Source organism: Aquimarina sp. BL5 (assembly GCF_003443675.1).
In the GTDB taxonomy this organism is placed as follows: Bacteria; Bacteroidota; Bacteroidia; order Flavobacteriales; family Flavobacteriaceae; genus Aquimarina.
In genome coordinates this window covers 4,134,086-4,191,756 of the sequence record NZ_CP031963.1, presented here as the reverse complement: position 1 = coordinate 4,191,756, position 57,671 = coordinate 4,134,086, and the positions used below count along the sequence as shown (strand labels likewise).

The following is a 57,671-nucleotide window of genomic DNA, read 5'->3' as shown; positions in this document are numbered from 1 at the left end:
TTGCGGAAATGAATCGCTTACATACACGCCAAGAATATATCGAACTAGTAGATAATATAAAGCAAATCATTCCTGATTGCTCTATAACTCAGGATATGATCGTTGGTTTTCCGACAGAAACAGAAGAAGATCACCAAGATACATTATCATTATTGGAACGCATAAAATATGAACACGGCTATATGTATGCCTATTCTGAAAGACCAGGAACATTGGCCGAAAGAAAACTAGAAGATGATGTTCCGGAAGAAGTTAAAAAAAGAAGACTTGCAGAAGTAATTGCGCTACAACGTGAACATTGTGCTTACAGACATGAATCTTATATTGGACAAACTTTTGAAGTCTTAATAGAAAAAGAATCTAAAAAATCAGACAAACACTGGAGTGGAAGAACAACAAAGAACATAGTTGCAATTTTCCCTAAAGACAATTATAAAATAGGCGATTTTGTAATGGTACGTATTGACCAGTGTACAAGCGCCACACTACTGGGAGAAGCAGTAGGGTATTCTGATAATAATTAATTTAATATAAAATAATATAGTTCTATTAAATGGAATCAGTTCAAGCCACAAAACAACGATTCGGGATCATAGGAAATGATCCTAAACTAAATCGTGCTATAGAAAAAACTATCCAGGTAGCTCCTACAGACATCTCGGTTCTGGTTACAGGTGAAAGTGGTGTTGGTAAAGAAAGTATTCCTAAAATTGTTCATTCCCTATCACATAGAAAACACGGTAAGTACATTGCAGTTAACTGCGGTGCTATACCTGAGGGAACTATTGACAGTGAATTATTTGGACACGAAAAAGGAGCTTTCACGGGTGCTACTTCTACAAGAAGTGGGTATTTTGAAGTAGCAGATGGAGGAACAATATTTCTTGACGAAGTGGGAGAACTACCTTTAACCACTCAGGTTAGACTCCTTAGAGTATTAGAAAATGGTGAGTTCATCAAAGTAGGATCTTCCAAAGTACAGAAAACAGATGTACGTATTGTCGCCGCTACAAATGTAAATATGTTTGAAGCTATCAAAAAGGAAAAATTCCGTGAAGACCTGTATTATCGTTTAAGCACATTAGAAATTCTATTACCTCCTTTACGAGATCGTAAAGAAGATATACACCTGTTATTTAGAAAATTTGCGTCTGACTTTGCTACAAAGTATAAGATGCCAACAATTAGATTAGAAGATGCTGCTGCTCTATTATTAGAAAAATATCATTGGAGTGGTAATATCAGGCAATTGCGCAACATTGCAGAGCAAATATCAGTCCTTGAACAAAATAGAACCATATCAGCTAATACTTTGCGAGGATATTTACCTAACATAGGAAGCAACCTACCTGCTGTAATTTCTTCGGACAAAAAAGATAGTGACTTTAGTAACGAAAGAGAGATTTTATATAAAGTGCTTTTTGATATGAAAAACGATCTTAACGATCTCAAAAAGTTAACTATGGAGTTGATGCAGAGCGGAAACTCACAACAAGTACAGGAAGAGCATGAAGGATTAATCAGGAAAATCTATCGCGATGATAAAGAAGAAGAAGAAGCAATCCCTTTTGAAGAACCCATAACACCAACAACAGAGGTTTTACAAATAACACCTACTGAAGCTATCAAAAAAGAGGATGACAAATATCATTTTGCAGAGGAGATTGAGGAAGAAGAAACACTCTCGTTACATGATAAAGAACTAGAGTTGATAAAAAAATCCTTAGAACGTCATCGCGGAAAACGTAAAGCTGCAGCAGAAGAACTAGGAATTAGTGAACGAACTTTATACAGAAAAATAAAGCAATATGATTTATAAATCCTTACTATATTACAGGACAGATAAATCTCAAAATTTATGCGAATTTTTATTTAAATGAAAAAAATAAAACACATTTTAATTGGACTTATAGCCATTACAGTACTTCAAGGTTGTGGTGCTTACTCTTTTAGTGGAATTAACACAGATGCTACTACATTTCAGGTAGCGTTTTTCCAAAATCAAGCGCCTATTATTAATCCAGGGACTGATCAAGAATTTACCAATCAGTTACAAGATTTAATTCTAAACCAAACTAATCTTGATCTCGTTACCTCTAATGGAGATATTGCTTATGAGGGAGAAATTGTTCAGGATATAGTTATACCAACAAATGCAACATCACAAAATACAGCAGCTCAAAACCGCCTTACAATTGCAGTAAATGTTCGTTTTTATGATACTAAGAACCCTAAAGAAGATCTTGAACAACGTTTTTCCTTCTTTTTTGACTTTCCTGCTACACAATCCGAAACCGCTGTAAGAGATCAAGCTCTTCAAATAATCTTTGAAAGGATTACTCAAGATATACTTAATGCTACCTTAGCCAAGTGGTAACAACTTAATTATTGTTTTTTTTGAATACTAAAGAACTTACATATTTATTTCAAAACCCTTCTTCAATTAATAAGGAGCAGACAGAAAACCTGGAAAAAATCATTCGAGAGTTTCCCTATTTTCAATCTGTAAGAGCTCTAATATTAAAGGGGTTAAAGGATGATGAGAGCTTTAGGTACAATCAAGAACTGAAAACCACAGCAGCTCACACTACAGACAGAGGTATTTTATTTGATTTTATTACATCTAAGCTCTTTGATAAAACTATTGAAGAACCTATAACATCAAAGAAAAACAAAGTAGACATTGATGTGATAGACGCACAAGAGGTAAAAGTGCTTTCAAGAATTTCGCTGGATGATGCGGTATCCATGAAAATAGAAGAGGCAGAAGAAGTACTTGATCCTGCTCTTTTTTCATCTAAAGAAGAAAACTCTTCCAAAAACATTACGATTGCAGAAACGATAATTGAACAATCCGAAAAGAGCAATACTACAGAAGAATCGAAGGCTGTAAAAAGTCTTGAAAAAGAGCTAGAAGTTGACAAACCTCTTGATTTTAATAAGAAAGAAGCACACTCTTTCGCAGAGTGGCTAAAACTTTCATCCATACAACCTATTGATCGAAATACTGAAGCAAAAGACAATATAAAGGATGAAAGCGAGGAAGTTATAAAAGAAAAACAAACCGGAAAACGGCCAGATCAAGAACATAAATTTAATTTAATTGATGAGTTTATAGCTAGTAATCCGAAGATTAAGCCTGCTGAAAAAAATGCACCTTCACGCAACCTTGCCAATAACCATATGGTAGCTCCAGACGAGTTAATGACGGAAACTTTAGCCAGAGTATACTTAGCTCAAAAAAAGTATAAAAAGGCAATTCAAGCATATAAAATATTAATTTTGAAAAATCCCGAAAAAAGTGGTTTCTTTGCAGACCAAATTCGAGCGATAAAAAAATTACAAGAAAATAAATAACAATATATAATGACAACGTTTTCAATCTTTTTAATACTAATCGTAATCGTATCATTTTTACTAGTTGTAGTAATTATGGTTCAGAATCCTAAAGGAGGAGGTTTATCATCTTCTTTTGGTGGCGGTGGAACACAGCAATTAGGCGGTGTAAAAAAAACAACAGATTTTTTAGATAAAAGTACTTGGGCATTAGCCACTTTGCTATTAGCATTAATTCTTCTATCTAATGTAGATCTTATGGATGCAACGACAAATCAAGATCCAACGGTAGATACTAACGATGTACAACAAATCGATACACCTGTAACACCGGATCCAACAACGGATGACACTCCACAGGATTAATTCTTGTAGAACAAACAAAAAATGCCGACTTGTCATACAGTCGGCATTTTTTGTTTCAATTTGTCAGTATCACATCACTGGCATAATTTCTGAAATACATAGCATCAAATAATTCATTTTAATTTTAAAATATAAAACTAATTATAATGGGAGTAAATATTAAACCTCTTTCAGATCGTGTGGTTGTTGAACCACTTCCAGCTGAAACGCAAACAGCTTCAGGATTATATATCCCTGATTCAGCACAAGAAAAGCAACAAAAAGGTAAGGTAGCTGCTGTAGGTAGCGGTAAAAAGGATCACGAAATGACTGTTAAAGTTGGTGATACTGTACTTTACGGGAAGTATTCCGGTACTGAATTAAAATTAGATGGAAAAGACTATTTAATTATGCGTGAGGATGATATCCTAGCGATTGTTTAAAAAACTGAATCAAAAAACACAAATTAAAAAATATTATGGCTAAAGACATAAAATTTGACATAGAAGCACGTGACGGAATCAAACGCGGTGTGGATGCATTAGCAAATGCGGTGAAAGTAACCCTTGGACCAAAAGGTCGTAATGTAATTATCAGTAAATCTTTTGGAGCACCTCAAGTAACTAAAGATGGTGTTTCTGTAGCTAAAGAAGTAGAATTAGAAGATGCTCTTGAAAATATGGGAGCGCAAATGGTAAAAGAAGTTGCTTCTAAAACTAATGATCTTGCTGGAGATGGTACAACTACAGCTACTGTATTAGCACAAGCTATCGTAAAAGAAGGTCTTAAAAATGTGGCAGCAGGTGCTAACCCAATGGATCTTAAACGTGGTATTGATAAAGCGGTTCTTGCTATTACTGAAGATTTAGAAAAGCAAACCAAAGAAGTTGGAAGCTCTTCTGACAAAATCAAACAAGTTGCAGCAATTTCTGCCAATAATGATGAAACCATTGGAGATCTTATTGCAAAGGCTTTTGGAAAAGTAGGAAAAGAAGGAGTTATTACTGTGGAAGAAGCAAAAGGAACAGATACTCACGTAGATGTTGTAGAAGGGATGCAGTTTGACAGAGGATATCTTTCTCCTTATTTTGTCACCAATAGCGAGAAAATGACTGCAGATCTAGAGAATCCATATATTCTATTATTTGATAAGAAGATCTCTGCAATGAAAGATTTATTACCTGTACTCGAGCCTGTTGCTCAAACAGGAAAACCTCTTTTAATTATTGCTGAAGATGTAGATGGAGAAGCATTAGCAACATTAGTTGTAAATAAACTTCGTGGTGCATTAAAAATCGCAGCTGTAAAAGCTCCAGGTTTTGGAGATAGACGTAAAGCAATGCTAGAAGATATCGCAATCTTAACTGGAGGTACTGTTATCTCTGAAGAGCGTGGATTTACTTTAGAAAATACAACTATTGAACATCTGGGTACTGCAGAAAAAGTTGCTATCGATAAAGACAACACTACTGTTGTTAATGGAGCTGGTGGAGAAGATTTAATCAAAAACAGAGTAAATCAGATCAAATCACAGATCGAAACTACTACTTCTGACTATGATAGAGAAAAATTACAAGAACGTTTAGCTAAACTAGCTGGTGGTGTTGCCGTATTATATGTTGGTGCTGCTTCTGAAGTAGAAATGAAAGAAAAGAAAGACCGTGTAGATGATGCACTTCACGCTACTCGTGCAGCAGTAGAAGAAGGTATTGTCGCTGGTGGTGGTGTTGCTTTAGTAAGAGCTAAATCTGTACTAGAAAAAGTAAAAACTGAGAATGCTGATGAGGCTACTGGTGTACAAATTGTAAACCGTGCTATAGAAGCTCCACTAAGAACTATTGTAGAAAACGCAGGTGGAGAAGGCTCTGTAGTAATCTCTAAAGTTCTAGAAGGTAAAGGTGATTTTGGATATGATGCTAAATCTGAAGATTATGTAGACATGCTAAAAGCAGGTATTATTGATCCTAAGAAAGTAACTCGTATTGCTTTAGAAAATGCAGCTTCTGTATCAGGAATGATCCTTACTACTGAGTGCGCATTAATAGACATCAAAGAAGATGCTCCTGCTGGAGGCGGAATGCCACCAATGGGCGGAGGTATGCCTGGAATGATGTAGCGGTGAGCCACCGCAGGCTATTTATTTAGCTTGTTTGTGGATTGCACGACGACAGCGAAGTTATTTAGCAAATTCATTAAGAATAAATTCATTGCTAAAAAAAATAAAACCCCGTTTCAAAAGTTTGAAACGGGGTTTGTAATTCATAACGGTGTCAATAACGTATGGTACAATCCTTTTCGAAAAACAGTATCTTTGAACTAATAAAAATAAACCAACTTTAACTTTCAATAGTAGCATGCCTAGTTTATATGATGACTTATTTGAAGACAGCGGAAAGAAAAACAAGCCTACTGATCACAAGCCTGAACCTATAGACTTAGATAATGATCGTTTTCAGGAAACGGGAAAAGAATCTTTGGATGAGATACTAATTTTAATTAAACAGTTTACTACAAAGGCGGAACCATTTTCTCAATTATTAACTCGTACCAGAGCTGTGGACTATGAAGTCGAAAAAGGAATACTTGATTTTTTTCTGATAGCAAAAGACAAACATGATCAAGGCTCATTAGCTAACGAACGATCATATTATGCAGTACTTCAAACTAAATTTACAGCTATTATCACACCCATGCTAGATTTAGGGCACATCCATTTACAAACAATCAAACAGTTTAATCGCGATATTGACAAGGATTATTATTCTATTGAAAAGACCGATAAACAGGTGCAATCTGATAAAGAAATAGCTATTGACCACATTAATATCCAACGAAAAATTCTCGCAGATGCAGCGACGAGCTTATCAATTTTAGAAGAAGCTTTAACCAATACTGAAGATCGACTGCGTACATATATTGATATTGGAGGAATCAATAATATATCACGTTCTGAATGTGAAATTTTGGCGCAAAAACGAATTTCCCTAACCAGTGGACAACTACATCAATTTGATTATTCATTTTTTAAAATAAATCTACTTGACAAAACAGCTATCGCGATGGGAATGTATCTAAAAGAAACTACATCGCAATACTTAGGTAAACTGAGTAAGGTATTTGGTTAATATTTTAAATTGTTTCTTATTAAGAATACTCCTTCACAATATCTGCCACTAACTTAGAAGTTCTTTTATATTTCTCTTTTGCTAGTAATCGTTTAGGTGGTGCTTTTCTAACTTCGCAATCCATAATAGAACAAGATTCGCAGGTGACACCAACTTTTATTTTTGGTATTTTAGAATCATTTACAAAATTAATCTTTTTTTCCAAAGCAGATGAAATCAAAAATCCAATTCCTATACTACGATAATAATCTTTTCTAAACGGATCCTTAGTAGCTGATGTAAACACTAGGTACTGTTGATCTGTATCTGCGTAATCAGAAATCTGAATATCAAAAGAATATGGTATCTCTTCATTTGCAGTTCGCTGCAATGTCTTAATAGCCATCCACCTTCTACAGTAATGCTCGTCTATTTCATTCGCATGTGGCTGCTGCTGATGCGTAATATGTAATTCCTTTACTAAATTAAAACGCTCCATTCCTTTTTTATGCGTAAATCTTAGAAAGAATACATTCTGCATTCCAAAATCCTTTGGTAAAATATTGGTAAGACGTTGATAAAAGGACTCGGGAGAAGCATTATACAACTTCATTATTTTATGAAAAGCTTTCTCAGAAAATCGTTTTGTACTAAAAAGATCCTTAAGATGTTCCTTTAAATGATTTCTTGGTATAATTAAAGCTCCAGCAAAATAAGAAGCATAAAAATTATGCAACACTTCTTCAAAATTATCATAGCGGATCCAAGTAAAAGTATAAGGTCTCTGTTTAGTTTCCATATACTGATATCCCAACTCCTTAGCATAAATAAAGGTTTTCTGAGGTTCGTCTACTCTATCCGACAACAACAGCGTTTTTGTTGTTGGAACAAATACAGATCTTAAATTATCAAGTTCTTCATGATGCGGTATTCCAGCTGTATTTATAGTATACCCATATTCCTCAATCAAAATCTCTTCTAATTCTGCAGCAGTTATATTGCCTGACAAATCTAGTTGATAGGAGTTTGCAAAACGTATGGCAGTATCTTCTAGATCCTTGAAAAAGTTGTTATGTGCTTCCTGATATGATCGTAACGAAGCCAGATAGAACCCTTCTCTACTCATATTGTAGTGCTGCGCAATCTCTATAATCGTACTGATAAATGCATTTACTTTTGAAGGTGCATTAGCAATTATATCGATAAGATCACTTTGCTGTATCCCAAAAAGTTCAAGTGGAATTTCATCAAGGATTCCCGATTGCAAAATCTCACCAATTGGAGCTAGGTTTTTGTCTAGTTTTAAAGAAACTAAACTATCATATGGAACCTCCAAGGTTTCTGCAAGCTTAATAATTTTATCCGTTTTAGGGTATTTTTTACCTTTTTCTATCTCATTTAAATAGGACTTAGACAACCCACTTAATTTAGATAAACCAAAAAGAGACAAGTCTTTATCCGTGCGTATCTGCTTGATTTTCAGACCAAAAATTAATCTAATATATTCTTCTGCTATTGCCATAAAGCCAAAAGTAACAATTTCTGCGAGCATTTTCAAAAACAAATATTTCATATTTAGCGAACGTTCGCTTGTTTTATAAAAAACTTTTTTTTAATATTGTTCACTCAAACGATATAGTTATGAAAGCCCATAACGGGCATTTAAGAAAAAATTACTATTAGCAGGCAATTCAAAAGGTCTTATTAACTAACAATTTTAAACTTTAAAACGATGGAGATTCAAACAAACCTAAATCAGAAAATTAGCTTTAGGAAAGAGGTGAAAAATTATCATCCAGAGATTCTTACGGATGGTGCTTTAGCTTTTCTAGAAGCATTGCATAATCGTTTTGATAAGAGACGATTGGCACTTTTAAGAAACAGAGAACAACAGCAACAGTTGTTTGATCTGGAAACCTATCCATCGTTTCCAGAAAACACCAAGGAGATTCGCAATAGTGAATGGTCAGCAGCTCCAATCCCTTCAGATCTTCAGGATCGTAGAGTGGAGATTACTGGTCCTGTAGACAGAAAAATGGTCATTAATGCATTGAATTCTGGTGCAAAAACATTCATGGCAGATTTTGAAGACAGTAACGCTCCTTTATGGGAGAACTGCCTACAAGGACAAAAAAATCTTACAGATGCTGTTAATAAAACTATTTCGTTCTACAATCCTAAAAAAGATAAAACGTACCAACTTAATGAAGAAGTAGCTACATTAATTGTACGTCCTAGAGGATTACACCTTAATGAAAAACACCTTTTAATTGAAGACGAAGAGATCAGTGCTTCCTTATTTGATTTTGCATTGTATGTATTCCATAACAATGAACAATTAAAAGAAAACGGCACTGCTCCTTACTACTACATACCAAAATTAGAGCATTTTACCGAAGCGATATGGTGGAATGATGTGATCGATTTCTCCGAAGAGTATTTAGGTATGGAACATGCTACCATTAAAGTAACCGTATTAGTAGAAACCATTACGGCAAGTTTTCAATTAGACGAAATCATCTATGCATTAAAAGAACATATTGTTGGTCTTAATTGCGGTAGATGGGATTATATATTCAGTTATATCAAAAAACTAAGAAACCATAAAGGATTTGTAGTTCCAGATCGTGATCAGGTAACAATGACCAGTCCTTTTATGGACGCGTATAGTAAACGTGTAATCCAAAGATGTCATAAGCGAAATATTTTAGCTATAGGTGGTATGGCAGCTCAGATTCCTATTAAAGGTGATGAAGAGCGCAATAAACTTGCTTTTGCGAAAGTAAAAGCAGACAAAGAACGTGAAGTAAAGAATGGTCATGATGGTACTTGGGTAGCTCATCCTGGATTAGTACCATTAGCGATGCATGTTTTTGATATGCACATGCAAGAGCCTAATCAATTAGATGTAAAAAGAAGTGATGTTGTAGTTACAGAAGAAAATCTTCTGGAAATCCCTCAGGGAACCATTACTGAAAATGGAATTAGAAAAAACATAAATGTAGGAATTCACTACATTGCCACTTGGTTAGGCGGAAATGGTGCGGTTGCCTTATATGATCTTATGGAAGATGCTGCAACTGCCGAAATTAGTAGAACTCAGATCTGGCAATGGCTTAAGAATGAAGTCAAAATGGATAATGGTTTAACACTTAATGAAAACATGTTTCATATGATTTTTGAAGATGAACTAAAAACTGTGGAAAAACAGGCAGGAAAGGCTCTTTTCGAAAGTAAAAATTATCAGAATGCTATTCAGATTTTCTATAATCTAGTCACTTCTGAAGAGTTCGATGAATTTTTAACAACACAAGCATATAAATACTTATAAGCAAACATAGAAACAATTCTAATTTTTTCCGATTTTACAATTGTGCTCTTACAGCATTCGCAGTTTGCGAATGCTGTTTTTTGATATGAAAAATATTTGTAACGTTTAATGGCACTTGTAGTCTTATAAAAGTAGCACAACTAAACCATCAATCAAATGTCAGTTACACAAGATATCAGTACTCAAACTAGTTGGAAACTAAGTACAAAAATTTTATTTAGATTCTTTTTTGTTTATCTCTTTTTAAACATTTTTCCTTTTCCTTTTTATTACATTGGTTTGATTCCCGGATTGGGAAATGTTTTTTCTTTCTATTATGACGGACTTGATCAATTATGTATTTGGGCGGGAAAACACATTCTAAACATTCCTTATGAGTTACCAATGGGCCCCACGGGTAGCGGAGACACTACTACTGATTATGTCTTTCAGTTTGTTACTCTATTACTTACAATTATTACAACTATTATTTGGAGCATTATCGATTTTAAAAGATCCAACTATAATAAATTATTACTTTATACAAGAACTCTGGTAAGATATTATCTAATCACAACTATGTTTTCTTATGGATTCTCCAAGGCGTTTACACTTCAATTTTCGGAATTAAAAAATATTGACCTCATCAAAACTTTTGGTAATCAATCTCCTATGGGCCTGATGTGGAATTTTATGGAGTATAGCGATACATACACTAGATTTTCTGGTTATGCGGAAATTATAGCCGGAATATTACTAATTTTTAGAAAAACCACTATTTTAGGAGCATTTATGGTTGTTGCGGTAATGTTCAACGTATTTATGATGAATATGAGTTATGATATTCCTGTAAAATTATATAGTGGGCTATTAACAATAATGGGAGTATTCCTATTAACACCTGATATTAAAAACATCTTAAATTTCTTTGTTTTAAACAAAGAAGTCAAACCTAAAGAGCTTCCTCAATACTTCACCAAAAAGAAACTAAAAATTGCTGCTATTTCAATCAAAATCATAGTTATAGGATATCTATTTTACACCAATATCGAAGGATCTATTGAAGGCGAAAAGCAATGGGGGAAAAAAGCACCAAAATCTGCTTTATTTGGCATATACGAAGTAACAGAATTTATTAAAAATAACGATACTATACCTCCATTAACTACAGATACTATCCGCTGGAAACGTCTAATTATAGATAAACGATATAGTAATATTCAAACTATGAATGAAACGTTCATCCGGCTTAAAGAAAAAACAGATTCAACGTCGCAAAAATTAAATTTAATTTCATATGGTGACAGTGCAGATATAAGAAGTTTTTCATATCGCATAAATGATAGTATCTATATTTTTGAAGGAACTTACAAATGTGACAATCTTAAAATAGTTACTAAAAAGAAGGAACGATCAGAATTTCCATTAATTAATAGAGGATTTCATTGGATCAATGAAAAGCCGTTTAATCGATAGACTGTACAAGACTTTATATTGTCTATTTTTAATCACATTTCCATCTAAAATCAGAAATCTTGAATTTCTTATTTTTAAAATTGTAATGCCACCACTCTGTTCTTATAATAGAGAAACCATGTTTTTCCATTATCTCTCTTAACAATTTACGGTTCGCTATAACTTCATCAGATAATTCTTTATAAGCATGATGCGCCTCTTTACCAAAATGATCAAAATCAGTACCCATATCCAATTGATTGCCTTGTAAATCTGTAAGTGTAATATCTACTGCAGCACCTTTGTTATGAATTGAACCTCCTTTTGGATCAGCCACATAACCAGGATTAGGAAAGATTTTCCACATTTTTTTCTGTACACTATAAGGACGATAACAATCAAATAGTTTAATTCTATAACCTTTCTTCATGAAATCCTTATTGGCACTAATCAAAGCCTTTGCCACCACACCTCTCACATAACATCGTTCACAAGAATACACTGCCTTTTTTAAAAAATTATCTTTTGTAGCATATTTCATATCTAAGACGAAATAGTTTGACAATTTTTCTATGTCTACAAATTCATCATCCTTTACCTGATTTTGAGTCCCTTTTTGATTATCATACCTATCCAAGGAGTCTTGCCATTGTTGCATATGCTTTTCCACCCTTGCCGCACGTAATTGAATAGATTTAGATTTCTCTAACAAAGCTAACGTACTTGCACTAGCCATCGTAGTTACTGAAGTTTCCTTACAAGAAAAAAGTAAGGCTAAAAATGTAATAAATAGTAGTTTTTTTACCATATCCCTTTCGTTTCTGATTACATTTATTAGAATAACTTAAGCAGAATGATAAGCATCCGTATCGTTTTTTCATTATAAAAAAACCATACAGCTCTAGCAATTGTAATCTATTAAAAAACGTAATCCAATATTTCCCTACATTAAAGATACGTTGTTTTGGCCTACAATTGAAACAATAAGTTAATATTTTAACATTCACAATGTTAAAATCGACTGTAGAATGTATATCAATTTTTACTTAAAGTCTCAATCACGCTGCCACAAGTAAGCATTTGGTCTCCAAAATAAGGGTTTCTGATTTCTTCTTCTTTACTCAACCAAATAGCTCCTTTATTACTATTTGCCATAGGACATTTTTGGATATAGATTGTATCTGAAAGAGTGCCCAAATTTTTAATTAATGCTTCTAAACTTTCATTAAGCATTACAAAATGCTCCCGTTGATCTTTTAAATCTTCTTTATCGACCATTCCTTCTAAATTTTGAATAATCATATTAACATTATGCAATTCTTTTTTTTGTAATTCAGAAGTATTTATGGTTTTTAACCCTCTTAGCATCCGTTCCGAAAACAGAGAAGCGTTATTAGGGTTACTTGCGACTAAAGCATTTTTTAAAAGAAAGTATGCCGATAAGTTTGCTGCAAATTCTTTTTGAAAACTATTAGGCAAATTCATCCCTCTAATTTTTTCTTCATCATTAACCTTATCTGTTATCTTATTGCGCTGCATCATGGATTTTTTTCCTTGTAATTGAGCGGCAGCATCTACCGTAAAAGTTCCATTGGTTACGATTTCTTCTCCTTTTTTAAGCCCTTCAAGAATCAAATAAGAATCGCCTTTAGAATCACCAAGGATTACTTCTCTGATCTCAAAAACCGCTTGGTCAGATTGTGTCTTAACATACACAACAGAGCGTTCTCCAGTCCATAATATACTACTTTTAGGGATTAGAATAGTAGTATTCGATTCTGCATTATTAACCGAAATAATTCCCTCAACAAACATTCCTGGTTTAAAAATTGAATTACTATTTTTTAATACTGCTCTTGCAGTAATTGTTCTTGTAGTCGCATTCAAAATTGGATCTATAAATGAAATTGTTGCATCAAAATTTTCGTTAGGGTATGCATTTGTTTTGACTTTGATACTTTGCCCTTTCTTTATCAATCCAATTTGATTTTCGTAAACGTCAAAAGAAGCCCAAACAGTACTTAAGTTTGTCATTCTATATAGTATCTGACCTCTATCAATGTGATTTCCTTCCTCTACCATTTTTTGAGAAACTACTCCTGAGACGTGAGAATATAGTGTAAAAGTTTCTTTAATTTCTCCAGAAGATTCTATCTGATTGATCTGCTTTTCGGAAAGTTTTCTGAGTTTTAATTTATTTCTAACTGCTTTGTACAATTCCGGTTGGTTTTTTTTAAGTTTTGAAGCGGTTAATAGTTCTTGTTGTGCGGCAACTAACTCAGGTGAATAAATGGTAGCAATAGCCTGTCCCTTATCTACCTGCTCTCCTACTGAGTTTACAAAAAGTTTTTCCATACGACCAGAAAAATGAGTCACTTGAGCCGTATTAGCTTCTTCATTTTCTTTGATTTTACCAGAAAGTTTTAACTCTTCAGAATTTACCATTATTCCTCCTACAATAGAAGTTTGAATATTAGCTAAAGCAATAGCGTTTTCGGTCATCTTAAACTGATCTGCACTTAGTCCATAATCATTAGTTTCAGTAGGTATTAAATCCATCCCACATATGGGACAATCTCCTGATTCTGATTGCATAATCTGTGGATGCATAGAACAGGTCCATGTTTGATCAGAAACCTCTTTATTGTGAGCGTGCGCTACTTCAGCTTCTTTGCTAGTATTTCTTCCAAAAATAAGATATCCCAAAAGCAATCCTGTCAATAATGCTATTCCTATATAAACAATGTTCTTCTTCATTTCACTTATCTTTTGAAAATTTTTCTGAGTGTTGGTGAGGAAATGTACCAAAGTGCAAAACCACTAAGCACCGTTATCAATCCTAACAAGGAGAAAGCTCTTAATACAATTGTATTAAAATCATCTCTTCCTTCGTAATCCATAGTATGTGTCATCCATAAAAAATCAAACCACCTCCACGATTTATGACGAACCTTCTGAAATGAACCATCTAACACAGATATATATGCCTTTACGTTTTCTGGATGATCATAACTAATTACATAAGCAGGTAATGCTCTTCCTCTATATTCATGATGCTTTCCTACTTCTGTTATTAATTCAATAGATGTAACCTCTAAATTTTCTATCATATGTGCTGAAGCAACCTCTAGTGCCTCTTCACCAGAAATTTTAGGTTTTATTTTCCCAGATTCAGCATCTATCAATACACTATCATTAATCCAATAATAAGGCTTGTCTGCAATAGTCCTTAATTCTAAAGAAAAAACACTTTGAGCATATGGAATAGCACCTAACCTTAACAAATTATCGTGGGCAATCGGAGTTACTTCTTTCTTAAACTGATCCCCATGTATTTCATCAATATCCGTCCAACTGAAATACAAACCACTAATAGTCCACATCAGAAATTGTATACCCAAAAATATACCTAAGTATCGATGGGTTTTTCTTATAACTACTGCCGTTTTTCTTTTAACCATTATTGTATCTTTTTCTTAAGAATATATCTTTATGAACATCCATATTGCCATTACTAACATGATGGCATTCTCTATAAAAGTAGCCTTGGTCATTGGTAATTTTAGGGCTGTTCCTAAACATGCACATCGAATACTTTTTTTATCAACTAGTACTTTAATAACACCTACGGTTGTTATCCCTAAAACCAGAATTGTTACCCCTAAAGCAATGTTAATCTTAAAACGCATTAAAAACAGAAGTCCTAATCCGACTTCGATAAAAGGATACACCAAACCATATGTTGGTAATACTTTTGCCAAAGGATCATACATCCGGAAAGATTCCGGAAAGCCTTTTAGATCGAGAAGTTTAAAAAAACTAAATACTACATAAAATAACCCCATAAAATCCAGCATAAAATCATCCATACTCCAAGGATTATAATTAATTAAAAAAGAAGCAATTGTGATATATCCAAAAATCAAGAAAAGCGGATATAATTGTTGTAATTCACTTTTCTCTTTTGAAATTTGGTGATTACCAATAGGTTTATCTGCTTTTTCCGTAATTGTATATTTATCCGGCACTGCTTTTTTGAAAACTTCAATGTTTAACTGTTTTTTAGACACGACACTGGCTTCTTTGTTTTCAAGATTCACTGTAGCACTTGTAACTTCAGGAATCGCATTCAGTATATTTTCTACACCGGATCTGCATCCTTCGCAAGTCATTCCTTCTATATGATATTTCTTTTTCATTTTATCGTTTGATTCACACTACCACATTTCAACATTTTATTTCCATAATAAGGATTACGAACTTCTTTAGAATCAGACAACCAATATCCTCCATTGCCTTCGAAAGCCATCGGACAAAACTGCTTGTAGACTTCTCCAGAAGTAATATCGGCAGTACTAATCAGTTTTTCGGTTTCTGCAGTTAGCGTAACGAAAAAATCTCTTTGTTTTTTAACATCTTTAGTAAGTGAAATCAGCTTTGCGGTCGCCTTTAATTGTTTGGTTTCTTCAGCATCTTTAAGAAATTCATCCAGTTTTTTTGCTTCCTTGCACACTAGTTCGTAATTAGAGTTTACCAATCCTCTTTTTATCATTAAATATTGACCATATATTTTATCAATATTTTCATCCGTAAAAACTACTTCACTTCTGGAATCTGTGATATTGAGATCTACATCAATTGGACTAATAACTTCTTCTTTCGCCGGAACCGGTTTTACTGATTCTTTTTTATCCTTTCCGCACGATACTATTGATAGAGTTATAATAGCGACCGTAATTTTTAAAACTATTTTATTCATTTTTTTAATTTTTGTAGGGTTATATTTTTTAATATTTATTAACGTAAGTAATTAAGAACAGCGGTTTGCAAAAAATAATTTGCTATCGCCTGTATTTTTCTATTTTCAAAAGCCAATAACATTTGCTGAATATCCAATATCTCTTCAAAATTTAATTGAGCGGTTTGGTATTGAGACAATAGTATCTTCTCTGCTTGCTTTGCTTGTTCTATATTTTTCTGTTGTGTATCATAATTAATACGAGCAGTAATCCTATTATTTATAGCTTCTTCCATCAGGTTTTCCAGATTATTCTGAGAAGCTTCTCTTTTCTGAAATACCTCTTCTTTCTGAAACTCATATTGTTTAGAACGAGATTTATGTTTTTTAGAAAAAAGTGGAACCGAAAGGGAAACCATAGGCATAATGATATCTTTACCGTTATCAGAAAAATTTATGTTAGGGCGTTCCTGAACAATTACATAATCTAATCCTAAACCTATGGATGGCAAAGCTTCTTTAGCATTCACATTCTCTTTTTTTTCTAGTAGCTCATTTAGATAGTCATATGTAATTAATTCTGGATGATAAGTGATATCATTCAACATCATTGTTGGCTCTTCTTCTGGAATAAATAAATTATCTGGAACCACTAATGGATCAAAACCATCTCTATGTAGTAATTGATTCAAAGCTGTTTCTGTAGTAAGAATTTCTCCTTTTAGAATTTCCTTTTGATTTTCAAGATTATTTTTTGCGATATTCAATTTTAAAACATCTACGGTAGAAGCTCTATTATTTTCTACTTCTTTAAGTGCAATCTCAATATACGTATCTAATAATTTATCTTGCTCATCTAATACATTCTGACTGGCTTTAAGCTCATATAGTTTATAATAAGTTTGCTCCACTTGTAGCGTGATTTTTCTTTTTGCAATTTCTAATTCATTTTTATGCACATCACTTTCTGTGGACGCCGTTTCTTTTCTTGCTTTTATAGTACCAAACCATGGGATGTCCTGTTGCGCCGAAAACCTAGCTTTTTGAGCACCTGTTCTAGTTTCTGGTTCACTGATGAAATATCCTGTACCGATCTTAGTGTTAGGCAAGCTTCCCGCTTCATTTACTTTTTCGATACTAGCATCTAATCCATTCTGAAAAGCTTTGAGCTCTGGATTGTTCTCTTTTGCCTCTTTTATATATTCTTGTAACGTTTGTCCGTTTGAAAAAAGAAAAGAGAGTAGGAAAAAGAAAAGCAAAGACTCCTTCTTTCTTATTCTAAGATCTAGATTTATAAAACTGCTAAACCAATCCATTATTACTTTCATATTACTGCACATTTTGTCAATTCTCCTCACTCTTTGTTCTTTTGTCTTTACTCTTGTATTCATTTATAACTTTTCATTCTTTAAAATAATCTCTTCTCTCCAACTAAATAATACAGGCACAACAAACAAGGTAATCAATGCTATTAGCATTCCTCCAAAACTAGGTATTGCCATTGGTATCATAATATCACTTCCTCTTCCTGTTGATGTTAAAATAGGCAGTAATGCTAGAATCGTAGTAGCAGTAGTCATTAGACAAGGACGTATTCTTTTTACACCTGCTTCTACTACAGAAGTTCTGATTCCTTTTAATGTTTTTGGTTTATTACTTTTAAAAGTTTGCGTCAAATAGGTTGCCATAACGACTCCATCATCTGTGGCAATACCAAATAAAGCTATGAATCCCACCCAAACAGCCACGCTTAAATTGATTGTATGCATTTGGAATAAATCTCTCAAATTCTCACCAAAGAGATTAATATTTAAAAACCAATCTTGTCCATATAACCAAATCATCAAAAATCCACCAGCAAAAGCTACTGCAATCCCTGTAAAAACCATAAGAGATGTAGCCACTGATTTAAACTGAAAATACAATATCATAAAAATAATAAGTAACGCCAAAGGAACCACGAATGAAAGTGTTTTCTCGGCTCGCATTTGATTCTCATAGGTGCCCGTAAATTGATAACTAATCCCTTTTGGAACTCTTATTTCTCCAGTATCTATTTTCTCTTTGATCAACTTCTGGGCATTTTCTACTACATTAACTTCTGCATAGCTATCTAATTTATCAAACAGCACATACCCTACAAGAAATGTATCTTCACTTTTTATTACTTGTGGCCCTTGTTCGTATCTAATTGTTACCAATTCACTTAGAGGAATTGGATTTCCTTGTGCTACAGGAATATAAATATTCTTAATATCTTCTGGGTTAGAACGCAGTTCTCGAGGGTATCGTACCCTTATTCCGTAACGCTCCCTTCCTTCAACAGTTTCTGCAAGTGTCATTCCTCCTAGAGCTACTTCTAATGTCTGTTGAACTTTTTCTATAGAAACTCCATAACGTGCAATACGATCACGATTTATATCAATCAACAAATAAGGTTTCCCTACAATTCTATCGGCAAAAACAGCTTCAGATTTAACCCCTTCTACTTGTTTTAAAATAGCTTCTAATTGTATACCAAAAGTTTCAATAGAGGTTAAATCTTGCCCTTTTACTTTGATCCCCATTGGTGCTCTCATTCCAGTTTGAAGCATAATCAACCTCGTTTCTATAGGCTGTAATTTTGGAGCAGAGGTTACTCCTGGAAGCTTGGTTACTCTTACTATTTCTTTCCAGATATCATCGGGAGATTTAATATGTTGCCGCCAACTTCTATAATATTCTCCATCTTCGTCAGGAATTAATTGACTCTTCTTAGCTTTTGCAGTAGAAACAAAACGTCCATCCTTCAACTCGAATAATCCATTATCGTTCGTTTTAAAACGTTGACGTTCGCCTTCTTCATTTAAAATATATTCGGGTTTATAAAGAATGATATTTTCATACATGGATAATGGAGCAGGATCCAGTGCAGATGCTGTTCTTCCCGCTTTACCAACAACAGTTTCTACTTCTGGAATTGTCGCGACGGCCATATCCAACTGCTGTAATACTCTTTTATTTTCCTCAACTCCGGCATGAGGTAGTGAAGTTGGCATCAATAGAAAAGAACCCTCATTAAGGGATGGCATAAATTCCTTTCCTGTATTCTGGAAAATAAACACACCACAAATTACTATTCCTATAGGTAATGACATAAATAACAATTTATGATCAAGTGCCCAGTTTAGAACGATAACATAATACCTTCTGAATAAAGAAAATATTCCTAACAATCCAAAGCATATACATCCTACAAAGATCAAATTCCAAAAAATACTTTTATCAACTCCTAAAGGTCTCCAATACTCTGCCAGCAAAAAAACAATAGTTATCGCAGAGATTATAATATGAATTAGATGTGCTTTCTTTACAGAAAGTTTATTGGTAAGTTGTAAAATTCTGGATATCCCAAACGCGATCAGTATAAGGCCTAATAAAACGCCAAAAGAAACCACTATCATTCCGGCTACAATTAGTGCAATATTGATTGTGTAGCTCATCGTTTTTTTAATAGATCGTTTTCTAAATAAATATGCAGCAAAAGGAGGTACTAAAAACAAGGCTATAATAATAGAAGCTGTTAACGCCATAGTCTTCGTAAATGCTAATGGGCGAAAAAGTTTTCCTTCTGCTCCTATCATAGCAAAAACCGGAATAAAGCTTACAATAGTAGTCAAAACAGCGGTCAGAATAGCACCAGAAACCTCTGTGGTAGCATTATACACTATCATATTAACCGGTAACTCTTTTTTGTTTTCATCAACATGTCGTATGATGTTTTCTGAAAGTATAACACCTACATCTACAATGGTACCAATAGCAATAGCAATTCCTGACAACGCTACTATATTAGCATCTACTCCAAACATTTTCATGGCTATAAAAACCATCAAAACTGCTACTGGTAATAATCCAGAAATTAAAATAGAAGCTCGAAGATTAAAAACCATAATAACAATCACCAAAATAGTAATCAATATCTCTAGAGTTAATCCTTCTTTTAACGTTCCTAAGGTTTCTTGAATCAATTCAGTTCTATCGTAGAAAGGAACTATTGTTAACTGAGAAGTACGACCGTCTTTAAGAATTTTAGACGGTAATCCTGAACTTAGTTCATTGATTTTATCCTTTATATTGGCGATCACTTCCATCGGGTTTGCTCCATATCGAGCTACTACTACTCCACCTACAACCTCAGCCCCTTCTTTATCAAGAATACCACGTCTGGCCGATGGTCCTAAAGAAACATTTGCAATATCTTTTATCCTAATTGTAGTATACTCTTCGGCACCCACAACTGCATTTTCTATATCAGCAATGGATTTAACATATCCTAAACCACGAACTAGATATTCCGCCTGATTAATCTCCAGAGTTTGAGCTCCAATATCACGATTACTCTCTTTTACAGCTTTTACAACATGATGTAATCCAATATTATATTGCTTCATTAATTCAGGGTTAACATCTATCTGGTATTCCTGGACATATCCTCCAATCGATGCTACTTCAGAAACTCCACTGGTTGAGGATAAACCATATTTAACGTAATAATCCTGAATACTTCTTAACTCATGTAAGTCCCAACCACCGGTAACTTTTCCCTGATCATCTCGCCCTTCTAATGTATACCAGAATATTTGACCTAAGCCTGTAGCATCAGGACCTAATGATGGAGTTACTCCATTAGGTAATAACTTATTCGGTAATGAATTTAGTTTCTCTAGGATTCGACTGCGACTCCAGTAGAATTCTATATCTTCCTCGAAAATGATATAAATGCTAGAAAACCCAAACATAGAAGAACTACGAATGGTTTTTACTCCAGGAACCCCTAATAAGGAGGTAGTAAGTGGATATGTAATTTGATCTTCAATATCTTGTGGAGATCTTCCAGACCATTTCGTAAAGACTATCTGTTGATTTTCTCCAATATCAGGAATTGCATCGACTGCTACAGGATGATTCGGTAAAAAAAACAGATCTGATTGAAAAGGCGAATGGATGAGTCCCCAACCTATTAAAATCAGTAGCAATAAAACTGCTATGAACTTGTTTTCGATTAAAAATTTAATGCTTTTATTGAGCATATATAATAAGATTTAGTCAACTATTAATTGAAGTCAGTTGTATTCTTTATGTTAGAAACAACATCTCTTTGATACAAATAACCGCATAGATTACTTTTATCAAATAAGAATAGTAAACTAAATTAAATCAAGAAAGTCTCGTGTAGAATGAGAATATCCGTGACCCGTTCGGGTGGAGAATATTCCTTAGAAATCAAATGCTTTTCTTCTGGCAGAGAAAAGAGATTCATATAAGAATGTACGTAGGATACGATGAATACTTGTTGAGAAAAACCTACTTGATCAAAAGAAACTTTAAGTTCATCCTGTCCTTCCAGCACAATTATCTCGTCTTTGCAGCACGATTTTTTATTCGTTTCTATGCTTTGATTATCAGAATGCCTCATCATTTTCATCCCACAATCTTTGGCTTTAGAAAATACTGCAACATCAACCAAAAAACGTCCACAGTAATGCTTTTCTACAGTAAATGAGAATGTAGAAAGCAATACCAAACAGGTTAATAAAGTTGCTGTTATTTTCTGAAAACCTTTTTTCATGTATAAGCAAAAATACGTAATATTTACAGAATCGCTATTTTTTTGCATTTTCCTTAGAATTTTTTAACAAAACAATACCATTCTAAAAAACCCGCACTTTTAAATATTTTAAATACTTTTGCCGGAAAATTGTAAGGAATGCTATTTGAAAAATTAAAACCCAAGGTTGTTGACATACTTAAAAATGAAGACAATCCTGTTACTGATAGATTACATCAAATTTGTCAATTGCTTAATGATACTATTGAATACTACGATTGGGTTGGTTTTTATTTCAAAAATGGTAATAAAGAAGAGCTAAAACTAAGAACATACGTTGGTGAGGAAACTGATCATACTATCATACCATTTGGAAAAGGGATTTGCGGTCAGGTTGCAGTTTCTAATGAGAACTTCATAGTCCCTGATGTTCAGGCTCAGGACAATTATATCGCTTGTAGTTTTACTGTAAAATCCGAAATTGTTATTCCGCTGTTTAAAGATGGAGAGAACATCGGACAAATAGATATTGATTCTGAAACTCCTGATCCATTTACAGAAAAAGATGAAAGGTTTCTGGAATTTGTAAACCAAGAGGTTGCTAAGATTTTATAGTTATTAGAATTAATCTATAACTGTAAAGAGTAATGTTCTATTGGCTGCTCTTTAATTGTCTTAGCGGCTTGTTCTGCAGTAACATCACGCTGAGGATTTGCAAACATTTCATACCCTACCATAAACTTTTTTATACTCGATGATCTAAGTAATGGAGGATAGAATGCCATATGCATTTGCCACTCCTCGTGGTTTAAACCATCTGTTGGAGCCTGATGTATTCCCGCGGAATAAGGAAATGAGGTTTTAAAAATATTATCATATTTTGTAGTTAATTGTTTTATAATCTCCGCATAACTAATCACCTCTTCTTTAGTTAATTGATCTATACGCTGAATATTTCTTTTGGGTATAATCATTGTTTCATAGGGCCAGATTGCCCAATATGGAACCAATGCTACAAAATGATTATTTTCTATTAAAATTCTTTCTTTGTGCTCTAACTCTTGATCTAAATACGTCAACAAAAGTGGTTTTTTATGTGTATCCCAATATTCTTTCTGCCGTATTGTTTTCTTTTTAACCTCTTCTGGTATCGATTTTTGAGCCCATATTTGTCCGTGAGGATGTGGGTTACTACACCCCATAATTGCTCCTTTATTCTCAAATATTTGCACGTAATTTATGTCCTTCATACTTCCCAAAACACTAAATTCATGCTTCCATAGTTCGATTACTGATGCTATTTCCTCTACTTTCATGATAGGGAGTGTCAACCCGTGATTAGGTGAAAAACAAACTACTTTACATATACCTATTTCTGCTTCTGCTCGAAGTAACCCTATCTCAACCTTTTCATTAGGAACCTCAGAAAATAATGCTGAAAAATCATTAATAAATGAAAATGGTTTTTGATAATTGGGATTGATATCACCACTCGCTCTTTTATTTCCAGGACATAGATAGCAATCTTCATCATAGGATACTTTAGAAATCTTGGAAAGTTCCTCTGTTTTTCCTTGCCATGGTCTTTTGGTCCTATGAGGTGATACCAAGACCCATTCTCCCGTTAAAATATTAAATCTTCTATGTGGGTTTTGATTAATGTTTTGTTCCATTAGCTTGTATTATAGTTCCCTGACTCGGAACAGTTACAAAAGAGGTTAACTCTATATTAAATTCTTTTCTATATGCTTCTTTGACATTTATAATATAATCATTAACACTATCAGCATGTATTAGATTAATAGTGCATCCTCCAAAACCACCACCCATCATTCTGGAACCGATAATCTGACTATAATCTTCAGAAAAATCTACTAAAAAATCTAATTCAGGACAACTTACCTCGTACAAATGTTGTAATCCTCTATGAGACTGATACATTAATTTTCCAAAACCTTGTATATCTTTTTTTTCTAGTAACTCTGAGGCCTGAAGCACTCGATCATTTTCTTCAATTACATAATATGCTCTCCTATAAAGAACATCAGTAAGCTCATCTCTATATTCATCTAACATACTTTTAGTAACTTCTCTCAGAGATTTGACTTTGGTATATGTTTTAGAAATAATTTCTCTTACCCTCTCACATTCTTCTCTACGAGTATTATATTCACTAGATGCTAGATTATGTGAAACGTTAGTATTAAGTAATAAAATTTTATAAGGTTCAAAATGAGCATCGATTAATCGATAATGTTTTGATTTACAATCCAGAAGAATTACTTTCTCATTCTCACTCATCACTGATGCAAACTGATCCATGATCCCGCACTTAGTTCCCACATAGTTATGTTCTGCACGTTGTGAAAGCTCAACAAGTTCTATTTTAGAGAGGTTAAGATTAAATAGTTCATTAAGACCATAAGCTAACCCGCATTCTAGAGCGGCAGAAGAACTAATTCCAGCACCAATTGGTAATTGGCTCTCAATAATACAATCAAAACCTTTTACACCATTCGAAATTTTAGAGATTTCACTAAGTACTCCTAATATATAATTCTCCCATTCTTCTTTACTTGGTTTCAGATCAGATAGATTTACATCAAGCATTTTATCGTAAGATGAACTATAAATTTTACACTCGTGCTCAGAGTCATTTTTCTGAAAAGAGAATACTATTTTTTTATCTATGGCAGTTGGCAGGACAAATCCATTGTTATAATCAGTATGCTCGCCAATAAAATTAATTCTTCCTGGAGAGTGAACAACCAATTCTGACTTAAAGCCTTTTACAAAACTCTTATGTATTGCCATTTTTTTAATATAATATGATAAATAGGTCTGAAGCAAACACCTATTTTAATTCTGAAAACGAAACAAATATAATAAATGTATTTTTTACATTTATTGTTAATGCTGTATTTTTTACTAATTTGCAGCTAAATCCATTTCTGGATAATAAAATCTGTTAAATAATAACATGAACTCGTACCAAGAAAAAGATAAATTTTATGTTGCCGTTGATTGTATCATTTTTGGGTTTGAAGACGGAAAACTAAAGTTATTAGTTTTTAATCGAAAAATAAATCCTTTCAAGAACTCATTATCTCTTATCGGAAGTTTTGTGAAAATCGGAGAAAGCGTTTCTGACGCCTCAAAAAGAATTCTAAAGGAATCTACTGGTCTTAAAAATGTATATATGAAAGAGCTAAAAACATATAGTTCTGTAGATAGAGACCCAGGATTCCGTTGTGTATCAATTGCTCAATATGCTTTAATACGTATTAATGAAAATATAAAAAATACAGTTAAAGAAAACCAAGCAGCATGGTTTGACATAGATACAATTCCCAAATTAATTCTAGATCATAATCTTATGGTATCCGATGCTCTAAAAAGAATTGAAGACGTTGCTAGATATAAACCTATTGGTTTCGAGCTTTTGCCAGAAAAATTTACCATACCCCAACTACAAGCATTGTACGAGGCTATTTACAGAAAATCATTAGACCCCAGAAATTTTCGAAAAAAAATACTTTCCTTTGATGTAATTATTAAGCTTGAAGAAAAAGACAAAAGTGGTTCTAAAAAAGGTGCCTATCTATATAAATTTGACCGTGTCAGATATCAAAAACTACAAGAATCTGGATATAATTTTGAAATCTAGTATTTAAGCTTAAATTTATAGATCTTAGAACTCGCAATTACTATGTCATCGTTACTTCAGAAAATATACGACCTTCAGGATATAAATTCGCTATCGAAGCACGAGCAAATTGTTAATGGAATTATAAGTGCCATTGATTCCGGAGTTTTAAAAGTAGGAGACAAATTACCTTCTATTAATGAAATGGTCGCAGAAGTAGGATATGCCAGAAAAACTTTTGTAAAAGCATATACCGAATTAAAAGAACGCGGACTAGTAGAATCCAAAAATCTTAAAGGATATTATATCATTAGTGAAGAAACTAATGTAAAGTTAAAGGTCGCATTAATTTTATTTGCATTCCATAGTTTTCAGGAAGATTTTTACAATACTTTCAGAAAAGAACTTGGTAAAAAATACCATATTGATATTTTCTTTCACCACAATAACCTTACTTTACTTAAAACAGTAATAGATAATATATCACGTAAATATGGTATGTATGTTATAGCTCCAATTCAGGAAAAAGAAGTTTCATCAATGATGAAACAAATACCGTCTGACCGATTATTAATTGTAGACCGGTATTTAAAAATGCCAAAAGATTATTCCTATATTTCTCAAGAATTTGAGGAAGTAACATACCTAAAACTAGTGGAGCTTACTACCCAAATAAAAAAATACAAAAGGTTTGTGTTATTCTTTAAGAAATACTCTGATTTCCCTCCAGGAATTCTACATGCTTTTAATCGTTATATATCAGATTACGATATTAATGGCGAAGTAGTAGATAGTTATGAACCTAATACATTGACAAAAAGTACGGCATACTTTTCTATTAGTGACACGCAACTTTGGAAGGTTCTAAAAGATGCTCGAAAAATGGAATATCGAATTGGATCGGATATAGGCATTCTGGCCCATGATGATAATATTATAAAAGAGATTGCTTTTGGTGGTATAACGACAATTTCTACTGATTTCACATATATTGCAAAAAAAGCAGCTCATTTTGTTAAAGAAGGAAAACCTATTCAAGAAATTGTTCCTACTTATCTCCGACAACGTAATTCTCTATAGTTTTTTTTCTCTTTTTAGATACTAAAAATTAATATCATCTAAATTACTCTTGTTTTTCCTAGACAAAGCTAGGTCATTTATTTATTTCCGACAAAGAGACAATATTACATATTCTTATTTATTTAATTGATTAATTACATATATTTCAAAAAATTGTGATTTTATTTTTTGATATCAAAATAAATATTTTACTTTTGTAAAGTAGCATAGAGTATCATAGCATAATTAAATACTCTTATCTAACTTCAACTCAGAAAAAAACTATTAACAAACACAAATCATATGAAGCGAAAAATATTTAATCGTATCATGATGTTACTCATTGGCCTAACAACCACCCTGGCTAGCGCACAACAAACTGTTTCGGGAACGGTAAATGAACCTAATGGCCCCTTGCCCGGAGTTAACATCTTAGTAAAAGGGACTGATAATGGTACCACTACGGATTTCGATGGTAGGTATACCTTAAATAATGTGGCAGATAATGCTATTTTAATATTTAGTTATGTAGGCTTTATAACTGCAGAAATACCAACAAATGGTAAAACTACCATAGACATAACACTTGAGGAAGATGCTGCAGCATTAGATGAAATAGTTATTGTAGGGTATGGTTCACAATCTAAGAGAGATGTTACAGGTGCTATATCCCAAATAAAGACTGAAGACATTGCACAAGTCGTTACAGCAAACCCAACTTCGGCCTTACAAGGTAAGCTTGCAGGAGTTCAGGTAGAAACAGCAGGTGGGGCGCCGGGTAGTCCCGCAAATGTTTTTGTACGTGGAGTTAGTTCTTTAACTAATTCCTTCCCTCTATACGTAGTTGACGGTGCTATTTCTGATAATATAAATTTCTTGAATGCAAAAGACATTGTAAATCTGCAAGTACTAAAAGATGCAACATCCGCAGCAATATATGGTTCTCGTGCTGCAAATGGAGTGATTATAGTTACAACCAATAGAGGTAAACAAAACTCTTCTCCTACCGTAAATATCGACATACGAAGTGGAGTTAACACACAACCCAGAAAACTTGATTTACTAAATGGCTCCGAGTATATCGCGTTTCTTAACCAACGTAGGATTAACGATGGTCTTGCTGGAAACATTCCTGATCCAGGAATTGACACAGATTTTCAAGATTTAAGTATAAATTCAGGTACAATTCAAGATTATGGATTTAATATATCTGGTGGTGGTGAAAACTCAAAATACTTTTTTAGTGCTAACTATTACGATGAAGAAGGACTATTAATCAGTGAAGAATTCAACCGTAAAAATATACGTCTAAATAGTGAATTTAAAATAGGAAAGCTTAAAATACAGGAATCTTTCGGGTTTTCTGAAAACCGATTTACACGTAATAACGCTTTTGGAAATCAAGGAGGTACTGTCCCTATTATTCGTCCTTTTGCCCCTGAAAATGAAGGAGGATTTGAAGCTATTAGTGATCCTGTTTTCGGAATTGGTGGAACTAATAAATTTGCAAACGCACAATTAGTTAATGATCAGAATACAGAACGTAATTTTCTAGGAAACATGAATTTTTCTTATGAAATTATAGAAGGACTTACTGCTAAACTAAATGTAGGAACCGAATACACTAATTTTTATAGAAACACATTTCAACCCACATTCTTTCAAAGTAATATAGATAGTGAAGTAAATGATAATCCCCTGAATGATCTTACTGAAGTTAGAGGAGAACGCTATGCTACAAATGTCGAGCCTACTCTTAATTATAAAAAAAGTTTTGGAGAACATAATTTTGATGTTCTCATAGGAGGTGCTCGCCAAGATATCACTACAAATACGCTTGCCATTTATGCGGAAGGACTTCCTAGTAATAATATCACCAATATAGCACAGTTCACTGATAATATTATAAACTCTGGTGGAGGTCGTTTTGATAATAAACTTTTCTCAACCTTTGGGCGTGTAAACTATAATTACAAACAAAAATATTTATTTACCGCTATAGTTCGTCGTGATAAGACTTCTCTTTTTGCAGACGGGTTTAATACAGGTACATTTCCTTCTTTTTCTGTTGGATGGGTAATCAGTGACGAAGGCTTCTTTAATCAGGACGGACTCTTTAATTCACTCAAGTTTAGAGCTGGATATGGAGAACTAGGATCTCAAAATGTGGATCCCTTTTCAAATCAATCCGTAGTAGAACCAAATTCTCCGATCACTGTTGGAGGTTCTTCTGGTCAAATTCCAGGATTTGCTATTACAAGTTTAGTAGATCCTACCTTAAGTTTTGAAACATCAAAAACTATTAATTTTGGTGTAGACACTTCGTTATTAGACAATAATTTAAAACTAAGCTTAGATTATTTTAACAGAGATAATGAGGATGTGATCCAAGCTGTTGCTATTCCTGATTCTAATGGGTCTGTAAACCCTGTATTTCAAAATGCTTCATCTATTAATAATAAAGGTTTTGAATTTGAAGCAGCTTACAGCTATGACAAAGGTGGTGATTTGACCTTTAATGTAGGTTTTAATATTTCAGCCATCCAAAATGAATTAACAGATTCTCCAAATCCAATTGTAGGTCCTTCATATAATGAAGAAGGTTTAAGAGCAAATCGTTTTGAGGTTGGACAACCTTTAGGATTTTTCTTTGGATTTAAGACAGATGGAATCTATAATGATCAAGCAGAAATCGACAACGATCCTTTTCTGGCTAATGATCCAGATCGAAGAGCATTGCTACAACCGGGAGATTTTAGAAGAGTAGATATTAATAATGATGGTAGAATAAATGACGAAGATCAGACTTCTTTAGGTGATCCAACACCAGATTTCACATATGGTCTCAACTTGTCTGTAAATTATAAAAACTGGGATCTTGGTGCCTTTTTTAATGGAGTTCAAGGAAATGAAATTTATAATGTTACCAAATTCTTTGGGTATTTCTTCTTGGATGATAACAAATTTGGAATTGTAAGAGATTCGTATACTCCTGAGAACCCAAATACAAATCTTCCTCGCGTAACAACTCAGGATACTGCCGGAAACCAGCTTCCATCAGATTTCTTTGTAGAAGATGGTTCTTTTTTCCGTCTGAAAACTCTCGAAATAGGATATAACTTTAATGATTTTATAGGAAAAGAATGGGTATCTAATGCTAGAGTATTTGCTAATATTCAGAATGTATTTACTATTACAAATTATTCTGGATATGACCCTGAAATAGGATCCAACAATAGTGGATTAGGAACTAATCGCGGTTTCTTTGGTTTTACTCCATTAACTAGTGCTGATTCTGTTTTTGACAGAGGACTTGATGTAAGATCGCAACCTAGGCCTCGTACCTTTATGATTGGGATACAAATGTCATTTTAAAAACACACAAAAGAATACGATATGAAAACAATTAAAAAACTATTTCCTTTTATAACGCTATTACTTTTTCTAGTAATGTATTATAGCTGTAATGAAGAAGACCTTAATATTTCGAATCCTAATAATGTAGCAGAACCTGAATTCTTCCAAACGGAAAATGACTTTAGACTTGCTGTTAATGGTATGTATCATCCTATAACTGCTGTTTTATTTTGGGGACGAGTTATCCATACTGGTGCTATGTTACGATCAGACGCCTACAACGTAATTCCGTTCCAACAAAATACAACAATGTCTACTTTAGAAGGACAGCCTGGTATCTCTAGATGGGCAGTAGACTTATATCCTCAATTATATCAATCTATCGCTAGAGCTAATAAAATTATTGAAGAAGATGCAGAAAACGGAGTGCTATCAGGAGAAGTTCAAAATGAAATTTTAGGACAAGCACATTTTCAACGTGCATTCTGTAATTGGTATTTACTAAATCTTTTTGGAACTGCTCCACTTGTTATGCAAACACCGAACACTGAAAACCCAGAAGAGTTTTTCCCTTCTAACGCCACACCGGCAATGTTTAACGAAGCGATCATTGCAGACCTGACAGAGGCTGTGAACAGACTTCCGCAATCTTGGGGGTCAAACGACGTAGGACGTCCTACCAGAGGGTCAGCACTTGCATTACGAGGAAAAACCTATTTATATATGGAAGACTGGGCAAATGCTGTTACGGACTTTACAGAAGTAACTACACTGGGATATTCTTTACTTCCTTCTGAAAATTATAGGAATAATTTTTCATCTAATTCCTCTCTAGAAAATAATACAGAATCTGTATACGAACTACAATATGTAGAACAAGATAATTTTGTTTGGGGAGCAGACTCGCCACTTACAGGATCTCAATCCAATTGGTACATTGATTACTCTCCTCCACATATCAGCCTAGATCAAGGACATGTCATAAATCCACATATCCTTCAAGTTTTTGAAGATAACGGAGATATGGTAAGAAGAAATGCGACCATTGCCTTTGATTATCCTGGAGCTACCGGATATGGAGGAACTCCGTTTGTAGAAGATTTCGCTCCAAGTATAGAAACAGCAGAAAACCGAGGAGTTCCAGCTCTATTTTCTAGGAAATATGCAGGTTTAGATGAGGGTTTATCTAGCTCAGAAATTCCTGGTTTTGGACATACATTAGGAACTAACTGGAGAATCATTCGGTATGCTGATGTATTATTAATGTTAGCCGAAGCTCTTAATGAAAATGGCGCCACGCCAAATGCCATACCATTCATCAATCAAGTTAGAGAACGCGCACAGATTTCGCTATTACCTAATACATTATCCAAAGAAGAAGTAGAACAAGCTATTATAGATGAACGAGTTATGGAATTAACCGGTGAAGGGCATCGATTTTTCGATTTAGTACGTTGGGAATTAGCAGATGATATATTAGGCCCTGGCTCTACTGTAGCAGGAGGGCGTCATCCTAAATCTCTTGCAGGACCAGCTGCCGTATTTACTACTGGACAAGATGAACTTTTATGGATTCCATTGCCAGAATTACAGGCCAACCCTAACTTAGATCAGAATGATGGATACTAAACTTATAACACAAGTAATTGTTTGATTGTAATATTTAGTTGTTTTAGTCAACCAAGCAAACTAAGGGGAAAGTTTGCTTGGTTTTGAAAATTTTATAACACTTTTTTTGAAAAAAAATCTAATTCATATCGCTCTAATTCTATTACTTTTTGGTTGCAAAAAACAACCATCAGAAGATTTTTTATTTACACTAGTTCCCTCTTCACATAGTGGCATCGCTTTTCAAAATACTATTATTGAAAATGACTCTATCAATGTTATTGATTTTCAATATTGTTATAACGGCGGAGGTGTTGGCATTGGTGATTTCAATAATGATAACTTACCTGATATCGTTTTTACTGCAAATCAAACATCTAGCAAATTGTACTTAAACCTGGGCAACATGAAATTTCAAGATGTTTCAGTCGTGTCACATTTTAAAACAAATTCGTGGATTACCGGAGTAAGTATTGTAGACATAAACACAGATGGATTAGATGATATTTACCTTAATGTTGGAGGAGCTCACTGCGACAATGATTGTAATAATTTATTATTCGTGAACAAGGGATTAAACGAAAAAGGTATTCCTTATTTTGAAGAACAAGCTTCAATTTACGGATTAGACGATGGAAATTACAGTCAACAAACTGTTTTTTTTGACTATGATCTGGATGGTGATTTAGACGCATATATTGTCCATAATGGAAATACAAAAAGAGATAGGAATACCCCTATTCCTAAAAAATACCAACCTAAACATTTATCAGATTATTTATTAGAAAACAAAACCAAAGAAAATACGAATCAAATATACTTTACCAACGTGTCCGATAGTTTAGGAATCACTCATAAAGGATTTGGATTAGGAGTTGCTATTAATGATTTTAACAATGATAATTTGCCTGATATATACATCAGTAATGATTTTATCACCAATGATCTCATCTATATAAACAAAGGGGCTGATACCATTGGTATGCATCTTGGGTTTGATGAAGTCAATCAACAAGTCTTATCTAAGCAAACATACAATGCGATGGGTGTTGATGTGGCAGATATAAACAATGATATATTACCAGATATTATGGTTGTAGATATGCTTCCTAATAATTATGAGAGACAAAAGAAAATGTTAGGTTCCAATAATTATGATAAATATTTATTGTCTCAGAGAAATGGGTACACTCCTCAATATATTCATAACACCTTACAACTGCACAATGGTTTTATAAAAGGTGAAATACTTCCAGCTTCAGAAATTGGATTTGCTTCAGGTATAGCCAGTACAGATTGGAGTTGGGCACCATTAATTGCAGATTATGATAATGATGGTAATAAAGACATCTATATTACTAATGGCTATGTAAAAGATATTACCGATCTGGATTTTATCAACTACTCAGAATACAACAACATTTTTGGAACTCCTGCGGCCAGAAAAGAGAAATTTAAAAGTCTTGTTGAACAACTCCCGGGAATTCATCTTCCTAATGTAATGTATAAAAATAATGGGGAAACTCAATTTACCGATGTTTCTTCTCAATGGATAGAAAATCAAAAATCCTACTCTAATGGTTCTGCATATGCAGACTTAGATTTGGATGGAGACTTAGATTTGATTATTAATAATATTAACAGTCCTGCTTTTATCTTAGAAAATCACACTTCAGAAAAAGGTAAAAAGTTCTTGAGAATACAACTAAAAGGAACTGACAAAAACAGAAGTGCCATAGGATCAAAAATTACTTTGTGGGAAAACGGTAACGAACAAACACAGTATCAATCTACAGTTAAAGGATATTTATCTTCTGTAGAACCAATTATTCATTTTGGTATTCACTCAGAAATAGTAGACTCATTACAAATAGTATGGCCAGATGGAAAGGTTAGTACCGCAAAAAGTGTCTCCAAAAACCAACGCTTAACTATAAACTATCTTGCTTCTTCAAATAAAAATTCGGAAGAAGAAATAGATTTAATTTTCGAAAAAGAGCATGCTTCGTTTTCTTACTTGCATAAAGAAAATTACTCGAATGATTATATACAACAATCATTATTAAGTCATCAATTTAATGCTCTAGGCCCTTGTATTATAAAAGGAAACATTGACAATCAACAAGGCGATGAGATTTTCATTGGAGGTAGCAAAAACATTCCAGGCACTCTTTTTTCTGAAGATCAAAATGGAATTTATCGTCCTATCCAAAAATTAGATATCAAATATGAAGACACTGGCTCATTGTTTATCGACATAGATCAAGATGGAGATAAAGATTTATATATCGGAAGTGGAGGTAGTGATGCCGGAAATAATGAAGATTTATTAAGAGACAGAATATACATTAACAATGGTAAAGGTGATTTTTCTGTGTCAAATGACAAAGTTCTTTCTAAAATTAAAACAAATACAACTTGTGTCGTTGCTAATGAGGTAGATTCTAATGGATCCCAAAACATTTTCATAGGTGGTGGTATTCTGCCAGGCAAGTATCCCCTTCATACACCCAGTTATATACTGACGAGTCAACAAGGTAAACTCTCTTTAAACAATAAGATTAACTTCTCTAACTTAGGTATTGTAACCGATGCGAGCTGGGCAGACATTAATAATAACAAAATAAAAGAGCTAATCGTAGTTGGACAATGGATGCCTATTTCCGTCTATGATGTAAACAAAGATGGAGCAAAAGAAATCCCGATACGATGGCAAGATACAGAAGGAAAAAAAATAGAAATGTCCGGTTGGTGGAACAGTATAACGCTCGCAGATTTTGATAACGACGGCGATCAGGATATACTTGCAGGTAATCAAGGAACTAATGGATTTATCCAGCCAATGTTTGATAAAGCGGTGTATGTATATACAAAGGATTTTGATAATAACGGAAGTATCGATCCCGTTTTAGCTCAGTATTTCGAAACTGAGGATGGCTTATCTCTTCAACCGATCCATACTCGAGATGACATTATGAAGCAATTGGTGGGCTTAAAAAAACGATTCCCTACATACAATGAATTTGCCAAAGTTAGCTTTCAGGAATTATTAAACATCAATGATTTAGACAAAGAAACTCTCAGCGCTCACATATTTCAATCAATTTATGCAGAGAACATAGGAAACAACACTTTTAAAGTATCCTATTTACCAGAAGTTTGTCAACGATCCCCTATAAATGATTTTCTTGTAGAAGATATTGATCAGGATGGTTTTAAAGATGTTTTGATCGTAGGTAACAATTATTCTGCAGAAGCAAACTACGGAAGACACGATGCTATGATAGGAGTATATCTAAAGGGATCAAAAGAAGGATTCATTCCGATAGAAAATAATAAAAGTGGTTTTTTGGTTGCAAAACAATCCAATCATATCATTTCTGTCCAAAAGAAAAATAACGAAAAATTAGTTTTTGCCACACAAAACAATGACAGTATCGTGGTGCATAGTATCATCAAAAAGAGAACTGTTTTAGCAAAAAACTGATTTTACAAAATATCAAAGGATAAAAAGGTACATGAAAGAAATACTTACTCACAACATAGAGGTAATACAAAAGTCCAATGATTTTCAAGTTGACATAACCCTACTTGAAGAACAAAACGGAGTTACTATATATAATATTAATTTTTCATCTGAAACAGAATTCCAACCGCAAAAAGTAACTTTCAAATGGAAAATTCCTGTTATTAATGTAAAGGGTGTTTGGAAACCTACAACAGATTTTGCAAAAAGAATCATGGATGATTGGGAGCTAGATCATATGGAATCAAGAATTTCTGTAGACTCACCGGTAATTTCTTTATTTGGTCATGATGACGGTAACATCATTACTTTTGCCTGCTCTGATGCTATAAATACCAAAAAGTTAAATGCATTATATAGAGAAGAAGATAATTGTATTTATTGTCATATTTCATTTTTTACAGAAAGATATCATGAAATTACGGACTATAACGCACAACTAAGAATTGATCAAAGTCATCAACATTTTTCGGAATCTTTAAAAAATGTAGGAAAATGGTGGGAGAGTTTTGAAAATCTCACTCCAGCAATTGTTCCTGATTTAGCAAAAGTTCCGGTTTATTCTACCTGGTACCAATTCCATCAAAAACTCGATGAAGATGATCTCATTAAAGAATGTAAAATTGCTTCTACATTAGGATATGAGTTAATAATACTAGACGATGGTTGGCAAACTAATGATGAAAACAGAGGGTATGATTATACAGGTGATTGGTATCCCGAGAGAATTCCCGAAATGAAAAACTTTGTCAGCAGAATTCATACTACAGGAATGAAATTAGCCTTATGGTATTCTGTTCCTTTCTGCGGTAAAAAATCAAAAGCATATAAAAAATTTAAAGGTAAATTCCTTACAGAAGAACATCGTTGGGCTCCTGTATTTGACCCTAGGTATCCCGAAGTAAGGCAATATCTAGTAAGCTTATATGTAGATGCATTAGAAGCATGGGGAATTGATGGTTTTAAACTAGATTTCATCGATGAATTTAAAGTATATCCCAGTACCAAACTAACTAAAGAAGAAGGAAGGGATTACTCCTCAGTGAATCTTGCGGTAGATCGATTAATGACAGATATCATGAGTTCCTTACATGCCATCAATCCAGAAGTTGTTATCGAATTTCGTCAAAAATATACAGGTCCGGCTATGCGCAAATACGGTAACATGTTCAGAGCATTTGACTGTCCGGGTGATTCTGTTATGAATAGAGTACGTATTACTGATATTAAGATGCTTTGTGGCGAAACTGCTGTACACAGTGATATGTTTACTTATCACGAGCAAGAACCTTTAGAAATAAAAGCATTACAATTGGTGAATACTTTATTTGGAGTCCCACAGCTTTCTATTTTACTCCAAAAAGCGACATCAGATGAGTTATCAATGATTGATTTTTACACCCATTATTGGAGAAATCATTCCGATGTTTTCTTAAAAGGAAAATTTACACCACAAAAACCTTTAGCAAACTATTCATTACTTAAATCCTCTTTAGGGGAACATACAATTATTGGGTTATTTGATAATTACATAATTGATTTTGAAGAAAAAACAAACAGAATCGATATCATAAATGGTCAACTAAATACGAAGGTTATACTAACTAGTAACCAAAATTATGGAGCATACCATTGTGTTACCTACGATTGTACCGGAAAAAAAGTACAGGAATGCGATATAATGATTCTTATAGGTGCTATTCAGATAAAAGTCCCTGCTTGCGGATTAATCATATTAGAAAAGAACACTGAAACTGGAAATGTACTATTTTAAAAATAATCTGTAAAAGTGATCATATCTCATATAAAAAATAATACAAACGATTACATTTTTTTTAATTATCATTTATCTTTTTCATTACTTAAATAATTTAGATATTTATAATAAATTGACGAATATCTAAAACATCTACTATCTTTTTAAGATAATTATAGAAAATCAATGACTAAATAAAGCATATAAAAATAAAGTCAAATATCCTCTGATGAATAAAAAATATATTATTGCTTTTGACCAAGGAACCACAAGTACCAGAGCCATCATTTTTGACAATAAAGGTACTATTCGTGGTATTGCTCAGAAAGAATTAACCCAACATTATCCTAAATCAGGATGGGTAGAACATGATCCTATTGAGATTTTCAGGCATCAACAAGAAGTATTTGAAGAAGTATTATCTGAATCCAAAATAAGTACGGATGAGATTGCAGGAGTAGGCATTACCAATCAAAGGGAAACTACCGTAGTTTGGGACAAAACAACAGGAAAGCCTATTTACAACGCCATCGTATGGCTAGATAAGAGAACATCGAAAATTTGTAAAAATCTTAAATCTATTGGTCTAGAAGATTATATATCTAAAAATACAGGCTTAGTAATTGACTCTTATTTTTCCGGAACAAAATTAAAATGGATACTAGATAATGTAGAAGGTGCCAGAGAAAAAGCTGAAAGAGGAGATTTATTATTTGGCACAATAGATACCTGGCTGATTTGGAAATTTACTAATGGAGCTAAACATGTCACGGATCATTCTAATGTGTCTAGAACGATGCTTTATAATATTATACGATTAGAATGGGATGAAACTATGCTGAATGCTTTAAATGTCCCAAGGAACATGCTCCCTGAAGTTCAGCATTCTTCATCCGATTTTGGAAATATTTCTTACCAAGGAAAAGAAATTCCGATATATGGTGTTGCTGGAGATCAACAAGCTTCATTATTTGGACAAGGCGGATACAAATCGGGAATTGCTAAAAACACATATGGAACTGGCTGTTTTTTATTGTTAAATACAGGAAAAAAAGCGTATCAATCTAAGAATGGCTTACTAACTACTTTGTGCTGCAGTCTTCCAGAAGACAATATAAAATACGCATTAGAAGGAAGCGTTTTTGTTGGAGGTGCTTCTGTGCAATGGTTACGTGATAAATTACAAGTAATTACAAAAGCCTCAGAAACCGAAGAAATCTGTAAATCTACTCCATCTTCAGAAGGGTTATACGTAGTACCCGCATTTGCAGGTTTAGGAGCTCCTTATTGGGATATGAATGCGAAAGGAGCTATTTACGGACTGACACTGGATTCAGGAAAAAATGAAATCATAAAAGCCACCGTAGATGCCTTAGCCTATCAAACTAGGGATGTGTTAGACGCAATGATAGAAGATAGTGGCAAACTTATGAAAGAACTTAAAGTAGATGGTGGAGCATCTAATAACAGCTATTTAATGCAATTTCAGGCAGACATTCTAAATGTAGAAGTAGATCGGCCTGCAATGTTAGAAGTAACAGCACTTGGTGCTGCATTCCTGGCAGGGATAAAAGCTGGGGTTTGGACAAAAAAGGATATTTCAAAAATTAGAATTGTAGATACCAAGTTTAAACCCCAGATTACAGAACATGAGCGAAACAGAAAATACAGTGGATGGAAAGAAGCGGTAGAACGCACAAAGTCTTCTAATGCCAAAATGCTCTCTGCTAAAGAGGAAGGTCCCATTCGATTTTCTATTCTTGATCGACATATACAATTACAAAAAGCTCAGACAACTAAATATGACCTTATTATTATTGGTGGAGGAGTCACAGGAGCAGGAATTGCTTTGGACGCGGCTTCTAGAGGACTAAAAGTCTGTTTAGTAGAAAAAAACGACTTTGCTTCTGGAACCAGTAACAAATCGACAAAGCTTATTCACGGTGGATTACGATATCTTAAACAAATGGAAATTGCACTTGTAAAAGAATCCGGAAGCGAACGGGCTACTGTTCATAAACTTGCCCCTCATCTGGTAGTACCAGAAAAGATGTTGTTACCATTGATAGAAGGAGGAACCTATGGAAAAATGATGACAGCCATAGGGTTAAAAGTGTATGATTTCTTGGCAAATGTAGAAGGAGATGATAAGCGAAAAATGCTAAGTATAGAGGAAACGGTCACCAAAGAACCATTATTAAATAAAAATGGGCTTACTGGGGGAGGTTATTACGCGGAGTACCGAACTGATGACGCAAGGCTTACTGTTGAGCTTCTGAAAAAAGCAGCCTCTTATGGAGCCAATATCATCAATTATTGTGAAATGACAACTTTTAACTATGATGATGAAGGAAAGATCAAAAGCTTAGAATGTTTAGATCATAATTCACAAAAAAGATTTATTATCAAAGCGCGAAATTACGTTTCGGCAGCCGGTCCTTGGGTAGATTTATTACGAGAAAAGGATCATTCTATGAATAACAAACACTTACATCTTACTAAAGGAGTGCACATTGTTTTTTCCAGAGAACAGTTTCCGCTTACACAATCCGTATACTTCGATGTACCAGATGGAAGAATGATTTTTGCTATTCCAAGAGGTCGAGCAACATACGTTGGAACTACTGACACCAACTACAAAGCTAACCTAAATCGTGTAGTAGCTACACAGGAAGATGCTCAATATTTATTAGATGCAGTAAATAATATGTTTCCAACCGTACAACTTACTATAGATGACATAGAATCCAATTGGGCTGGACTCAGACCACTTATCCATGAAGATGGCAAAGACCCTTCAGAATTATCGAGAAAGGATGAAATTTTTGTTTCTAAAACAGGGTTAATTTCGATTGCTGGAGGAAAACTTACTGGGTACCGAAAAATGGCGCAACGTACGATTGATACAGTTCTGAAAACAATGAGTTCTAAGAAAAGAGAGCAGTTTTCAAAATCGTTTACTCAAAATATTCCTCTTACAAGTGATCCTCTTAAAGATACCGAAGAAGTAGAGAAATATCTTCTGGAAATCAATCAACAATTAAAAGAACTAAACGTACAGGATGAATACTACGGATGGTATCTAGCCACCACATACGGTAAACAGGCAAATACTATCATAAATAAAGTAGGTTATTTTTTAAATGATTCAATCGAAGAAAAATTAATTCGGTCAGAAGTATGGTATGGAGTACATCATGAGATGATTAATGGTTTGGCTGATTTTTTTGTACGACGAACCGGAAGATTATACTTTGGTATCGATAGTGTTCGTCAATATCGATCTATGGTACAAGAAGATCTTATAAAATATTTAGAATGGGATGAACAACGTCTAGAAAACGAAAATAAATATTTGGATTTATTATTGCAAGATGCATCCACATATTATGAACATGAAATCGCTTAAAATTAAAACAGTAAATCACTAGATTTTCTAAATTCATTTAACATATAACACAAATGGGAATATTTTCTTTTATTGGATTTACATTACTTGTAGCAATATATGCTTGGTGGAAAACCAGGAGCACTGACGAAAAATCAGCTGACGGTTACTATCTAGGAGGTAGGAGTCTTGGCGCCATAACCATTGCAGGTTCATTATTACTTACAAACTTATCAGCAGAACAGATTGTGGGACTTAATGGGCAGGCTTTTACAGAAGGAGTCTTAGTGATGGCATGGGAGACATTAGCTGCTATTGCTATGGTACTAACAGCTATTTGGCTACTTCCGAAATACATGAAAGGTGGTATTACTACAATTCCGGAGTTTATAGAAAAACGTTTTGACGAAAATACAAAAGCAATATTATCTGTTTTATTTCTGGTAGCGTTTAGTATCGTGCTACTACCTACAATTCTCTATTCTGGTTCACTAGCCTTTAGTACAATGTTTGACCTACCAGTATTATTAGGCTGGTCTAAATCTTCTACTATTTGGCTTTGTGTATGGAGCATCGGACTTATAGGGGTCATATATGCTATTTTCGGAGGATTAAAAGCGGTTGCAGTATCAGATCTTATAAACGCTATCGGATTATTAATAGGAGGACTGTTAATTCCTTACTTTGGATTAAAGTTAGTTGGTGATGGAAATATGATGGATGGTATCAATACCCTATGGACAGAAAATCAAGATAAGTTTAATGTTACCGGAGGAGTTACTTCATCTATTCCCGTAGGAACGATCTTTACAGGAATGATGATAGCGCAGATGTACTATTGGGGAACTAATCAATCTATTTTACAGCGCGTTTTTGGTGCAAAAAGTTTAAAAGAAGGGCAAAAAGGAATGATGCTTGCTGCCTTTGTAAAATTCCTTATCCCTATAATAGTTGTACTACCGGGTATTATAGCTTGGAATGTATTTAACGGAAACCTAGATTCTGCAGATCAAGCATATCCAGAGCTTGTTCGTAAAGTACTCCCTCCTGCATTACTTGGTTTTTTTGCAGCTGTTCTTTTTGGTGCTGTTTTAAGTTCGTTTAATAGTTTATTGAATAGTAGTGCGACACTTTTCGGATTCGATCTCTATAAAAAATTCTTTAAACCTGATGCGAGCGATCTTCAAACGGTAAAAGCGGGAAAATTATTTGGACTTATCGTTGCCCTGATTTCTATGACAATCGCACCATTCATTGCTAATGCTCCGGAAGGATTATTTTCCTATATTCAGCAGGCACTAGGAAGCTTAAGTGTTCCTATTTTAGCAGTAGTTATCGTTGGGATACTTACAAAAAAGGTTCCTGCTCTTGGAGCTAAAGTAGTATTAATTGCTGGAGTTCTTATGTATCTTGTAAGCTTACTTATCATAGGACCTCATTTTACAAATGAAGCATTATCTGAAGCAGCTTCTAATGGCATTACAGATCCGGATCAATTAGCTATCATCAAAGCTCAAGCATATCCACATTTTTTGCACATTATGGGGATTTTATTTGTAATTAATGTAACCATTATGATTATTATTGGGATGCTTAAACCAAAAACAGATATCTATACACCTACTACAACAGACGTAATAGATACAACACCTTGGAAATATGCTTTCATAGTTGGCGCTATTATTACAGTCTTAGTCATTAGTACTTACTTGATTTTCTGATAACTATTAAAACTAAATCCAAATCTATTTTTCGTTATAACCAGTATTGTATTAACTTTACATTCTATTACAATAAAACTCTTGAAAACAAAAAGAATGAAAATATTAGTTACCGGTGGATTGGGATTTATCGGATCACATACAGTAGTAGAATTACAGACCGAAGGATATGATGTCGTTATTATCGATAACTGTTCTAACTCTTCTACTGATGTTCTAAAAGGAATTAAGGCAATTACAGGAAAGCTGCCAATTTTTGAAAACTTCGATCTTAGAGAAAAAGATAAGGTTCAGGATTTTTTTAAACGTCATACAGATATAGAAGGTGTTATTCATTTTGCAGCGTCTAAAGCTGTTGGTGAAAGTGTAGAAAACCCTTTATTATATTATGAGAATAATATCGGCGTACTGGTCTATATTCTTCAGGAGCTACAGAAAAAAGATGAAACCAGTTTTATATTCAGTTCTTCTTGTACTGTATATGGTCAAGCTGATGAATTACCTATTACCGAAAATGCCCCTGTAAAAATTGCAGAATCTCCTTATGGAAATACAAAACAAATTGGTGAAGAAATCATAAAAGATATTTGCAAAGTAAAACCAAATCTGAATGCAATTGCATTGCGTTATTTTAATCCTATTGGCGCACACCCTTCTACAGAAATTGGTGAACTACCTATTGGAGTTCCTCAGAATTTAGTTCCGTTTATTACGCAGACAGGAATTGGACTTAGAGAACAACTCTCTGTTTTTGGGAATGACTATCCAACAGAAGATGGAACGTGTATTAGAGATTACATACACGTGGTTGATCTTGCCAAGGCTCATGTGATTGCCCTACAGCGTCTTCTAAATAAAAATAATACAGCTAACTATGAAGTATTTAACGTAGGCACGGGAACTGGTAGTTCTGTATTAGAAGTTATACATTCTTTTGAAAAAGTATCTCAGCAAAAATTGAATTATAAAATTGTAGACAGAAGAGAAGGGGATGTTATCTCGGCCTATGCCAATACAGACAAAGCTAATAAAGAACTTGAATGGAAAGCTAAAAGCACTTTGGATGAAGCACTATCTTCTGCTTGGAAATGGGAGCAAAAGGTGAGAGAAAAGAACTAGAACATCATATTATAACGATTACAATAAAGAAGACCTGAAGAACGTATGCTCTTCAGGTCTTTTTATATTTTGGAAAACTAGTTTTCTAGTAGAAATTAGCTCTTTTATCTTCTATTTCTGCAGCTTCCTTAAGTGCTTTGAACACTCTAGTATTAACTGCATTAGCTTGTGTCTTAGACTCCTGAGCTGCATAACTCATATACGTATCCAATCCACTTCCTGGTGTCTTCTTAGTAACTTCTACTACATACACTCCATTATTACCTACAATTGGCTCAGAAACTCCGCCAGTTTCTAAAGCAAATGCTGCTCCAACCACTTTCGGTTCTGTTCCAGCACCACTTATAGTAGGTGTCTTCATATTTAAAGCTGATGCTGTTTTCACTGTTTGAGATTGATTTTTAGCAATATCAGCTAACGCACTTCCAGCAATTTTCTTTTTAAGCATTTCTGCTTTTTTCTCTTTAATTAGAATTGGTTTTACAGAAGCCTTAGCATCTTCTACTTTTTGTATACCTTTAGAAGCTTTAGCAGTGAGCTGTACTACGGCATATCCATCAGTTACATCAAAACGTTTTACTTCTCCAATCTTAGTCTCTTCATTAAACGCCCATTGTACAATAGATCTCTGAGTTCCTAATCCAGGTATATTTTCCGCTAATTCACTAATCTTATTCACCGGACGAACAACATATTCACTTTCTTTAGCTTTCTCTGCAAAATCAGCATCTTTTGTAGCAATCTGAAATTTGGTAGTTTCCGTGAAAATAGTATTTATTGTCTTCTCACTAGCTTCAATTTCTTGAGCCACGGTAGCTACTTTTATAGCCTTCTGCTCATTTTTCTTGTCCTCGATAGTAATTACGTGATATCCAAAAGCAGTTTCTACAACTCCCATATCACCAACATTATTATCAACGATATAATCATTAAACGCAGGCACCATTCTTCCTGGAGAGAAATAACCTAAATCCCCACCTTTATCTTTATTAGAAGTATCAGCAGAAAAATCTTTAGCCAGTGTTAAAAATTGTGTTTTATCAGACTTAACAACAGTCAGTATACTATCTGCAAGTGTTTTAGCCTCTTCTTTTGTACGTTCTGTGTCGCCTGCTGTACCTAGTCCTTTCCAAGAAACAAGAATATGACTTGCTTTTAAAGAATCGTGTAATTGTGTCTGAGCAACAACCTTAGATATTTTTATGAATTTCCCATCTTTATAAGGTCCAAACACCTCACCTACTGGTACATTATATAATGTATCCGCTACAGTTGTTGGTAAATCTTTTTTAAACACAAAACGATCATCGTATTTTAAGGCAGAACTTTGATCTACATTTATAAATTCTTCAATATTTTCAGCAGTTTTGAACTCTGGAATAACTTTAGCAACATCTGCCGTTAATGCGTCTTCATCTTCTTGGCTTGGCTCTTCTTTAAAGAACACATATCTCATATTTCTTGAAGCCTCTGCTTTATACAACTCCGGATGTTTGTCCACATATGCCTGGATTTCTGCATCTGATACATTTACATCAGCATCTTCAATAGAAGAAAATGGAAGTTGAACATACTTGATATCAACTACATCATTTTCCATTTTATATGCTAACTCACCTTCTTTAAGTGTAACACCTACTCCTGCTTTAATCATATTAAGGTATGTTTGCTCTAAAGCTCCTTTACCTAAAGAAATTTTGTAATCTGTCCATTGCTGATAAGCAACAGGGTTTGACTTAATACTAGCTACATATTCTTGCATTTTTGCATTGTCAAATACACCTGCTTCATTCTGGAAAGTTGGATTATTAGCCAATCCCTCTCTTAATAAGTTATTTACTTCATCAGCACCGGCTCTAATTCCAAGCTCTTCAAACTGTCCGTCAAAAACTATTTGTCTAACTTCCTGATTCCAAACATAGTTTACAGTCTGAATATTAGATCCATTGGGTCCAAAATTTCTAGATGCTGCTTCAACTTTTTTTGCAAAATCAGTTCTATCGATTTCTTTCCCATTTATCGTAGCAATTGTGTTTGCTGCTTTTTGAGAAATCGCTCCTCCATTTCGAATCAAATCCGCCAATACAAATGAGAAAAGCGCTAATGCGATAATCACAATTAAGAAAACGGATCGTTGTCTGATTTTATTTAAAACTGCCATTATAAGTTTAATTTATTGAAATATAGTGGGCGAAAATACCATTTTATTAGAATATTACCAATTAAAGACAGAAAGTCTTTACAACTTTTTTTGCTTTTTATTTTTGAAGATATTCAGAAGTCTAAATTCATTGAAATTTCGACCATACAAAAACCACTATCTTGCTGATTCAAAACACAATACAAGATTTAAAATTAATTAGTCTAATACGTGATATTTTTCCAGAAATAACCGGTTATACCAAACAATAATTTTAACCTATACTCTAAAAACAATCCACAAACATAAATATCAATCTTCTGATAATATCTGTAGCTCTACAATCTCGATTTTGGTATTAGAAGTCTCAATAATATCGATTGTTACTGTATCTATTTTTACAATATCGCCTTGTTCTGGAATTTCCTCAGTGTGATTAACAATCATTCCGCCAAGCGTTTCATAATATTCACTTTCGGGAAGATTCAACTTATAGGTTTCATTAATATAATCTACTTCCAATCTAGCAGAAAAACGATAATGATTTTCTTTTAATCTTTCCTCTATAAGATCAATAGAATCGTGTTCATCTTCAATCTCACCGAAAAGCTCCTCTACAATATCCTCTACCGTAATAATCCCACTAGTTCCGCCATATTCATCAATAACTACAGCAATACTTTTGTGTTTTTTTGTCAAAAGATTAAGCACATCTTTCACATACATAGTTTCTGGCACAAAAACCACTGGAAGTAAAATAGATCTTATTGATTTTGGTTTTTTAAACAATTCAAAGGAATGTACATAGCCTATTATATCGTCAATAGTACCATTATACACTAGTACTTTGGACAAACCAGTATCAATAAAAAGCTGACTCACTTCTTCCAAAGACTGAGATTTTTCAATTGCAATAATCTCAGTACGCGGGATCATAACTTCACGAGATTTTACATCAGAAAAATCAAGTGCATTCTGAAAAATCTGAATCTCACTATCGATCTCATCATGCTCTTCAACCGTTTCCATTTGCTCGTTGATATAGTCTCCTAATTCAGTTTTCGTAAATGCCAACTGAACCTCATCTCCATCCGTCTTAAGAAATTTCTTTAACACAAAATCGGATATCCGAATAACAAAAAATGAAATAGGCCAAAAAACAACGTAAAAAACATAGGCGGGAAATGAAAAAAACTTCAGCAATGTGTTTGCATAAATTTGAAAAAATACTTTAGGAAGAAACTCTGCAGTAAGCAATATAACCAAAGTAGAGATGATCGTTTGCAGCAAAAGATTAACACTTCCGACCATATCTGGATAATAACCTTCAATAAAACCCATTAAGAGTTCGCCCATATAAAATCCATAGACAACCAAGGCAATATTATTACCCACCAACATAGTGGCAATAAACTTTGAGGGTTTTTTGGTTAGCCGAGACAGGATACCCGAAAGAAATCCATCCTGTTTTTTTTCTATTTCGATATGGATCTTATTGGAAGATATGTAAGCAATCTCCATTCCAGAAAAAAACGCGGAGAGAATAACAGAAAGTACAATTACGATAATTTGTAGTTCCATTAAGTATCCTTGTTATTGGCATCGAATCTTTTCCGGAAATTCCTTTTAAAGAAATACATAAAAATTGCTACCCCTGCAAAACACAAGTATAAAACACTTCTACTATCTTCCTTACCCCAATCCTCATACGCCTGGTATAAGAAAAAACACATAATCGCAAGGTATGCAAGTTCAAAAAATCTAAAAATTTTCATCATATAAAATTATTCCTCGATGAACATTATTCCTTCATTGACCCGAGAATTCAATATAGTAAAATCTTGATTAGCATCAAAACCATCTGCTTCGTTAACAGTACCATCAGGAAGAATACTTTTGTAAGGCTGATCCGTAAAAACCCAGTTTATACTCTGATCCCAGTAAAGTTGACGTGCTATAAGATGCGTACTATCTGCTGTCTTTATATCCACATTTCCTCTCATATCGATAAGCCCTGTTACTTTATAATAAATCGCATAGTCTGACTTAACTACGCTAATCTTACCATCTTTATCAATGATATCCAGAATAATACCATCCGGAAATTCTTGATACCCAAAATTCTTATTCGTATAATCTTTTACCTTTGGTGTTTTAAGTATCGCAGTAAGTCTACCTGAGTCTGTATATTTTAGATTCAGCTCGTAGCCTTCGGCCATTGGAGCATCTTCTGTTACAAGGTAGTTATTTGTATTTGATGTATTTGATTGACATGAAAAAAACAATGTCACAGCAAAGGCTGTGACAAAGTTTAGTAATATATATAAATTCTTTTTTCGCATTATAGCTTCGGTACTTTTACCGTTTCACCTATCCAACATCCTATTTTCACTGAAGTAATTCCAGGGTTATTAAAGATATCAGTTTTAGAAGGCGCTTTTGCCTTATAATTAGCAGCAGTTGCAGCAGCAGTCTTTTTAAGACTTGGATCTACCTTACCAGCTTTCCGTGCATATCGCTCTGCTAACCAATATACTGCTCTTTTACTAAACACATCAGTTCCACAACTATTAGCACTTTTAGCAATCATTGCTGCTATTCTAAGATACGCAGTTCCATACGAAGGCTTATTCGCTAATGCTTTCTTATAGTAAGATCTAGCTTTACTATAATTACCTTGTTTTTTCACTACTTCTCCAATTCTAAAGTACACTTTAGCTTTATCGCTAGCTTTTGTTTCTAACTGTGCCGATTGGTTGAAATATTCTAAGGCTTTAGATGTTTTCTTATCCTTAAGAGCTAATATTCCTAAATAGTAAGCTGATTTTGCTGATGGATCTGCTTTATGTAATGCTTCTACCAGCTTAAAGAATAATGGATCATCAGTACACTCTTTTGTAGACATTCTACCTGCCGCACCTTTTAACCAATTAATATCATCCTTTTTACCTTCGAACTGACCATTGTAAAGAGGTATTAAGTTTTTACAATCTGCTAATTCACCTAGCTTTTGATTAATTCCACCTTTTACTTTACTATAAGCTCTTAAGTTTATACCTGCATTTTTTAGGTTTCTTTTTTCTTTAGAACTTAAAGCAGCTCCTGATTCTTCTTTTTCAGAAAGCGTCGCAATTGTTTTTGCTTTTTTACTCTCTTCGTCTTCAATCTTTTCTGTGATATTATCGTATAAATCGAAAACATCCTGAAGTTCTTTCTTACCTGCCGCTTGCAAATCAACTAACAGAGAAAAATATGTATATAGTTTCTTAGGACGCTTAAAATTGTTTTTGTCGTCTGTATATGCTTTATGAAATTCTACAAACTGATTATCCGCAGTTCCTATCTTATTATCATACATAATCTGACCTATATCAGAATGCATGTCTCCTACTTTCGTTTTTGCGGGAAAATACTGAAAACGTTCTTTCCATAGCGCAATCAATTCATTTGCAAGAGTTGCTTTTTCAGCTCCAGTCGCTTTTTTATATTTGCTTTCTAGCAATTTTTTTCCAAACTGAAAAGTTGCAACACTGTGCGTAGGACATTCTTTTCTTACTTTCCATAAAGGCTCTTCTGCTGCCTCGTAATTCTTTACTTTAGCATGTTCATAGGCTATTGAAGCCGTAGTCGCACAGTCAGTAGCCTGAGCACTAACACTTGTAGCGCTTAAAACTAATCCTGCCGCTATTGTATGTAAAACTCTAGTATTCATAGCTGTATAATTGTAGTTAATTAAATTTCACTTTTCTAAACCATCTATCATTTAAAGATAGACCTAATGATATATTAAAAAATTCTTCTTTTACTAAACCAGCGTCTGTTGTTCCTCTTGTACCGAACTCAAAACCTATGTTAGCATTAGAAAATAATCTTCCGACTGGTAATCCTACTCCAAAAGATATGCCAAACTCATTAATAGACTGTCCATTGATGTTTAAACCTGTCTCTTCATACCTTACTCCTCCTCTATATACAATCCTATTAAGGTAGCTAGTAAGCGAATTATATTTTGGGATGTAATACCCTCCTAATTTTACTTTTGAAGCATTCTCAAATATTGCATTATCTGAAGCAAAAGATCTATTCTCAAAACTACTTGCATTAAGATAGATATACTCAGCTCCAATAAACCATTTTTTCGGCTCTCCAATTCCCGCTCCAACTTTTAACTCAGCTGGAAGGTCTAATTTTTGATCTTCTGTTTCTACTTCCGTCCTATTATTAACGATTTCTGCTCCGTTAGGTAATATTGTTACCGTTGCTAATTCTACAGAATTTTCAGAATTTAAATTAAATGAAGGAGTCGATACAATCGATGTGGTCAACTTTAATTTTTCTGAAATCATTTTATTATAAGCAATTCCAAAAGAAAGGCTGACACCTGATAGATCAGAATTATCAATTCTTCTACTTTCAAATTCAAAGTCCGTTCGTTTAATAGACTTGTTCTCTATATTACCAAAGTTATAATTAATATCCAAACCTACGCTTAAATTCTCGTTAACTTTGAACCCTGCCGCAACGAACACTCTATTCAATCCACCAGTTCCAAAGAACTGATTTTCAAACCCATCAGCATCAAAAGAATTCGTTTGATATCCAACAGAACTGATAGGAATAACTCCAAAACCAAAACCAAATTTACCTGCCGGAATACCAATGGCTAGATAATCCAATGATGCATTATCTTTATAAGAATCATCTCCTGCAGCATTGTCAAGATTCAATCCATTATAATTAGCACCTAATGTATAAGTTGTTAATGCCAATTCTCCATAAGATGCAGGGTTTTGAAGATTTAAGTGAATACTATCCGTAAGTATACCCAATCCCCCCATCGACCTATTTTCTACTGTTCCTTTAAACTTCTGCAGTCCTATTCCAAAAAAAGAATAGGGTGAAGAAGTGCCTTCCTGAGCATAAGATACGCTGGTAACTATTACCAGAATTACTACTAAAATCTTCTTTATCATTGACTATTATTAAAAGCTAAAATGTGATTTAGTCCCTCCAATAAAAAATTAGAGGTGGCAAATATGCTATTTTTTAATCTTTTAGACAAAAAATGTGCATCTCCTCCGGTTAAAATAACTGTTAAATTGGGGTAAGTGTTGCAATATTCTGCAATTGCCCCTTCAATTTCGTATAACACACCGTTCACAACTCCAGAGTGTATCGCTTCATTTGTAGTATCTCCGATATGGTTTTTTGGAGATTCAAGTTCTAATAAGGGTAATTTCGAAGTAAAACTATTTAAACTCGTATATCTTAATCTGAGACCAGGCGCGATGGCTCCACCTAAATATTCTTCTTTTTTATTTTTAAAATCATAAGTAATACACGTTCCTGCATCTATTATTAACGCGTCCTTTGCAGGGAACTGATGAACAGATGCAGCTACTAAAGCTAATCTATCTACACCCAACGTTGTTGGTGTAGCATATAAGTTTTTAAAAGGCATCATCAGGGTGTGATCCAAAACTGATACATCAAATAAGCTTTTGAGAAGAATAACATCTTCTTCCTTAATATTCGAAACAGAAGATAGTATACTCCGTTTTATTAATGGATAACCATTTCTAACCTTTTGTATTACGTTGTTAAAATTTTCTGACTTCAAGGTTTCTTTATGAATCATGGAAGTCTCTAGAAAAACGCCAATTTTTATAGAGGTATTACCGACATCAATAACCAGATTCATCTGTCCTTATTTAGTGTTTTTATAGAGGCAAGTACAATTCGTAATAATAATTTATTATTTACAACATTAAATATTACAGACCGTTACATACTTTAATTGTGAATTTGCAAAAGTACAAAACGATTTTTTTAAATTTTTCTTTTGAGGATTAAAAAAAGCGTTATATATTTGCATCCGCTTACAGCAAGGTGCCTTAGCTCAGTTGGTAGAGCAAAGGACTGAAAATCCTTGTGTCCCTGGTTCGATTCCTGGAGGCACCACCTTAAAAACCCGAACAAATGTTCGGGTTTTTTTATGCATTAAAAAAATGATTTTCAATTATTTGACTTTTAGCAAAGCTCTATTTCTAACTTCATTTTTTATTTTTTTTAAGTTTTTTCGTTGAATTTCATTCTATGATAGCATCCGAATTTTTATAAATCTCTTTTAATTGATCTACAGTTTCTTCTGAAGGATTCTCCCACATACCTCTTTGAATGGCCTCTAACATACGTTCCGACATATCTTTTAATGCCCAAGGATTATGTGCTGATATAAAAGATTTGTTTTGCTCATCAAACAAATAAGCATCCGTAATTTGCTCATACATAAAATCGGTTATTAAATTAGTAGTAGCATCATAAGCAAAAAGGTAGTCCATAGTAGCTGCCATTTCGAAAGCACCTTTGTAACCATGTTCTTGCATACCTTGCATCCATTTAGGATTTACGACTCTTGAGCGAAATACTTTTAGCAACTCTTCTTTTAATGATTTTACCTTCGGGTTTTCAGGTCTTGAATGGTCTCCAAAATAAGTTTCTGGCTGACTTCCTTTTACGGTATTCACCGCAGCTGTCATTCCTCCTTGAAATTGGTAATAATCATCAGAGTCTAATATATCGTGTTCTCTATTATCTTGATTTTGCATCACGACTTCTATATTCGACAATCGTTTTTTAAAGGTTTCGTGTGCAGATTTTCCACTATTATTTTTTCCGTAATACGCATAACCACTCCAATTGATGTATGCTTGCGCTAAATCATCTGAAGTTGTCCAGTTTTTCCCTTCAATTAACCCTTGTAGTCCAGCTCCATATGCTCCCGGTTTCGATCCGAACACACGATACAAAGCTCTTTCATTAGCCTGCTTTTTATCTAGTCCTTCTTCTCGCCATTGTTGTTTTTCTTCATTAAAACGTTTTTTTATAGGGTTTTGTTCATCAGTTTCATCTAAAGAAGCTACTTTTTCAACAGCGGAATTAAATAAGGAAATTAAATCAGGAAACGCATCCCTAAAAAAACCAGAAATACGTAACATTATATCTACTCTAGGTCTTTTCAATTCTAAGGTAGAAAGTACTATAAAATCTTTAACTCTTCTGTTGCTTCCTTGCCAAACGGGTTTTACTCCTATTAAAGCCAAAGCCTGTGCAATATCATCACCACTGGTGCGCATTGTAGAAGTTCCCCAAACTGATAAACCTATAGAAGTTGGGTATTCACCATTCTCTTGTAAATAGCGGTCAATTATATTCTGAGCACTCTTTGTTCCTAATTGATATGCAGCTTCTGAAGGGACAGTACGTACATCTACAGAATAAAAGTTCCGTCCGGTAGGTAAAATATCTAACCGCCCCCTTGTTGGAGCACCAGATCCACCAGCAGGAATGTATTGCCCGTTTAATCCTTTAATTAAATGTGTAATTTCATTTCTTGTTTTGTGTAAAACAGGCAATGTATATTGTTTTATATAGGCTAATATTTCTTGTGTATATTCACCTATGTTTTCGTTTTGATTATTACTTACCAATTGACTGACAAGGTTTTTAGCTTTGTTCTCCAGAAGCTCAACTGCTTGACCATATGTACGACATAAAATACCGAAAATTTCTTTTTCAAAACGATCCGCATAAGAAACATCTATCGGATCAAAATTCAGTTGTAAATCCTCAGCTAAACATTGTGTTATTCCTTTTAAATTACCTTGTGACAATCGATGTAAAGCAACAATTAAATCCACTAATTTTTCTTGTCTAGGTAACATTCCTAAAATATGCAATCCTCCTCTAATTTGAGATTCCTTCAGTTCACATAAATATCCATCAATAACCTCTAATAAAGCATCGATGTCTTTTCCATCTTGATTTAAATCACTTTTAAGATGGGTTTCATTAACTAGTGTTTCTATTTTATTTTTAATTAATGAGGCTCTCCTTTTATCTACTAAAGCAGATTCATAAAACTCATCAATTAAAAGTTCTAATTTTAGTAAGTCACCATAATTCTCTGCGCGTGTCATTGGCGGTATCAAATGATCCAATATAATCGCTTGATTTCTTCTTTTTGCCTGCGTTCCTTCTCCAGGATCATTAATAATAAAAGGATAAAAGTGAGGAATCGCTCCTAGAATAGCAGCAGGAAAACAAGTTTCTTTACTTAATGCTACACTTTTTCCGGGTAACCATTCTAAGTTTCCATGTTTACCAATATGCACTAAAGCATCGGCTTTAAAATAATGTTGTAACCAAATATAATAAGCTAAATATGCCGGTGGTGGTGGCAAATCTGGTGAATGATAACTTGCCTGTAAGTCTAAATTATAACCCCTACTTGGTTGAATACTTACCAATACGTTTTCAGAAATAAATCCTGGAATTAAAAAATATCCTTTTTGATAATTAGGAGACTCATTTGGATTTCCCCATTGTGCTTCTATGGTATCTCGAAGTGTTTTTGATAGTTGATTATAATATTGATAAAAAACAGCTTCTTCTAATTTTATAGCATGGCGCTCATTTAACGTATTAATCGTCTCTAAACTATTCGTAACCGAGTTAGTTAATTTATCTATTAACTCTTTGGTTGTTTTAGGAAAATCAGGTGCTAATACATAGTTTTCAAGAGCCAATTGCGCTAAAATTTGCAAGGTGCTTTGTGGAGTATCTAACCCCACACCATTAGCCAAACGACTATTATTATTAGGATAATTAGGCAAAACTAATGCAATTCTTTTCTCTGCATTTGTTTTTCGACGCAAGTTTACCCAAGCTTTGGCCATTTCAGCAACAAACTGGCAACCCTCTACATTAGGCACATAAGAAACTATTTCAGAATCTGTAAGTGTATCCTTTTCTTTGGATTCTTTAAACGAAATGACTTTCGATATAATTTTACCATCCACTTCTGGCAAAGCTATATTCATTGCGATATCGGTAGGTGGCAGCCCAAAATTTCCTTCGAGCCAACTTTCTCGATTACAGCTTCCCATAATAGCTTGAATAACGGGTACGTTAAACGCATCAAACAAACTTTGTGTGGTATCATGAAAACCTTGCACACTAAAACCTGTGGTATTAATAATGATTTTAGGTTTTGTTATTTGATGAAATTGCAACAAACTAAAAATTTGTTTTTCGATATCTTGTTCACGATATCCTGCTGCCATTACAACAACAGCATCGATTCCTTGTGCAGCTAAGGCATCAATGATCGCATGAATAGGTGCTAAATTATTGGATAGATAATAACTGCGATACCCAAAAATAATGGCTTGCTTTTTTGTTGCTGGTGATGTTTGTGTATTGTAAATTCCTGCTACAGGGTGATATAAAAATAAATCAGGAATGGTTTTAATAGCATTAGGTATTACTGTTGCATCTGTAATTCTATTGCTAATTAATTGTAAAGCAGCTTGGCAATTTTCAATACCACCAGCTTGTATGTACTTCCAGATTAAATCTACATCTTTTAACGGAATATTAGAAGATTGCATCAATTCTAAATCCGGTTTATTATCACCAGGTAAAAACAATAATTGAATATCGTTTTCTTCGCAACATTCGGTAACCGCTTTACACAAATAATTATAATAGGCTTTTCCTCCTAACAATTTTAACACCACTATTTTTGCTGATGAAATAACCTCATCAATATAGGTGTCTATCGTTAATTCTTGCTTGAAATAACTAAGATTTGCAAACCGAAAAGAAGATGTATTTTCTACTGCGTTATGAATTAATTTATAAGCATTATTCATCATAAATAAATCAGAATCTGCCGAAGACAAAAAAACAATGTCTCCTGGAGATTGATCTATATAGAACACACCTTCATCATTAGGGTTCCAGCCGCCTGGTATTGTAGATATTAAATGCACTTTTTATGATTTTAGTAAACCTAAATACTATTGTTTTAGTAGTATTGTAAACTATTTATTAATGAGAATATGAATGCGAATGTCCGTGCTCATGATCGTGGTGATGTGAATGACTTTTTATTTCATTATCATCAGTCAGTTCTATGTTTTTACCAATAACCACTAAACTTGTTTTACGAGCTTCATTAGCTCCCCACGGTCTTTCGAAATAATAATCAAAACGTGCGCCTACACCTTGTAACACCATACGCATTGATTTGTTAGGAATATTTACAAAACCTTTAATTCTATAAATTTCGTGTTGCTCTACTAATGCTTTTAAATCGTTAACTAACCCTTTAATATCTGCTGTTTCGGGATATTCTAATAAAACCGTTTTTATATCATCATTATGATGGTGGTGATGTCCCTGTTTATGATGCTCTTCGTGAATAGAATGACGGTTATCCACATCATCTTCTGCAGAAGCTCCAATACCCAATAAAATAACATTGTCTAATTCTCCTTTTACAATAGGAACAATTTTAGTATTTGATCTTGCTTTCTCAGTGACTATTTTAGTAATGGTTGAAAAATTTTCATCATCCACCAAATCTCTTTTACTTACCAAAACTAAATCAGCACACGATAATTGGTCCAAAAACAATTCTTCAATAGGTGTTTCGTGATCTAACGTATCATCCGCTAAACGTTGCGCTTGCACACGCTCTCTATCACAAATTTCTCCTGTAGCTATTCCAACAGCATCTACCACAGTAATTACAGAGTCTATAGTAATATGAGGTTTTAAATCTGGCCAATTTACAGCCTTTACTAAAGGTTTAGGCATAGACAAACCAGAGGTTTCTATAACAATATGGTCAATTTCTTCTTTGCGTTCTAACAGTTGTAGCATAGACGGTAAAAACTCTTCTTGTACAGTGCAACAAATACATCCGTTAGGTAATTGTACTAAGTTGCAATCCTCGTCGCCACATTCTGATGAAGCTATCAATTGTCCATCTACATCTACTTCTCCAAATTCATTTACCAAAACAGCAATGCGTTTTCCGTTGGCGTTCTTTAACATATTATGCACTAAAGTCGTTTTTCCTACGCCTAAAAATCCAGTAACTATGGTAATTGGTATTTTATTCATTTCTTTAAATTATAAGTTCTTACTGATGAATTGTATGTTTACATTATTAATATTGTATTCGTAATACTATGTTGTTGTTTTCTTCTTTCTTTTATATAAAAACAAGTTCCATTTTTCTTCTGCAACACCGTGCTTATCCATTTCTGCTCTAGCCATGGTAAAAAATAAATCAGACATCCGATTTACGTAACTCATAATATAATCGTGAACAGACTCAGGATCTTCTTGCATTAAGGTAACCAAGGTTCTTTCTCCACGTCGTATTTGTGTTCTACACACATGACAAAGTGCAGAGATTTCGTTCCCTCCTGGCAACAAAAAATAATCCGATGGCGAACTGATACTATCTTCCATTTCGTCTAACCACTGCTCACAAAATTCAGCGCCATCTTTAGGTTCTGGATTCGGATTTTCTTTTTTAGAATCTGATGGCCGTGCTAAATGCGACATGATATTCATCATATCTTTTTGAATACGATGTAAATTAGGTTGCCATTCGTGATCATTCCCTAATTTAGCACGTAATAACCCAATGGTAGAATTTACCTCATCCAAGGTTCCGATACATTCAATTCGTGCGGAATTTTTATAGGTTCTTTTTCCTCCGAAAACACCGGTAGTTCCTTTGTCTCCTTTTCTTGTGTAAATTTTCATATGCTGTTATCTATTTCGTTAATCAGTTGTAACAGTTTTTCTGGTGTACCAAAATAATGATGTACATAAGAAGCCATTACTTTATTTTTTTTATGAATTTTAGTGGTTGTGTCACCACCTCTTGCATTTGTAATTCCTGCCTTTATGGTTGTTTCTGTATCGTTTATTAAACTAGAATAATGGAATTCGTGTCCTTTATAAACAACCTCATTAATTCTAGTAGTACGATACCCTAAATGCAGTTTTTTATTCGCCATAGAAGATTCAAAATCAAAATAATTCACCATTACAAAAGCTTCATTATCTTCAGATATCATAGATTTCCCTAAATACATCATTCCACCACATTCTGCATAGATCTGACCATTATTTTGAGCAAATTCTTTAATACTAGAAAGCATTTTTGTATTGCTAGACAATTCTCTTAAATAAGATTCTGGATAACCCCCAGGCAAATAGATAAAATCACAATCAGGAAGCATCTCATCGTGTATAGGGCTAAAATAGATGACTTCGCCTACCTCTTGCATTACTGTAATATGCTGAGGATATATAAAATTAAAAGCCTCGTCTTTGGCGACTGCAAATTTTATGTTCTTGTTGTCTATTGGTTTCTTTTCTGAACTAACTTTTGGCGCTACTTGTTTGGAGGCTTCTAAAATAGCTTTCCAATCCACTGTTTTATCTAATTCAGTAGCAATTTGATCAATAACACTATCAAATTTTTCAATGTCGCGTATGTTTAACCCTAAGTGTCTTGATGGAATTTCAATATTTTTCAAATTTGATACATATCCAAAGCATTTTACGTTGATGTCTTCGCAAGCTTCTTTAAGCATTGTATA

Annotated in this window: 41 protein-coding genes and 1 tRNA gene (2 of these 42 running past the window's edge); 21 read left to right on the top strand and 21 right to left on the bottom strand. The window is 33.8% G+C overall.

Translation table 11 applies throughout. The features are described from left to right. The 8 genes from miaB to D1818_RS17455 all read left to right on the top strand — a co-directional run. Positions 1 to 524: the final stretch of a tRNA (N6-isopentenyl adenosine(37)-C2)-methylthiotransferase MiaB gene (miaB, locus tag D1818_RS17490; protein WP_118460252.1), read on the top strand. Its footprint begins 922 nt before the window's first position; only the last 524 of its 1,446 coding nucleotides appear in the window; its start codon lies off the left edge, out of view; it ends in the stop codon at positions 522 to 524. A gap of 29 nt (positions 525 to 553) precedes the next feature. Next, positions 554 to 1,819: a sigma-54-dependent Fis family transcriptional regulator gene (locus tag D1818_RS17485; RefSeq protein WP_118460251.1), complete on the top strand. Its 1,266-nt coding sequence runs from the start codon at positions 554 to 556 to the stop codon at positions 1,817 to 1,819. A gap of 57 nt (positions 1,820 to 1,876) precedes the next feature. Then, positions 1,877 to 2,377, top strand: a complete 501-nt coding sequence (locus D1818_RS17480; protein ID WP_118460250.1) for an LptE family protein — start codon at positions 1,877 to 1,879, stop codon at positions 2,375 to 2,377. 20 nt (positions 2,378 to 2,397) lie between these two features. Continuing rightward, on the top strand, positions 2,398 to 3,357 hold the full coding sequence (locus D1818_RS17475; RefSeq protein WP_118463892.1) for a hypothetical protein: 960 nt from the start codon (positions 2,398 to 2,400) through the stop codon (positions 3,355 to 3,357). A 9-nt stretch (positions 3,358 to 3,366) separates the two neighbouring features. Further along, the gene (gene secG / locus D1818_RS17470; protein WP_118460249.1) at positions 3,367 to 3,702 is read left to right on the top strand and encodes a preprotein translocase subunit SecG; all 336 of its coding nucleotides are present in this window, start codon (positions 3,367 to 3,369) and stop codon (positions 3,700 to 3,702) included. Positions 3,703 to 3,848: 146 nt separating this feature from the next. After that, the gene (groES, locus tag D1818_RS17465) at positions 3,849 to 4,124 is read left to right on the top strand and encodes a co-chaperone GroES (protein ID WP_118460248.1); all 276 of its coding nucleotides are present in this window, start codon (positions 3,849 to 3,851) and stop codon (positions 4,122 to 4,124) included. A 35-nt stretch (positions 4,125 to 4,159) separates the two neighbouring features. Further along, positions 4,160 to 5,797, top strand: coding sequence for a chaperonin GroEL (gene groL / locus D1818_RS17460; RefSeq protein ID WP_118460247.1), 1,638 nt, complete (start codon positions 4,160 to 4,162; stop codon positions 5,795 to 5,797). A gap of 238 nt (positions 5,798 to 6,035) precedes the next feature. After that, on the top strand, positions 6,036 to 6,806 hold the full coding sequence (locus tag D1818_RS17455; RefSeq protein WP_118460246.1) for a hypothetical protein: 771 nt from the start codon (positions 6,036 to 6,038) through the stop codon (positions 6,804 to 6,806). A 19-nt stretch (positions 6,807 to 6,825) separates the two neighbouring features. Here D1818_RS17455 and D1818_RS17450 read toward each other — a convergent pair whose 3' ends face one another. Then, a complete protein-coding gene (locus D1818_RS17450; RefSeq protein WP_233558482.1) occupies positions 6,826 to 8,337 on the bottom strand; it encodes a helix-turn-helix domain-containing protein in 1,512 nt (503 codons plus the stop codon). A 180-nt stretch (positions 8,338 to 8,517) separates the two neighbouring features. On the opposite strand from D1818_RS17450, the gene aceB reads away from it, so the two are divergent. Further along, entirely contained in the window at positions 8,518 to 10,116 is a 1,599-nt protein-coding gene (gene aceB / locus D1818_RS17445; RefSeq protein WP_118460245.1) for a malate synthase A, read from the top strand. Positions 10,117 to 10,272: 156 nt separating this feature from the next. Further along, the gene (locus D1818_RS17440) at positions 10,273 to 11,571 is read left to right on the top strand and encodes a hypothetical protein (protein WP_118460244.1); all 1,299 of its coding nucleotides are present in this window, start codon (positions 10,273 to 10,275) and stop codon (positions 11,569 to 11,571) included. 28 nt (positions 11,572 to 11,599) lie between these two features. Here D1818_RS17440 and D1818_RS17435 read toward each other — a convergent pair whose 3' ends face one another. The 8 genes from D1818_RS17435 to D1818_RS17400 all read right to left on the bottom strand — a co-directional run bounded on the left by D1818_RS17435 (position 11,600) and on the right by D1818_RS17400 (position 21,947). Next, positions 11,600 to 12,358 carry a M15 family metallopeptidase gene (locus D1818_RS17435; protein WP_233558483.1) on the bottom strand — a complete coding sequence of 253 codons (759 nt, stop codon included), beginning with the start codon at positions 12,356 to 12,358 and terminating at the stop codon, positions 11,600 to 11,602. Between the two features lie 227 nt (positions 12,359 to 12,585). Next, complete coding sequence (locus D1818_RS17430; RefSeq protein WP_118460243.1) at positions 12,586 to 14,307, bottom strand: efflux RND transporter periplasmic adaptor subunit; 1,722 nt, start codon at positions 14,305 to 14,307, stop codon at positions 12,586 to 12,588. Positions 14,308 to 14,312: 5 nt separating this feature from the next. Continuing rightward, the gene (locus D1818_RS17425; protein WP_118460242.1) at positions 14,313 to 15,011 is read right to left on the bottom strand and encodes a PepSY domain-containing protein; all 699 of its coding nucleotides are present in this window, start codon (positions 15,009 to 15,011) and stop codon (positions 14,313 to 14,315) included. Positions 15,012 to 15,026: 15 nt separating this feature from the next. Beyond that, on the bottom strand, positions 15,027 to 15,749 hold the full coding sequence (locus D1818_RS17420; protein ID WP_118460241.1) for a heavy-metal-associated domain-containing protein: 723 nt from the start codon (positions 15,747 to 15,749) through the stop codon (positions 15,027 to 15,029). Then, positions 15,746 to 16,309, bottom strand: a complete 564-nt coding sequence (locus tag D1818_RS17415) for a DUF3347 domain-containing protein (RefSeq protein WP_118460240.1) — start codon at positions 16,307 to 16,309, stop codon at positions 15,746 to 15,748. The genes D1818_RS17420 and D1818_RS17415 overlap by 4 nt, the downstream gene beginning before the upstream one ends. A gap of 38 nt (positions 16,310 to 16,347) precedes the next feature. Beyond that, positions 16,348 to 17,679, bottom strand: coding sequence for a TolC family protein (locus D1818_RS17410; RefSeq protein ID WP_118460239.1), 1,332 nt, complete (start codon positions 17,677 to 17,679; stop codon positions 16,348 to 16,350). Beyond that, a complete protein-coding gene (locus D1818_RS17405; RefSeq protein ID WP_118460238.1) occupies positions 17,680 to 21,360 on the bottom strand; it encodes an efflux RND transporter permease subunit in 3,681 nt (1,226 codons plus the stop codon). Between the two features lie 122 nt (positions 21,361 to 21,482). After that, positions 21,483 to 21,947 (bottom strand): hypothetical protein, encoded by a 465-nt coding sequence (locus tag D1818_RS17400; protein ID WP_233558484.1) that lies wholly within the window; start codon positions 21,945 to 21,947, stop codon positions 21,483 to 21,485. Between the two features lie 90 nt (positions 21,948 to 22,037). On the opposite strand from D1818_RS17400, the gene D1818_RS17395 reads away from it, so the two are divergent. Continuing rightward, positions 22,038 to 22,493, top strand: coding sequence for a GAF domain-containing protein (locus D1818_RS17395; protein WP_118460237.1), 456 nt, complete (start codon positions 22,038 to 22,040; stop codon positions 22,491 to 22,493). A 14-nt stretch (positions 22,494 to 22,507) separates the two neighbouring features. Here D1818_RS17395 and D1818_RS17390 read toward each other — a convergent pair whose 3' ends face one another. Then, positions 22,508 to 23,551 (bottom strand): UDP-glucose--hexose-1-phosphate uridylyltransferase, encoded by a 1,044-nt coding sequence (locus D1818_RS17390; RefSeq protein WP_118460236.1) that lies wholly within the window; start codon positions 23,549 to 23,551, stop codon positions 22,508 to 22,510. Continuing rightward, a complete protein-coding gene (gene galK / locus D1818_RS17385) occupies positions 23,535 to 24,692 on the bottom strand; it encodes a galactokinase (protein WP_118460235.1) in 1,158 nt (385 codons plus the stop codon). Before galK ends, D1818_RS17390 begins: the two co-directional genes overlap by 17 nt. Before the next feature lie 166 nt (positions 24,693 to 24,858). Between galK and D1818_RS17380 the strand changes: the two genes are divergently transcribed. The 9 genes from D1818_RS17380 to galE all read left to right on the top strand — a co-directional run bounded on the left by D1818_RS17380 (position 24,859) and on the right by galE (position 43,058). Further along, positions 24,859 to 25,545 (top strand): NUDIX domain-containing protein, encoded by a 687-nt coding sequence (locus D1818_RS17380; protein ID WP_118460234.1) that lies wholly within the window; start codon positions 24,859 to 24,861, stop codon positions 25,543 to 25,545. Positions 25,546 to 25,587: 42 nt separating this feature from the next. Continuing rightward, on the top strand, positions 25,588 to 26,604 hold the full coding sequence (locus D1818_RS17375; protein WP_118460233.1) for a GntR family transcriptional regulator: 1,017 nt from the start codon (positions 25,588 to 25,590) through the stop codon (positions 26,602 to 26,604). Positions 26,605 to 26,886: 282 nt separating this feature from the next. Continuing rightward, entirely contained in the window at positions 26,887 to 29,958 is a 3,072-nt protein-coding gene (locus D1818_RS17370) for a TonB-dependent receptor (protein ID WP_118460232.1), read from the top strand. Between the two features lie 21 nt (positions 29,959 to 29,979). Continuing rightward, the gene (locus D1818_RS17365; protein WP_118460231.1) at positions 29,980 to 31,569 is read left to right on the top strand and encodes a RagB/SusD family nutrient uptake outer membrane protein; all 1,590 of its coding nucleotides are present in this window, start codon (positions 29,980 to 29,982) and stop codon (positions 31,567 to 31,569) included. A gap of 106 nt (positions 31,570 to 31,675) precedes the next feature. Then, positions 31,676 to 35,035: a VCBS repeat-containing protein gene (locus D1818_RS17360; RefSeq protein ID WP_118463879.1), complete on the top strand. Its 3,360-nt coding sequence runs from the start codon at positions 31,676 to 31,678 to the stop codon at positions 35,033 to 35,035. Positions 35,036 to 35,066: 31 nt separating this feature from the next. After that, a complete protein-coding gene (locus tag D1818_RS17355; RefSeq protein ID WP_118460230.1) occupies positions 35,067 to 36,848 on the top strand; it encodes a glycoside hydrolase family 36 protein in 1,782 nt (593 codons plus the stop codon). 211 nt (positions 36,849 to 37,059) lie between these two features. Then, entirely contained in the window at positions 37,060 to 40,239 is a 3,180-nt protein-coding gene (gene glpK, locus D1818_RS17350) for a glycerol kinase GlpK (protein WP_118460229.1), read from the top strand. A 53-nt stretch (positions 40,240 to 40,292) separates the two neighbouring features. Continuing rightward, the gene (locus D1818_RS17345) at positions 40,293 to 41,939 is read left to right on the top strand and encodes a solute:sodium symporter family transporter (RefSeq protein WP_118460228.1); all 1,647 of its coding nucleotides are present in this window, start codon (positions 40,293 to 40,295) and stop codon (positions 41,937 to 41,939) included. Between the two features lie 96 nt (positions 41,940 to 42,035). After that, the gene (gene galE, locus D1818_RS17340) at positions 42,036 to 43,058 is read left to right on the top strand and encodes a UDP-glucose 4-epimerase GalE (protein ID WP_118460227.1); all 1,023 of its coding nucleotides are present in this window, start codon (positions 42,036 to 42,038) and stop codon (positions 43,056 to 43,058) included. 85 nt (positions 43,059 to 43,143) lie between these two features. Here the strand turns inward: galE and D1818_RS17335 are convergent, their stop codons facing one another. The 6 genes from D1818_RS17335 to D1818_RS17305 form a co-directional block, all read right to left on the bottom strand. Continuing rightward, positions 43,144 to 45,219, bottom strand: coding sequence for a peptidylprolyl isomerase (locus D1818_RS17335; RefSeq protein ID WP_118460226.1), 2,076 nt, complete (start codon positions 45,217 to 45,219; stop codon positions 43,144 to 43,146). A 291-nt stretch (positions 45,220 to 45,510) separates the two neighbouring features. Beyond that, the gene (locus D1818_RS17330) at positions 45,511 to 46,779 is read right to left on the bottom strand and encodes a hemolysin family protein (protein WP_118460225.1); all 1,269 of its coding nucleotides are present in this window, start codon (positions 46,777 to 46,779) and stop codon (positions 45,511 to 45,513) included. A 203-nt stretch (positions 46,780 to 46,982) separates the two neighbouring features. After that, positions 46,983 to 47,540: an LPS export ABC transporter periplasmic protein LptC gene (gene lptC / locus D1818_RS17320; RefSeq protein WP_118460223.1), complete on the bottom strand. Its 558-nt coding sequence runs from the start codon at positions 47,538 to 47,540 to the stop codon at positions 46,983 to 46,985. Next, positions 47,540 to 48,910, bottom strand: a complete 1,371-nt coding sequence (locus tag D1818_RS17315; RefSeq protein WP_118460222.1) for a M48 family metallopeptidase — start codon at positions 48,908 to 48,910, stop codon at positions 47,540 to 47,542. Before D1818_RS17315 ends, lptC begins: the two co-directional genes overlap by 1 nt. Positions 48,911 to 48,926: 16 nt before the next feature. Next, positions 48,927 to 50,171: a hypothetical protein gene (locus tag D1818_RS17310; protein WP_118460221.1), complete on the bottom strand. Its 1,245-nt coding sequence runs from the start codon at positions 50,169 to 50,171 to the stop codon at positions 48,927 to 48,929. Further along, the gene (locus D1818_RS17305; RefSeq protein ID WP_118460220.1) at positions 50,168 to 50,899 is read right to left on the bottom strand and encodes a type III pantothenate kinase; all 732 of its coding nucleotides are present in this window, start codon (positions 50,897 to 50,899) and stop codon (positions 50,168 to 50,170) included. Before D1818_RS17305 ends, D1818_RS17310 begins: the two co-directional genes overlap by 4 nt. 187 nt (positions 50,900 to 51,086) lie before the next feature. Between D1818_RS17305 and D1818_RS17300 the strand changes: the two genes are divergently transcribed. Further along, positions 51,087 to 51,159 (top strand) — tRNA-Phe (locus D1818_RS17300). Between the two features lie 128 nt (positions 51,160 to 51,287). On the opposite strand, the gene cobN is transcribed toward D1818_RS17300, so the two are convergent. The 4 genes from cobN to D1818_RS17280 form a co-directional block, all read right to left on the bottom strand. Next, positions 51,288 to 55,034, bottom strand: coding sequence for a cobaltochelatase subunit CobN (gene cobN / locus D1818_RS17295; protein ID WP_118460219.1), 3,747 nt, complete (start codon positions 55,032 to 55,034; stop codon positions 51,288 to 51,290). A gap of 58 nt (positions 55,035 to 55,092) precedes the next feature. Beyond that, positions 55,093 to 56,172, bottom strand: a complete 1,080-nt coding sequence (cobW, locus tag D1818_RS17290; protein ID WP_118460218.1) for a cobalamin biosynthesis protein CobW — start codon at positions 56,170 to 56,172, stop codon at positions 55,093 to 55,095. A 66-nt stretch (positions 56,173 to 56,238) separates the two neighbouring features. Continuing rightward, on the bottom strand, positions 56,239 to 56,826 hold the full coding sequence (locus D1818_RS17285; protein WP_118460217.1) for a cob(I)yrinic acid a,c-diamide adenosyltransferase: 588 nt from the start codon (positions 56,824 to 56,826) through the stop codon (positions 56,239 to 56,241). Further along, positions 56,823 to 57,671, bottom strand: partial view of a cobyrinate a,c-diamide synthase gene (locus tag D1818_RS17280; protein ID WP_118460216.1) — the 3' portion only. It continues 468 nt past the right edge of the window; the window shows 849 of its 1,317 coding nt (coding positions 469-1,317); its start codon lies off the right edge, out of view; its stop codon occupies positions 56,823 to 56,825. Before D1818_RS17280 ends, D1818_RS17285 begins: the two co-directional genes overlap by 4 nt.

Coding starts and splice junctions, on each gene's coding strand:
- D1818_RS17485 (WP_118460251.1), top strand. CDS start 554: ATGGAATCAGTTCAAGCCACAAAACAACGATTCGGGATCATAGGAAAT.
- D1818_RS17285 (WP_118460217.1), bottom strand. CDS start 56,826: ATGAAAATTTACACAAGAAAAGGAGACAAAGGAACTACCGGTGTTTTC.
- D1818_RS17480 (WP_118460250.1), top strand. CDS start 1,877: ATGAAAAAAATAAAACACATTTTAATTGGACTTATAGCCATTACAGTA.
- D1818_RS17415 (WP_118460240.1), bottom strand. CDS start 16,309: ATGAATAAAATAGTTTTAAAAATTACGGTCGCTATTATAACTCTATCA.
- galK (WP_118460235.1), bottom strand. CDS start 24,692: ATGGCAATACATAAGAGTTTTGTAAAAGGCTTTAAGTCAGAATTGGTT.
- D1818_RS17305 (WP_118460220.1), bottom strand. CDS start 50,899: ATGAATCTGGTTATTGATGTCGGTAATACCTCTATAAAAATTGGCGTT.
- D1818_RS17420 (WP_118460241.1), bottom strand. CDS start 15,749: ATGAAAAAGAAATATCATATAGAAGGAATGACTTGCGAAGGATGCAGA.
- D1818_RS17440 (WP_118460244.1), top strand. CDS start 10,273: ATGTCAGTTACACAAGATATCAGTACTCAAACTAGTTGGAAACTAAGT.
- glpK (WP_118460229.1), top strand. CDS start 37,060: ATGAATAAAAAATATATTATTGCTTTTGACCAAGGAACCACAAGTACC.
- galE (WP_118460227.1), top strand. CDS start 42,036: ATGAAAATATTAGTTACCGGTGGATTGGGATTTATCGGATCACATACA.
- D1818_RS17430 (WP_118460243.1), bottom strand. CDS start 14,307: ATGAAGAAGAACATTGTTTATATAGGAATAGCATTATTGACAGGATTG.
- aceB (WP_118460245.1), top strand. CDS start 8,518: ATGGAGATTCAAACAAACCTAAATCAGAAAATTAGCTTTAGGAAAGAG.
- D1818_RS17370 (WP_118460232.1), top strand. CDS start 26,887: ATGAAGCGAAAAATATTTAATCGTATCATGATGTTACTCATTGGCCTA.
- D1818_RS17345 (WP_118460228.1), top strand. CDS start 40,293: ATGGGAATATTTTCTTTTATTGGATTTACATTACTTGTAGCAATATAT.
- D1818_RS17335 (WP_118460226.1), bottom strand. CDS start 45,219: ATGGCAGTTTTAAATAAAATCAGACAACGATCCGTTTTCTTAATTGTG.
- D1818_RS17390 (WP_118460236.1), bottom strand. CDS start 23,551: ATGGAACAAAACATTAATCAAAACCCACATAGAAGATTTAATATTTTA.
- D1818_RS17400 (WP_233558484.1), bottom strand. CDS start 21,947: ATGCAAAAAAATAGCGATTCTGTAAATATTACGTATTTTTGCTTATAC.
- D1818_RS17435 (WP_233558483.1), bottom strand. CDS start 12,358: ATGGTAAAAAAACTACTATTTATTACATTTTTAGCCTTACTTTTTTCT.
- D1818_RS17330 (WP_118460225.1), bottom strand. CDS start 46,779: ATGGAACTACAAATTATCGTAATTGTACTTTCTGTTATTCTCTCCGCG.
- D1818_RS17365 (WP_118460231.1), top strand. CDS start 29,980: ATGAAAACAATTAAAAAACTATTTCCTTTTATAACGCTATTACTTTTT.
- D1818_RS17455 (WP_118460246.1), top strand. CDS start 6,036: ATGCCTAGTTTATATGATGACTTATTTGAAGACAGCGGAAAGAAAAAC.
- D1818_RS17410 (WP_118460239.1), bottom strand. CDS start 17,679: ATGAATACAAGAGTAAAGACAAAAGAACAAAGAGTGAGGAGAATTGAC.
- cobW (WP_118460218.1), bottom strand. CDS start 56,172: ATGAATAAAATACCAATTACCATAGTTACTGGATTTTTAGGCGTAGGA.
- D1818_RS17380 (WP_118460234.1), top strand. CDS start 24,859: ATGAACTCGTACCAAGAAAAAGATAAATTTTATGTTGCCGTTGATTGT.
- D1818_RS17425 (WP_118460242.1), bottom strand. CDS start 15,011: ATGGTTAAAAGAAAAACGGCAGTAGTTATAAGAAAAACCCATCGATAC.
- groL (WP_118460247.1), top strand. CDS start 4,160: ATGGCTAAAGACATAAAATTTGACATAGAAGCACGTGACGGAATCAAA.
- D1818_RS17395 (WP_118460237.1), top strand. CDS start 22,038: ATGCTATTTGAAAAATTAAAACCCAAGGTTGTTGACATACTTAAAAAT.
- D1818_RS17405 (WP_118460238.1), bottom strand. CDS start 21,360: ATGCTCAATAAAAGCATTAAATTTTTAATCGAAAACAAGTTCATAGCA.
- secG (WP_118460249.1), top strand. CDS start 3,367: ATGACAACGTTTTCAATCTTTTTAATACTAATCGTAATCGTATCATTT.
- D1818_RS17450 (WP_233558482.1), bottom strand. CDS start 8,337: ATGCTCGCAGAAATTGTTACTTTTGGCTTTATGGCAATAGCAGAAGAA.
- groES (WP_118460248.1), top strand. CDS start 3,849: ATGGGAGTAAATATTAAACCTCTTTCAGATCGTGTGGTTGTTGAACCA.
- D1818_RS17355 (WP_118460230.1), top strand. CDS start 35,067: ATGAAAGAAATACTTACTCACAACATAGAGGTAATACAAAAGTCCAAT.
- D1818_RS17315 (WP_118460222.1), bottom strand. CDS start 48,910: ATGAATACTAGAGTTTTACATACAATAGCGGCAGGATTAGTTTTAAGC.
- lptC (WP_118460223.1), bottom strand. CDS start 47,540: ATGCGAAAAAAGAATTTATATATATTACTAAACTTTGTCACAGCCTTT.
- D1818_RS17375 (WP_118460233.1), top strand. CDS start 25,588: ATGTCATCGTTACTTCAGAAAATATACGACCTTCAGGATATAAATTCG.
- D1818_RS17310 (WP_118460221.1), bottom strand. CDS start 50,171: ATGATAAAGAAGATTTTAGTAGTAATTCTGGTAATAGTTACCAGCGTA.